Source organism: Clostridium tanneri, assembly GCF_033659955.1.
Lineage (GTDB): Bacteria > Bacillota > Clostridia > Clostridiales > Clostridiaceae > Clostridium_AM > Clostridium_AM tanneri.
The window spans coordinates 1-57,671 of the sequence record NZ_JARUJP010000003.1; the positions used below are offsets into that span (position 1 = coordinate 1).

53 protein-coding genes, 1 tRNA gene and 3 pseudogenes are annotated in these 57,671 nt (G+C 32.7%); 41 read left to right on the forward strand and 16 right to left on the reverse strand.

Annotation, left to right across the window (positions count from 1 at the left end; all coding sequences use genetic code 11):
- Positions 1-48: 48 nt before the first annotated feature.
- Complete coding sequence (locus tag P8V03_RS03470) at positions 49-1,185, reverse strand: MFS transporter (RefSeq protein WP_428978960.1); 1,137 nt, start codon at positions 1,183-1,185, stop codon at positions 49-51.
- Between the two features lie 348 nt (positions 1,186-1,533).
- Between P8V03_RS03470 and P8V03_RS03475 the strand changes: the two genes are divergently transcribed.
- From P8V03_RS03475 to arr, 4 genes and pseudogenes are all read left to right on the forward strand, one after another.
- A complete protein-coding gene (locus P8V03_RS03475; protein WP_261669962.1) occupies positions 1,534-2,463 on the forward strand; it encodes an exonuclease domain-containing protein in 930 nt (309 codons plus the stop codon).
- Between the two features lie 137 nt (positions 2,464-2,600).
- Positions 2,601-3,638, forward strand: a complete 1,038-nt coding sequence (locus tag P8V03_RS03480; RefSeq protein ID WP_261669963.1) for a DUF362 domain-containing protein — start codon at positions 2,601-2,603, stop codon at positions 3,636-3,638.
- Between the two features lie 226 nt (positions 3,639-3,864).
- A pseudogene (locus P8V03_RS03485) lies at positions 3,865-4,965 on the forward strand (PEP/pyruvate-binding domain-containing protein); the annotation flags it as partial.
- Between the two features lie 298 nt (positions 4,966-5,263).
- Entirely contained in the window at positions 5,264-5,680 is a 417-nt protein-coding gene (gene arr, locus P8V03_RS03490) for an NAD(+)--rifampin ADP-ribosyltransferase (RefSeq protein WP_261669964.1), read from the forward strand.
- Positions 5,681-6,219: 539 nt separating this feature from the next.
- On the opposite strand, the gene P8V03_RS03495 is transcribed toward arr, so the two are convergent.
- On the reverse strand, positions 6,220-6,546 hold the full coding sequence (locus P8V03_RS03495; RefSeq protein ID WP_261669965.1) for a hypothetical protein: 327 nt from the start codon (positions 6,544-6,546) through the stop codon (positions 6,220-6,222).
- Between the two features lie 662 nt (positions 6,547-7,208).
- Here P8V03_RS03495 and P8V03_RS03500 point away from each other — a divergent pair.
- The 3 genes from P8V03_RS03500 to P8V03_RS03510 all read left to right on the forward strand — a co-directional run bounded on the left by P8V03_RS03500 (position 7,209) and on the right by P8V03_RS03510 (position 9,389).
- Complete coding sequence (locus tag P8V03_RS03500) at positions 7,209-7,547, forward strand: hypothetical protein (RefSeq protein ID WP_261669966.1); 339 nt, start codon at positions 7,209-7,211, stop codon at positions 7,545-7,547.
- Positions 7,548-7,641: 94 nt separating this feature from the next.
- Positions 7,642-8,016 (forward strand): hypothetical protein, encoded by a 375-nt coding sequence (locus tag P8V03_RS03505; RefSeq protein ID WP_261669967.1) that lies wholly within the window; start codon positions 7,642-7,644, stop codon positions 8,014-8,016.
- 758 nt (positions 8,017-8,774) lie between these two features.
- Positions 8,775-9,389 carry a recombinase family protein gene (locus P8V03_RS03510; protein ID WP_318796781.1) on the forward strand — a complete coding sequence of 205 codons (615 nt, stop codon included), beginning with the start codon at positions 8,775-8,777 and terminating at the stop codon, positions 9,387-9,389.
- Between the two features lie 150 nt (positions 9,390-9,539).
- On the opposite strand, the gene P8V03_RS03515 is transcribed toward P8V03_RS03510, so the two are convergent.
- Entirely contained in the window at positions 9,540-11,015 is a 1,476-nt protein-coding gene (locus tag P8V03_RS03515; RefSeq protein WP_261669969.1) for a recombinase family protein, read from the reverse strand.
- Positions 11,016-11,115: 100 nt separating this feature from the next.
- Between P8V03_RS03515 and P8V03_RS03520 the strand changes: the two are divergent.
- From P8V03_RS03520 to P8V03_RS03590, 15 genes and pseudogenes are all read left to right on the forward strand, one after another.
- A pseudogene (locus P8V03_RS03520) lies at positions 11,116-12,636 on the forward strand (phosphoenolpyruvate synthase); the annotation flags it as partial.
- A gap of 117 nt (positions 12,637-12,753) precedes the next feature.
- Entirely contained in the window at positions 12,754-12,897 is a 144-nt protein-coding gene (locus P8V03_RS03525; RefSeq protein ID WP_261669970.1) for a hypothetical protein, read from the forward strand.
- A gap of 212 nt (positions 12,898-13,109) precedes the next feature.
- Positions 13,110-15,026 (forward strand): ABC-F family ATP-binding cassette domain-containing protein, encoded by a 1,917-nt coding sequence (locus tag P8V03_RS03530; RefSeq protein ID WP_261669971.1) that lies wholly within the window; start codon positions 13,110-13,112, stop codon positions 15,024-15,026.
- A gap of 191 nt (positions 15,027-15,217) precedes the next feature.
- Positions 15,218-15,751 (forward strand): AAA family ATPase, encoded by a 534-nt coding sequence (locus P8V03_RS03535; protein ID WP_261669973.1) that lies wholly within the window; start codon positions 15,218-15,220, stop codon positions 15,749-15,751.
- Positions 15,752-16,135: 384 nt separating this feature from the next.
- Positions 16,136-16,768: a TetR/AcrR family transcriptional regulator gene (locus P8V03_RS03540; protein WP_261669974.1), complete on the forward strand. Its 633-nt coding sequence runs from the start codon at positions 16,136-16,138 to the stop codon at positions 16,766-16,768.
- Between the two features lie 20 nt (positions 16,769-16,788).
- Positions 16,789-19,149, forward strand: a complete 2,361-nt coding sequence (locus tag P8V03_RS03545; protein ID WP_318796782.1) for a PEP/pyruvate-binding domain-containing protein — start codon at positions 16,789-16,791, stop codon at positions 19,147-19,149.
- Positions 19,150-19,583: 434 nt separating this feature from the next.
- Positions 19,584-21,470 (forward strand): endonuclease MutS2, encoded by a 1,887-nt coding sequence (locus P8V03_RS03550; protein ID WP_318796783.1) that lies wholly within the window; start codon positions 19,584-19,586, stop codon positions 21,468-21,470.
- A gap of 345 nt (positions 21,471-21,815) precedes the next feature.
- On the forward strand, positions 21,816-22,982 hold the full coding sequence (locus tag P8V03_RS03555) for an iron-containing alcohol dehydrogenase (RefSeq protein WP_318796784.1): 1,167 nt from the start codon (positions 21,816-21,818) through the stop codon (positions 22,980-22,982).
- Positions 22,983-23,204: 222 nt separating this feature from the next.
- Positions 23,205-24,359 (forward strand): aldo/keto reductase, encoded by a 1,155-nt coding sequence (locus P8V03_RS03560; RefSeq protein WP_318796785.1) that lies wholly within the window; start codon positions 23,205-23,207, stop codon positions 24,357-24,359.
- Between the two features lie 35 nt (positions 24,360-24,394).
- Positions 24,395-24,781: a MerR family transcriptional regulator gene (locus P8V03_RS03565; protein WP_318796786.1), complete on the forward strand. Its 387-nt coding sequence runs from the start codon at positions 24,395-24,397 to the stop codon at positions 24,779-24,781.
- Positions 24,782-24,984: 203 nt separating this feature from the next.
- Entirely contained in the window at positions 24,985-25,263 is a 279-nt protein-coding gene (locus tag P8V03_RS03570; RefSeq protein WP_318796787.1) for a CD3324 family protein, read from the forward strand.
- A gap of 150 nt (positions 25,264-25,413) precedes the next feature.
- Positions 25,414-26,148, forward strand: a complete 735-nt coding sequence (locus P8V03_RS03575) for a methyltransferase domain-containing protein (RefSeq protein WP_318796788.1) — start codon at positions 25,414-25,416, stop codon at positions 26,146-26,148.
- A 71-nt stretch (positions 26,149-26,219) separates the two neighbouring features.
- Positions 26,220-26,939, forward strand: coding sequence for an MBL fold metallo-hydrolase (locus tag P8V03_RS03580; RefSeq protein ID WP_318796789.1), 720 nt, complete (start codon positions 26,220-26,222; stop codon positions 26,937-26,939).
- Positions 26,940-27,149: 210 nt separating this feature from the next.
- A complete protein-coding gene (locus P8V03_RS03585) occupies positions 27,150-27,431 on the forward strand; it encodes a hypothetical protein (RefSeq protein WP_318796790.1) in 282 nt (93 codons plus the stop codon).
- A gap of 59 nt (positions 27,432-27,490) precedes the next feature.
- Positions 27,491-28,000: a putative ABC transporter permease gene (locus P8V03_RS03590; protein WP_318796920.1), complete on the forward strand. Its 510-nt coding sequence runs from the start codon at positions 27,491-27,493 to the stop codon at positions 27,998-28,000.
- Between the two features lie 53 nt (positions 28,001-28,053).
- Here the strand turns inward: P8V03_RS03590 and P8V03_RS03595 are convergent, their stop codons facing one another.
- Positions 28,054-28,971: a PadR family transcriptional regulator gene (locus tag P8V03_RS03595; RefSeq protein WP_318796791.1), complete on the reverse strand. Its 918-nt coding sequence runs from the start codon at positions 28,969-28,971 to the stop codon at positions 28,054-28,056.
- Positions 28,972-29,167: 196 nt separating this feature from the next.
- Here P8V03_RS03595 and P8V03_RS03600 point away from each other — a divergent pair, with 196 nt between their 5' ends.
- The 6 genes from P8V03_RS03600 to P8V03_RS03625 all read left to right on the forward strand — a co-directional run bounded on the left by P8V03_RS03600 (position 29,168) and on the right by P8V03_RS03625 (position 36,764).
- On the forward strand, positions 29,168-29,359 hold the full coding sequence (locus P8V03_RS03600) for a PspC domain-containing protein (protein WP_318796792.1): 192 nt from the start codon (positions 29,168-29,170) through the stop codon (positions 29,357-29,359).
- A gap of 437 nt (positions 29,360-29,796) precedes the next feature.
- Entirely contained in the window at positions 29,797-30,120 is a 324-nt protein-coding gene (locus tag P8V03_RS03605) for a DMT family transporter (protein WP_318796793.1), read from the forward strand.
- Between the two features lie 32 nt (positions 30,121-30,152).
- Entirely contained in the window at positions 30,153-30,599 is a 447-nt protein-coding gene (locus P8V03_RS03610) for a MarR family winged helix-turn-helix transcriptional regulator (protein ID WP_318796794.1), read from the forward strand.
- Positions 30,600-30,806: 207 nt separating this feature from the next.
- Positions 30,807-31,403, forward strand: a complete 597-nt coding sequence (locus tag P8V03_RS03615) for a TetR/AcrR family transcriptional regulator (RefSeq protein ID WP_318796795.1) — start codon at positions 30,807-30,809, stop codon at positions 31,401-31,403.
- 170 nt (positions 31,404-31,573) lie between these two features.
- Positions 31,574-35,893 carry an acyl-CoA dehydratase activase-related protein gene (locus P8V03_RS03620; RefSeq protein WP_318796796.1) on the forward strand — a complete coding sequence of 1,440 codons (4,320 nt, stop codon included), beginning with the start codon at positions 31,574-31,576 and terminating at the stop codon, positions 35,891-35,893.
- Positions 35,894-36,206: 313 nt separating this feature from the next.
- Positions 36,207-36,764: a hypothetical protein gene (locus tag P8V03_RS03625; RefSeq protein ID WP_318796797.1), complete on the forward strand. Its 558-nt coding sequence runs from the start codon at positions 36,207-36,209 to the stop codon at positions 36,762-36,764.
- Between the two features lie 114 nt (positions 36,765-36,878).
- On the opposite strand, the gene P8V03_RS03630 is transcribed toward P8V03_RS03625, so the two are convergent.
- The 7 genes and pseudogenes from P8V03_RS03630 to P8V03_RS03660 form a co-directional block, all read right to left on the reverse strand.
- Positions 36,879-37,319 (reverse strand): NUDIX domain-containing protein, encoded by a 441-nt coding sequence (locus tag P8V03_RS03630; RefSeq protein ID WP_318796798.1) that lies wholly within the window; start codon positions 37,317-37,319, stop codon positions 36,879-36,881.
- A 234-nt stretch (positions 37,320-37,553) separates the two neighbouring features.
- A complete protein-coding gene (locus P8V03_RS03635) occupies positions 37,554-38,801 on the reverse strand; it encodes a radical SAM protein (protein WP_318796799.1) in 1,248 nt (415 codons plus the stop codon).
- Between the two features lie 12 nt (positions 38,802-38,813).
- Positions 38,814-39,716 (reverse strand): radical SAM protein, encoded by a 903-nt coding sequence (locus P8V03_RS03640; protein WP_261673219.1) that lies wholly within the window; start codon positions 39,714-39,716, stop codon positions 38,814-38,816.
- Positions 39,717-39,739: 23 nt separating this feature from the next.
- Entirely contained in the window at positions 39,740-40,189 is a 450-nt protein-coding gene (locus tag P8V03_RS03645; protein ID WP_318796800.1) for a helix-turn-helix transcriptional regulator, read from the reverse strand.
- A gap of 492 nt (positions 40,190-40,681) precedes the next feature.
- On the reverse strand, positions 40,682-40,978 hold the full coding sequence (locus tag P8V03_RS03650) for a spore coat protein (protein ID WP_261673221.1): 297 nt from the start codon (positions 40,976-40,978) through the stop codon (positions 40,682-40,684).
- 30 nt (positions 40,979-41,008) lie between these two features.
- A complete protein-coding gene (locus tag P8V03_RS03655; protein WP_318796801.1) occupies positions 41,009-41,227 on the reverse strand; it encodes a spore coat protein in 219 nt (72 codons plus the stop codon).
- A gap of 139 nt (positions 41,228-41,366) precedes the next feature.
- Positions 41,367-41,600: pseudogene (locus P8V03_RS03660) on the reverse strand (ferritin-like domain-containing protein); the annotation flags it as partial.
- A 208-nt stretch (positions 41,601-41,808) separates the two neighbouring features.
- Here P8V03_RS03660 and P8V03_RS03665 point away from each other — a divergent pair.
- From P8V03_RS03665 to P8V03_RS03690, 6 genes are all read left to right on the forward strand, one after another.
- Positions 41,809-42,531 carry a DUF421 domain-containing protein gene (locus tag P8V03_RS03665; RefSeq protein ID WP_318796802.1) on the forward strand — a complete coding sequence of 241 codons (723 nt, stop codon included), beginning with the start codon at positions 41,809-41,811 and terminating at the stop codon, positions 42,529-42,531.
- A gap of 279 nt (positions 42,532-42,810) precedes the next feature.
- On the forward strand, positions 42,811-43,338 hold the full coding sequence (locus P8V03_RS03670; protein ID WP_318796803.1) for a GNAT family N-acetyltransferase: 528 nt from the start codon (positions 42,811-42,813) through the stop codon (positions 43,336-43,338).
- Between the two features lie 428 nt (positions 43,339-43,766).
- Entirely contained in the window at positions 43,767-44,309 is a 543-nt protein-coding gene (locus P8V03_RS03675; RefSeq protein WP_318796804.1) for a GNAT family N-acetyltransferase, read from the forward strand.
- A 672-nt stretch (positions 44,310-44,981) separates the two neighbouring features.
- Positions 44,982-45,419, forward strand: coding sequence for a MarR family winged helix-turn-helix transcriptional regulator (locus tag P8V03_RS03680; protein ID WP_261673226.1), 438 nt, complete (start codon positions 44,982-44,984; stop codon positions 45,417-45,419).
- A gap of 84 nt (positions 45,420-45,503) precedes the next feature.
- Positions 45,504-46,865 (forward strand): MATE family efflux transporter, encoded by a 1,362-nt coding sequence (locus P8V03_RS03685; RefSeq protein WP_318796805.1) that lies wholly within the window; start codon positions 45,504-45,506, stop codon positions 46,863-46,865.
- A gap of 340 nt (positions 46,866-47,205) precedes the next feature.
- Positions 47,206-47,280: transfer RNA gene (locus P8V03_RS03690), tRNA-Glu, on the forward strand.
- A gap of 232 nt (positions 47,281-47,512) precedes the next feature.
- On the opposite strand, the gene P8V03_RS03695 is transcribed toward P8V03_RS03690, so the two are convergent.
- Positions 47,513-48,070 (reverse strand): nitroreductase, encoded by a 558-nt coding sequence (locus tag P8V03_RS03695; RefSeq protein WP_318796806.1) that lies wholly within the window; start codon positions 48,068-48,070, stop codon positions 47,513-47,515.
- 672 nt (positions 48,071-48,742) lie between these two features.
- Between P8V03_RS03695 and P8V03_RS03700 the strand changes: the two genes are divergently transcribed.
- Positions 48,743-49,207 carry a hypothetical protein gene (locus tag P8V03_RS03700; RefSeq protein WP_318796807.1) on the forward strand — a complete coding sequence of 155 codons (465 nt, stop codon included), beginning with the start codon at positions 48,743-48,745 and terminating at the stop codon, positions 49,205-49,207.
- Positions 49,208-49,355: 148 nt separating this feature from the next.
- On the opposite strand, the gene P8V03_RS03705 is transcribed toward P8V03_RS03700, so the two are convergent.
- Entirely contained in the window at positions 49,356-49,862 is a 507-nt protein-coding gene (locus P8V03_RS03705) for a cysteine hydrolase family protein (RefSeq protein ID WP_318796808.1), read from the reverse strand.
- Positions 49,863-50,016: 154 nt separating this feature from the next.
- On the reverse strand, positions 50,017-50,364 hold the full coding sequence (locus P8V03_RS03710) for a winged helix-turn-helix transcriptional regulator (RefSeq protein WP_261673231.1): 348 nt from the start codon (positions 50,362-50,364) through the stop codon (positions 50,017-50,019).
- A 246-nt stretch (positions 50,365-50,610) separates the two neighbouring features.
- Between P8V03_RS03710 and P8V03_RS03715 the strand changes: the two genes are divergently transcribed.
- Positions 50,611-51,480, forward strand: coding sequence for a metallophosphoesterase (locus P8V03_RS03715; protein ID WP_318796809.1), 870 nt, complete (start codon positions 50,611-50,613; stop codon positions 51,478-51,480).
- Positions 51,481-51,570: 90 nt separating this feature from the next.
- On the opposite strand, the gene P8V03_RS03720 is transcribed toward P8V03_RS03715, so the two are convergent.
- A complete protein-coding gene (locus tag P8V03_RS03720) occupies positions 51,571-52,473 on the reverse strand; it encodes an AraC family transcriptional regulator (protein WP_318796810.1) in 903 nt (300 codons plus the stop codon).
- A 164-nt stretch (positions 52,474-52,637) separates the two neighbouring features.
- Between P8V03_RS03720 and P8V03_RS03725 the strand changes: the two genes are divergently transcribed.
- Positions 52,638-53,552 (forward strand): DMT family transporter, encoded by a 915-nt coding sequence (locus P8V03_RS03725; RefSeq protein WP_318796811.1) that lies wholly within the window; start codon positions 52,638-52,640, stop codon positions 53,550-53,552.
- A 167-nt stretch (positions 53,553-53,719) separates the two neighbouring features.
- On the opposite strand, the gene P8V03_RS03730 is transcribed toward P8V03_RS03725, so the two are convergent.
- Positions 53,720-54,763, reverse strand: coding sequence for a cell wall-binding repeat-containing protein (locus P8V03_RS03730; protein ID WP_318796812.1), 1,044 nt, complete (start codon positions 54,761-54,763; stop codon positions 53,720-53,722).
- Between the two features lie 203 nt (positions 54,764-54,966).
- On the opposite strand from P8V03_RS03730, the gene P8V03_RS03735 reads away from it, so the two are divergent.
- From P8V03_RS03735 to P8V03_RS03750, 4 genes are all read left to right on the forward strand, one after another.
- The gene (locus P8V03_RS03735) at positions 54,967-55,419 is read left to right on the forward strand and encodes a DUF2975 domain-containing protein (RefSeq protein ID WP_318796813.1); all 453 of its coding nucleotides are present in this window, start codon (positions 54,967-54,969) and stop codon (positions 55,417-55,419) included.
- A gap of 101 nt (positions 55,420-55,520) precedes the next feature.
- On the forward strand, positions 55,521-55,730 hold the full coding sequence (locus tag P8V03_RS03740; RefSeq protein ID WP_261673235.1) for a helix-turn-helix domain-containing protein: 210 nt from the start codon (positions 55,521-55,523) through the stop codon (positions 55,728-55,730).
- 67 nt (positions 55,731-55,797) lie between these two features.
- A complete protein-coding gene (locus tag P8V03_RS03745; RefSeq protein ID WP_318796814.1) occupies positions 55,798-57,144 on the forward strand; it encodes a B12-binding domain-containing radical SAM protein in 1,347 nt (448 codons plus the stop codon).
- A 44-nt stretch (positions 57,145-57,188) separates the two neighbouring features.
- Positions 57,189-57,602 (forward strand): hypothetical protein, encoded by a 414-nt coding sequence (locus tag P8V03_RS03750; RefSeq protein WP_318796815.1) that lies wholly within the window; start codon positions 57,189-57,191, stop codon positions 57,600-57,602.
- The last annotated feature ends 69 nt before the right edge of the window (positions 57,603-57,671 follow it).

Genomic DNA, 57,671 nt, shown 5'->3' on the forward strand with positions numbered 1-57,671 from the left:
TTTACTAAAATCAATATTTGGGTCTTTTCTTGTTTATTGCAAAATTAATTATTTCCTTATGGAACATATTAAACTACTGATTAATGCTATTCCACTGCAGATAAATGGCAAAATATAAAACCCAAACTTGGAAATTACAAAGCTTCCTAATATAGAACCAAGCGTAATTCCAATATATAATGCTGTGTTGTTTAAGGCAAGTGCCATTCCACGAGTTTCTGGAAAACTTTCTGCTAAACGAGCTTGATATGAAGTAAAGGAGGTATATCCAACAAGTGCCCACAAAAACAACAAAAAATAAACCAAAGTTTCTGATGAAAAGAAAATGCCTAATAGTACAAGGATGCCCATAAGCATGGCTGTACTGAATATTGATACCATTCTTGCACCAATTTTATCAGTAACTCTCCCACTGGATAAACTACCAATTACAGCCCCCATACCATAGGCAGTAATTGAAGTTGTAAGTTCATCTGAAGAAAAATGGTTATATAAAACCAATCCTGTTCCAAGAAATACATAAAGGGCATACATTGCAATGGCCCAAAAAGTAGTTGCACTAACTGCGAATATAATTTTTATTGGGCGGCCTTTTGTCAATTTTTCTGCTAAATGTGCTTTACTTGTTGATGCCCAAACTTTAAAGTTTAAAATTGATAGAAAAAAAGCAATTGCAGCTAGAGATATAAAAACAGAACGCCATCCAAGAAATTGTTCTAACAGAGTTCCGATAGGTGCTCCTGCCCATAAAGCCATAAGATGTCCAGATACTACTACAGAAAGCCATGTACCCCTACGTTCAGGTAATGCTATATCGCTAATAATTGCGTAGACTAACGGGGTTATAGAGGCAACAGATAAACCAGCAAAAATACGACTAATTATTAACATGGTGAAGGTAGAAGAAATAGCTGTTAAAAAATTGGATAAGCAAAAGGATAATAAACCGGAAACAATGAAAAGACGGCGGCCTTTGTGATCTGAAAGCCACCCAAAAAATGGCGCACTAATGGCATAAATAAGTGAAAACACGGTAACTATCCACCTTGCAGCAGCAGGAGTTATTTCATATTCTTTGGCTATAAATGGTAACAAAGGGGAGATAACAAATAAATCAGTGCCAATAATAAATAAGGTAAGCCACCCTGTAAGAAGATACATGGTCTCTTTTAGGTTAAAACACACATTCATCACCTTTAAGTAATATTACATTAGTTAGTTTATGAAAATGAAATATTTAAAGTGCCTGCATCTGATATAACCCCTTCACTATTTCGTATAAATTTACAAAAGCAAAGTAATCTTTTCAATGGATAATAGAATAATGAAATAAAAAGATTTATATGATATAATTGCCTTTAGGTTTAGTCGAAGTTGTAAATTTTCCGTAATACTTGCGATATGAACTTGGTAATAGTCTTTACTTTATATGAATTTGCTCCAGAGATTATAAATAATGAAATAATAAAATTGAGAGAAAACACTAATGAGAGTCATATAGAGATTTTTATTATAACATTGAGGAGAATATAGATGAATTTTATAGCTATAGATTTTGAGACTGCAAATGAAAAAAGAAACAGTGCATGCTCAATTGGTATTGTTGTTGTGAAAAATGGACATGTTGTAGAAAAAATACACCATTTAATAAGACCTAAGGAAATGAGATTCATGCCAATTAATATTGGAATTCATGGAATAAGACCAGCCATGGTTGAGAATGAACCAGGGTTTGATAAAGTATGGGAGAAAATTAAGCATTATTTTAATGAAAATTTAGTGATAGCACACAACGCTTCCTTTGATATATCCGTTTTAAGAAAGAGTGCAGAACTTTATGATATAGAACTGCCTAGTTTTAAATATATTTGCACAATGAAACTTGCTAGAAACTTTTATAAAGGAATTGAAAATGCAAAATTGAATACAGTGAATGATTTTTTAGGATATGAGTTTAAGCATCACGATGCACTGCAGGATGCTCTCGCCTGTAGTAACATATTGCTTAATATATCAGAAGAATTAAAGTGTGGGGATATTAATGAAATATCTAAATTAATAGGTGTAACTATTGGAATAGCAGACAGCAGTGGATATAAACCATCATCATCTAAAGGAAGTGGCATTAAAACATCTAATAGAATTTATGATCATAAAAAAGAAACTATATTTGAAAGGCTAGAAAAGGATCTATTTAGAAATGAAGTGGTTGTATTTACAGGAAGGTTAACTTCCATGTCTAGAGATGAAGCCATGAGATTAGTTAGAAGGCTTGGAGGGGCAACAGGAAGCTCTGTTACAAAAAAGACAACAATTCTAGTGACTAATATGAAAGATGTTAAAGATTTGCGTAGGGAAGAAATGAGTAATAAGCTTAAAAAGGCAACAGATTTAAATGCAGAAGGACAGAATATAAGGTTTTTAAATGAAGAAGAATTTTTAAATATGAGGAAGGGTTCTTGATATTTGTGCATAAAAAGGTTAATCCTTTCAAAAAATATTTAGAACGAAAGAAATATACATATAACATGTGTCATGAGGAAAGTATGGGAATTCCTAGGGAATAATATAAATAAAAAATGAAAAGAGAAGGTGTCAACTTGAGTAAAGTATATTTTATTAAAAATTCAGGATCCGATTACAGTAAGCTTGGAAAAGATGCTTTGGAACTTTTGAAGAGAATAGTATCAGAAACGGAGCATAGCTTTGAAAAAGAAGTGCCTATAAAAGTGCATTTCGGTGAAAAAGGAAACAAAACCTTTATTCCGGCAAAGTGCTACGATGAAATTATAAACTATCTAAAAGAAGAGGGAGTGTCCCCATCTTATATCGAAACTAATGTATTATATAGAGGATCAAGAACTACTACAGAGCTTCATATTGAGACAGCAAAATCCCATGGCTTTACACAGATTCCAATTATAATTGCAGACGGAGACATTGGAACAGAGTACGATGAAGTAGAAATAAATAAGGAATATATAAGCAAATGTAAAATAGGTAAGGGATATGGAAAATACAAACAATTTATTGTTATGAGCCATTTTAAAGGTCATGTTGCAGCGGGATTTGGTGGTGCTCTAAAACAGCTTGCTATGGGTTTTGCTGCTAGAGGAGGAAAGCTAGAGCAGCACTCTGGAATATCTCCTGTAGTAGATGCTGAAAAATGTATTTCCTGTGGTATTTGTGTGAATAAATGCAACTTTGGTGCCATCCAGAAGCCAGATACTGCGGTTATTGACGAAAGTAAATGCATTGGCTGCGCAGGGTGTATTGCTGTTTGCCCTGAAGGTGCAATTGAAAATACCTGGGGAGGATCTCATTTTCTTGAGAAACTTTCAGAGTATGCCTACGGAGCATCAAAAGACAAGGACATCATATATATTACCTTTGTTCACAATATCACCAAGGAGTGTGACTGCGCCGGAACAGCTATGAAACCAATTGCAGGTAATATTGGTATTCTTGCTGGAAAGGATCCTGTTGCCTTGGATACAGCATGTCTGGACTTAGTTCAGAAAAGCAGCGGAAAAAAGCTTTTTGAAAAAGGCAGGCAATCTCTTATGCATGCAGAAAAAATAGGACTGGGAATAATGGAGTATGAGCTTAATGAGGTAATAACTGAAAGCAATGAGTAATCTAGAAAGTAAGATTTAATGGATAATAAAAAAACTTATTTGAGGTCTCAGTACAAAAACTGAGGCCTTAAGTACATTATCTTTCTTCCTCCCAATTATATTATATCATATGAAATTTTTAAATAACAGGCTTATAATGTGCGCTTATTGTGTGTATTATAAGAGCAGACATTATTTCATAGAGAATTGTTTCAACTACACCTGGAAAAGAGGAAGGAGAATGTGTGTGAATTCATATGTGCTTAGCTTTCAGGAAATTGACAAAACAAAGATTTCCATGGTTGGGGGTAAAGGCTCCAACCTAGGGGAACTATCCAAGACTCCGGGGATATTAGTACCAGATGGTTTTTGTGTTACTACAGAAGCATATAAAAAGATAACTGGAAATAATCAGGAACTTAAAAGTTTATTAGATGAGTTATCCCGTCTTAGAGTGGAAGATAGGAAAAAAATTGGTGGAGTTAGCAGGAAAATTCGCATGGTCATCGAAAGAATATCTATTTCTGAAGATATAGAAGAAGAGATCATGGGTTATCTCACAAAGTTTGGTAAAAAAGATGCCTATGCAGTGCGATCTAGCGCAACTGCAGAGGATTTACCGACAGCCTCCTTTGCCGGCCAGCAAGATACGTATCTGAACATTATCGGAAGGGAGGCAATCCTAAAGCATATCAGTAAGTGCTGGGCATCGCTATTTACTGCGAGGGCAGTAACTTACCGCCTTAAAAATGGCTTCAACCACCGTAAAGTCCACCTGTCTGTAGTTGTTCAGAAGATGATCTTCCCAGAGGCAGCAGGAATTTTGTTTACTGCAGATCCCGTCACTTCTAATAGAAAGGTGTTATCCATTGATGCCAGCTTCGGACTTGGTGAAGCCTTGGTCTCCGGCCTAGTGAATGCTGATAACTATAAAGTCCGTGATGGTAAGGTTATTGATAAGAAGATATCTACCAAGAAGCTAGCTATTTATGCCTTAAAAGATGGCGGCACAAAAGAATATGAGATTGAGCCTGAGATACAGGATAAGCAAGTGCTGAGGTCTGAACAGATTTTGAGCCTCGCGCACATGGGCAGAAAGATCGAAGAACATTTCCGCTGCCCACAGGACATCGAATGGTGTTTGGCTGATGATACATTTTATATTGTCCAGAGCCGCCCAATCACTACTTTATACCCAATCCCTGAAGCAAATGACCATGAAAATCACGTTTATGTATCTGTAGGTCATCAACAGATGATGACAGACGCCATGAAACCATTGGGATTGTCTTTATGGCAGTTAACAGCAGCTAGACCTATGTCTAAAGCTGGTGGAAGGTTGTTTGTACTTGTCCACTTAGCACAACTAACGTTAAAGTGGCTTAAATCAAGGCTTCCATATATAACGGAGTTAATTCCTTTTAAAATTTCCTATAGAAAACCTATAAAAAATTTTTTCATTATAAAAGATACAATTACATTACCCATTAAATTATACCAATAAAAGTACCATTTAACTATATGATTTTTTCATAGAGTAAGCTAAAGATTTTTTAATATTTATTTCACAGGCAGAAACAACTTAGGACTTATTTTTATACAATAATGATATGTTAAATTTAAAAATATAAAAGGAGTGTATCAGTATGAATGGCAAAAAAGATGTTTTAGATAGTGGTCCTTTTTTTCATGGTACTAAAGCAGAACTAAAACTTGGAGATTTATTAAAACCACAACACTTATCAAATTACCAGGATAAAAAATCAAACTATATCTATTTTACTGGAACATTAAATGCTGCTAAATGGGGTGCTGAATTAGCGAAATCTAACTCAAAAGAAAGAATTTACATTATAGAACCATTAGGTGAATTTGAAAATGACCCGAACTTAACTGACAAAAGATTTCCTGGAAATCCAACACGTTCTTATAGGTCTAAATCTCCTTTGAAAATAATAGCTGAATTAGGTTCATGGGAAAGACATTCCGATGAAGAAATAAATCATATGCTTTCATCTTTAAAAAAGTTAAGTGAAGAAGGAAAAAATGTAATATACGATTAATCCATAAATATACAATTAACAACATTGCAAGGCTTCTTTTTATGTTGTAAAATCAACATTATTCTTCAGCATAGCCTAAAATAAAAGTGGAGAATAGGTGCATAATTTTTTGAATGAGAAAAGGTAAAGAAAAAGGGTAATGAGAATTAACCCATTACCCCTAAATTAATAACTATTTTATTACCTACTGTCCGTCAATGCCTGTGCTAGATAGTATATCAAGGTATTATATAAAAAGAGTTTTTATGACATACATTGACACTTATAAAAACATTGGAAATACTCATTCTAGAGGGGGATTAGGTCAATTTTGAAGGGGTAAAATTATGACTTTGCTAAATACAAATGCGTAAATTTTCCATGCATTCGTACCAAGGACATAAAAAGGAGAAATTTTAAACATCCTCGTTCCTAAGTAATAGTTCTACATTTGCATCACAAATCCGTGCTATCACTTCATCATAGTGAAACTTCATTATAACAAATGTATCATCATCATTTAACTAACCACCTTTTTTCTACTCTTTATTAGTACCCCACTAGAAATATTTTTTAATTATTTCGTCATTCAAATAATACCTTTTGGCAACCCCTTCTTTTTTATAAGGTTGTCCGTCACTAACAATTAAACCTAATTTCCTTAACTTAGGGACGGACTTCTTTCTGATTTGTTCTATAGATAGGTTTGTATATTCGGATAACTGTTGGTATGAAGGACAAGCATATTTTTTGCCATACTCATCCCTATACTTAGTATTTTGGTATATTCCAACTAATACACCTAATACCCTACTATCTGCCAAGGTTAGTCTATATTCTTTCTCTAAGTCTACACTCTCCATTGTGTAGAATTTTTCTCTAGCCATAATTTTACACCCCTTTATTTTAAGTTATACTTCGTAAGCTTCATTTTTAAGAAGCCTATACTTATCTAACAAGCAAAAGGGGAGGTATGGGACAGAGTACCTAGGTAGTGGTATTTTGTACACAGGGTAATGGTACAGAGTACCTAAAACTATGGTACTGAATACACACCTATATTAATACAAACCATTACCAATACTATTACTAATAACATTAATTTACCTACTAAAGTAGGAGATTACTTCGTTATAGATATATTAGATATTAAGGATTTAATCCGTTATATAGTAGATAAGGAATAAGAGTTTATAAAAAAGGGGACTAGACAGGGTGCCTTTTCCGTAAACTTGTCCCTGTACAGATGAGTAACGTACTATATTTTTTTATTTGCAGTTGTTCCATCCATTTACTCAACTCGGTAAATAACTATATAGAAGGTCTTGGAGGAAATCTAATTGGAATATAAAGGGACTAAACTAAATGAACCTGTTAAGCTATTCAGGGACGACGGAAGTTATTGTTTAATAGCTAAGCTATGTTAAAGATTGATGTTGAAAATCATATACATTACTTCTAGATAAAGTTATGCAATCCATGTATAATGAAGTTAGTTGGTACTTGTAAAATTATACGAAGTAACGTCTCTTTTGCATTGAGGTATATTATGAATGGTAATGAACTGAAAAAATGGGTAATTGAAAATAATATTAAACAAAGGACTATTGAAAGCTTTTGGCGATGCTTTGAAAAATATAAGGTAGAGAGTCCTGATGAATATGATGAATACTTTGGCTTATTTGATAAAGGTTCATTAACTATATGGACAGATAAGATAGCACTTAAAATTATGAATTGGGATACCTTTTATGAAGAATATAATGAAAACCACGAATTTATTGAAGCATACTTAAAGTTAGAATATAAAAACAAATATATTGGTTACTATAGTTTGCTTTTTAATTTTTCAGGGGAAACATTCGATGATTATTTTGTTTTAGAATGAGGGATTACTAATTAGGAATGTTGTTATCTTGTGTTACAAGTTTAAATTAAGACGAATAAATATATGTTTTGTGAGAAAAGAAAGGAAGGTACATATGTTATATTATGAAGATTTTTCAAAATGGGTAGATAGTAATTTGCAACAACTTCCGTCAGATGTGATTGCAGTTAACTTTAATTTGTATGAGGGTTCAAACCAAACATATGATATCCAATTAATTGGAACAGATACATTTGATGAAGAAGATGAGGATTGGGTGTGTGAAGAGATATTTACAACAGGAGAAGATGTATTTCTTATACCTCGAACTGATGATATTGAAAATTGGGAAGATGGTTTATCCTTTATAACAAAAATGATAGAAAAATATCTTCAAGACGGAAAACTTGCCAATGTACTTCAAGAACTACAAGGTGTTGGTGTTGGATTTGTAGATGGAGATATTGAAATTTTACATCAAGCAAAATAAATCTAACTAGTTCGTATTCTCATATGATGAACTAAAGAAGCCTTAACTAGATTTTTAAACAGCTTCAACCTATACAGGAATGTAGAAATAGCTTTGCTATCTAAATTAACAGATAGTAAGGCATTTTCTTTTTATTTACCCATCTTTCCGATAGCTTACATCATTAATCTCTCCGTTATTCTAGAGGTTTCTATTAGTATCTATATCCTAACGGATATTATTTCTTTTTCTAATAAAAACCCCCTTATAGTAATTTAACAAGTTATTTTACCTAAATGGGACAAAATACCCAAAACTATTTTTTAAGGCTTGTCTGATACGGAAAACATCTTTTTATAATCAACTTGCTTTTAATTTTTCCTATAGGTAGCTAGGGTATTTTAAATCTTAAGTCATATGGGAAGGGTATAAGTCCTTTAATTAACTTCAATCTTAAAAAGTTGAGTTAGCTAATACATAAAGGGAAGCCAATTAACGGAAAGTCTAAATGTAAAATCGTAAACTTTGTTGGCATTAAGTCCCAAATGTATAAGGGGAAATTTATTACCTACCCCCTACCTATTTGCATTTGGGTCATTATTGATATTCCTTATATGAGTTCATAAAAGTATACAATTACGGACTATTTAAAAACACAACATTTATCGTCCGTTAAAGTTGCTAAATAATATTGTGAACGTTCGTAATTATATATTGACTATTACGAACTATACTGTTATTATATGATTAATGAGTTTATTGTAAAGGAATGATATACAATGAAAAATAAAACATTTGCTTACATAAGAGTAAGTACACTTGAACAGAATACAGATAGACAAGTACAGGCTTTAAATGATTACTGTAAAGAGAACAATATTGTTATAAATGAACGTGATATTTACACCGACAAAGCAAGTGGAAAGGACTTTAACAGGGAAAACTACAAGGCTTTAAAGCTTAATTTAAGGGATGGAGATACTTTAATAATTAAAGAACTTGATAGACTTGGCAGAGATATGCAAAGGATAAAAGAAGAGTGGCACGAACTGTTAAAACAAGGGGTAAACATTATTGTAATTGATACCCCTATACTGAACACTACAAATAAGACAGATTTAGAAAAAAGCCTAATATCTAATATAGTGTTTGAACTATTGTCATATATGGCACAAAAGGAAAGAATTAAAATAAAACAAAGACAAGCAGAGGGAATAGCATCTGCAAAAGCAAAAGGTCTAAAGTTTGGTAGACCTTCGGTTGAGTATCCAAAAGAGTTTAGTAATGTTTATGCTGAATGGAAGGAAGGAAGTATATCAGCCGTAAAAGCAATGGATATATTAAACCTTAAAAAGACAACCTTTTATAAATTAGTAAAAGACTATGAACAATAGGTTTGTAGTTCTTTTTTTATTGGGTTATATTTGTATATTCCCTCCGATTCCTTTACAGATTAGTTAAAACTTTATTATAATAAAGGCTTTCCTTAAGGGAAAATAAAACCCCCTTAGTCAATACACTTGTACCAAGGAGGTTACTAAATGTCATATATTAAATACTTTCTTAGGTAATACAGTTAATCTAAAATCCTCAATGCCATTTTCATCAGTTTCCCATCCCAAAAATACCTTGTCCAAGAGTAGTCTAAGCAATCGGTTTGCCTGTTCCTTATCCTCTATTAAAGGTAGTGTAGTTATAGGGAATGTACCCTTTGACGGAATGGATTTAAGGCTATTGATTCTACCTATTAATTCAAGCTTCTCTTGGTACTCATTAGATACCTTAGTTTTGTCTAGGGAATCAATTCTACTAGAAATTTCGGCTATGCTTTTATCTAAATCTTGTAATTGTACCCCTATATCATTTTTAATTTCTTCAAATTCAACTCTATTGATTTCTCCGTCTAATCTCATTTCCTTGGCATTGGATAACCTCTTAGTCAGCTTGGTTTTCTTCTTCTCTAAATCCTGTATTTGTGATTCAAATATTTCCGTTGTATCTATAACAGGGGTATTTAATACCTTCTGCCATTCTTCCCTTAACATTAATTCTATATAATCTATTTGGGAGTAGAAATCATTCATTATTTTGTCTGCTTTAATACCTTTGTTCTTGCCACAGGTACAATTTCTTACCATCAAAGAAGGATGATTAGTATTCCTATTAGACATTTGAAAGAATAGCTTATTTCCACACTCATCGCAATACAGGATGTCTTTTAATATGTTTAGTACCTTCCCCCTGAATCTGCCTCTTTTACCCCCTTCTAAAGTATTCCTACTTTTCAAACCTTCTTGTACCTTTATAAAATCATCCTTGGAGATTATTGGTTCAAATGCGTCCTCTACTCTTAAATCTTTATAGATTATAGTCCCTGTGTACCCTTCATTGGTACAAATACAATGTACGGACTTGGCAGGTTTATCCACCATTTCAGCAATGTGTTTAGTACCATATCCGTTTAATGCTAGGTTAAATATCTCTTTTACTGTTTCAGCATACTGATTAGGGACAAAGGTTCTTTTACCATCTATTTTTACAGCATCATAGCCAAAAGGGGGACGTGCATTAACATTCTCTTTACGTAGGGTCTTGTCTACCTTGCCAGCTAACATTATTTTTACAATGTGTTTGTATTCCTCTTCTGCCAAAATAGCTTGAAATTTTAGTACCATAATATCACTCATATTATACTGTTTGTCGGGTGTGATTATTGGAATATTAAGCTTTTCAATTTTTTCATATACTTCTGCGGCGATTTTTAACCTTCTTGCAATTCTATAAACATCTACAACAACTAAAGCATCATACAAATGTAATGTATCAAGCATTTGGGTTAAAGCTACTCTGTCCTCCATATCTGCATGACCACTTATAACTTCTTCGAATATAGTATAGTTATAATTTCTTTCATTGCATAGTCTCGTTAATCTTTCTCTATGGCTTTGTAACGTGTCTTCCGTTTCTTGCTTTTCCCTTGATATCCTTAAATAAATGGCAACGTGCTTAATCTCATTCATTTTTTTAATCTCCTTCTTATTTTAAATTTTTATTGCTATAATCTATTTAACAAGTCAAGTCTGATAAATGGGACATTATATTTAAATGTGCTAAAGGGATATGTTTGTTGATGTGACACAAATGCTTGCTTCACCTGACATCAGAAAAGTGTTATTAAATAACATGGGGCAACACGATCCTCTCATGAAAGACTCACTTATGACCATAATAGAGGGAGATTTTATAAAATCTTTACCGAATGATAAGAAAGAGCAGAGCTCTGGTAACAGCAATAAGGTTAAGTCTCCTGTAGATCCTCAAGCACAAATCAAAAACAGTCCGTCAATCGTTTTTGATTTGATTGAGAAAAGTCAAAGATCCATAGAAGAGTTAAAACAAAACATCCAAGGGAAATCAGGAACAGATTTAATAGATTTTATACTAGAAGATATTCAAGAGTTAAAGAGGATTTTATTTGACCCACAAAGTTCAGCAGTATTTATGGCTGCTATAAATGCTTCATATTGGATTAATGAAAAAATGAATAAGTGGTTAGGTGAAAAGAACGCAGCAGATATACTTTCTCAATCTGTACCAAACAATATTACTTCGGAAATGGGTCTGGAACTATTGGATGTGGCAGATGTAATTCGTCCTTATCCAGAAGTAATCGATTATTTACAACATGTAAAAGATGACAAGTTTTTGGATGAACTGGTTAAGTTTAATGGTGGTAAGGAAATCCAAGACGCTATCTATTCTTATATTGACAAATACGGAATGCGATGCAGCGGAGAGATTGATATTACTAGACCTCGCTTCAGCGAAAAACCAACTACACTTATACCCATGATTCTAAATAATATCAAAAATTTTGAGCCTAATGCTAGACATCAAAAATTTGAGCAAGGGCGACAGGAAGCTTTGAAGAAAGAACATGAGTTATTAGAAGGATTGAAGCAATTACCGGATGGTGAAGAAAAAGCCAAAGAGACAAAAGGAATGATTGACTTAATCCGGAATTTTATTGGGTTTAGGGAATATCCAAAATACGGCATGATTAGTCGTTACTTTATTTATAGGCAGACTCTACTGAAAGAAGCGGAGAGACTGGTAAAAGCAAAGGTTATTCATGAAAAAGAAGATATATATTACCTCACCTTTGAAGAACTTCGCCAAGTGATAGGCACAAATAAACTGGATTATGATACCATCAGCAAAAGAAAGGAAGAGTACAAATTATTTAAAAAACTAACTCCTCCACGTGTTATAACCTCTGAGGGTGAAATACCCGCAGGTAAGTACAAAGGAGAAAATCTCCCAGTAGGCGCTATTGCAGGTCTACCTGTTTCTTCTGGAAGTTTTGAGGGAAGGGCACGTGTCATCTTAGACATAGAAGATGCTAATCTAGAAGATGGAGATATATTAGTCACCTCTTTTACTGACCCTAGCTGGACACCATTGTTTGTATCCATAAAAGGCCTAGTAACCGAAGTTGGCGGATTGATGACCCATGGAGCAGTTATCGCACGTGAATATGGCTTACCAGCAGTTGTGGGAGTAGAAAATGCTACTAAACTGATAAAAGACGGACAGCGAATTCGGGTGAATGGAACAGCAGGGTATGTAGAAATCCTATAATGAGGGAATTAATAAAACATTTGTGGAAACTACACAAGCTAAATGCACAAGTAAATTTGCTTAAAATATTAAGAATGGATGATGTCTATGCCTGTAAATTCTTTTGGAAATTATCCAATGAGTTGGAAACCAAAATTGACCGACAGTAATCAAACGTTATACCTGGCCATTGCAGTAAGGCTGGCTGTTACAGCTCCATCTAGCGATGAAGAATTAAAAAAGGCACTTAAAATTCTAAAAGGAATATTATCAAATCTCTAATTATGGCCCATACAGAAAACAAAATTGGGTTGCGCACAATTATAGTATTGAGTGCAACTTTTTTCTTTGTTAAAAGTCCTCGGAAATGATGAAAACTATAATAGTAAAATCCTGTAGTTGTACATTAATTATTTTATGTTTCCTATATATGTTTCCTATAAATGATATATAATTGAAAAGGGAAATAAGGACATTTAGAAGGAGTGCATTAGATGCTAGTTAAAATTACAAATGGCTGCGTTGCTTTTGGCACAAATACAATATTATCTAATATTGATTTTCAAATAAACGCAGGGGAAAAGGTTGCTTTAGTTGGACGAAATGGATGCGGAAAGACAACTCTTCTTAAGTTGATTTCCGGTGAATATGAGCTTTCAAAGCTTGATAATGGTGAAACATCCTCTATTAGTACAGCGAGAAATATAACTATCGGTTATCTTAAGCAGATTACCTTTGAGGATGAAACTATTACGCTTGAGGATGAAGTGAAAAAAGCCTACAAAGAAATATCAGATATAGAAGTTAGGATGGAAAAACTTCTTAGTGAGATGGAGAGTGACTCAAATAGTTCTGCAGTTAAGAAATACTCAGAATTACAGGAAAGATATAATCTGCTTGGAGGATATACCTATAAGAAAGAATATGAGGTTGCTATTAAGCAGTTTGGATTTACTGATGAAGATAAGGCAAAGGCTCTTTCAGAGTTTTCTGGAGGACAGCGCACTAAAATTGCCTTTATCAAGCTTTTGCTCAGTAAGCCGGATTTATTGGTATTGGATGAACCTACTAATCATCTTGATATTAATGCTATTGAATGGCTTGAAGAATATTTAAAGGAATATAAAAAGGCAGTTCTTATAGTTGCCCATGACAGGGAATTTTTAGATAAAATTGCGAGCTCAGTTTATGAGATTGAGCGAGGAAAAATTACAAGATATACTGGAAATTACTCCGCATTTGCTGAAAAGAAGCGTCTTGAATGGCAAATTCAGCAAAAGAAACATATTGAACAGCAAAAGGAAATTGCCCATTTAAGCGGACTTGTTGAGCGTTTTCGTTATAAAGCTACCAAAGCGGCTATGGCACAATCTAAAATAAAACAGCTTGATCGTATGGATATTGTGGAAGCTTCTGAGGTGGCAGATACAAAGGGCTTTTTTGCGGATTTTGAACCTGAGTACCAAAGTGTTCAGTTGGTATTGAGAGCAAAAGATTTGGAAATAGGCTATAGTAAAACACTTTCAACAGTTTCACTCAATATAACCCGCGGTGAAAAAATTGGGATTATAGGCGGCAATGGATTAGGTAAATCTACATTCTTAAAAACCATTGTTGGCGCTATTCCTAAGCTCGGTGGTACATATTCCGTTGGGGATAAGGTTAAAATCGGATATTTTGACCAGCATATGGCACAGTATAAAAGTGATAAAACTGTACTGGATGAATATTGGGATGAGTTTCCTGATTTAACTCAGACAGAGGTTCGCAGTGCTCTTGGAGCTTTTCTTTTTACACAGGAGGATGTATTTAAACCGGTTAATGCTCTTTCTGGTGGAGAAAAGGTACGTTTAGAATTGTGTAAAATATTAAAGCGCAGACCAAACTTTCTGATCCTTGATGAGCCTACAAATCATATGGATATAATAGGCAAGGAAACATTGGAGAAAATGCTTAAAGACTATACCGGCACGCTAATTTTCGTTTCTCATGATAGATATTTTGTGAAACAGATTGCTTCGTCAGTTCTGGTATTTGATAAGGGTAATGTTGGCTACTACCCTTTCGGATATGAAGATTATTTGGAAAAGGCAGCAAAGAAACTTGTTGATAAAGAAACAACTGTAGTTAAAGAGAAGAGTCAAAAGAAAAAGTTTACAACACCTGGTAAGGAAAAGGCTAAAATAGAGACAAGGGTAAAAAAACTTGAAATATTACTTGAGAAATGTGATGAAAAAATTGCAAAACTTCAAGAAGAGCTTCAATCACAAGAGGTTATTTCCGATTATGTAAGACTAACGGAGCTTCAAGAGGAACTTATGGCACAAGAAGAGATCAATATGGGCTATTTAGAAGAATGGGGCGAATTGCAGGATAGGTTAACAGAAGATAGTTTTGGATTTAGATCATAATTGCGTTATGGCTAATGTTACAGTGTAATATGCCGAAAGCAGACTTTAGAGGAGCACGTGGATATGCTATTGATATTAAAAACAATAACTTAGAAGGAGCGAAATTTTCTTATCCTGAAGTTGTTAGTTTATTAAGCTCAATAGACATTATTATTGATTAAGCTGTATCACAAAGGAAAGGATTGATTGTTATGGAAAAAGCAATATATGTAATTACTGGTGTAATGGCAGCAGGCAAGTCTACTGTTGCTGAAGCCTTATCAAAAAAATTAGAAAAGTGTGTTCATCTTCACGGAGATGTTTTTAGGAAGATGATTGTAAGCGGTAGAGAGGAAATGAGTGACAATCCAAGTGAAGAAGCCTTAAACCAGCTTAATATTAGGTATCGTATTACTGCGAATGTAGCAAAAGAGTATTATGATAATGGCTTTACTGTTGTTGTACAAGACAATTATCTAGGGGATAAACTTACGTATTTTACCGAACTTCTAAGGAACTACCAAGTTTACGTTATAGTGTTATGCCCTAGTATAAAGACTATAGAACAACGTGAAAAAAATAGAGGAAAGAAAGGATACATTGGTTTTACAGTTGATAGCTTATATGGGAGTTTTATGGAAAGCACGCCTAGAATAGGACTTTGGCTAGATACTTCTAATATGTCACCGGAGGAAACAGTTAACGAAATTATAAGAAGGGCTGATAAGGAAGGAAAATATAGATAAATCTACGATTATTCTAGATTTGTTATCAGTATGCTGGATGGTTCAGAAATTGAATAAGCTTTTATGATTGACCAGCTGAGGTGCTCTTTTACCTTAGCTGGTTTTTTGTGATTTATTCTAATACATCAGATAAAGGCTTCGAGCTAAAATAATCCAGTTCTTGATTAACGCTGTGAATATCATAAATTTTTTTCTCAAGGCAAAATTAGAGCAACAAATAAAATACATATCTCAAGGAAAAGCAGCAAAACTAAAATATAAACATTGTGGTATAAGAAGTGTTTAAAATTATTCATACATAGGTGTTGACTAAGATAGTCAATGGTGTTATATTTAAATTGACCATTTTAGTCAAAAACCACATGTTTTTTATTTAGAAAGAAGGTGAACAGTATTTTTACAAAGTTTTTTAGCTTAAAACCTGAGAAACAACAGCGAATATTAAATGCAGCAATAAAGGAATTCGCAAAAAAAGGATATAAAAATACAGCGACAGATGAGATTGTAAAGGAAGCTAATATCTCGAAAGGAGCATTATTTCACTATTTTAATAGTAAAAAGGGCCTGTTCATATTTTTATATGACTATACTTTAGAGATTCTTATGAATGAGTTTTTCGGAAAAATAGATTTGGATGAAAAAGATATCTTAAAAAGATTGCAGCAGGTTTTACTAACTCAATTTATGCTAGTTAATAAATATCCTGATATGCTTGACTTTGTTAAGACTGCTAATTTTGAAGACTCTGATGAAGTAAAAAATGATATGGAGTTAAGGAATAAAGAATACCTAATAGATGCCTATAGTAAAGTACTAAATAATTTTGATACTTCCAAATTTAAAGAGAATATTGACATAAAAAGAGCTGTAGATGTTATTGTTTGGACCATGGAAGGTTTTGTATCCAAAGAGAAGGAAAAGATAAAGGATCACTCTATAACTAATCTTAATTTTGATGAAATATTATCGGAAGTGAATATTTATTTTGAACTGTTAAAAAGTAGTTTTTATAAGTAAAGAAAAAGGAGATAATTGATATGCCAAATATGGTCAAAAGCTTTAAAGATTTGACTCCTGAGCTTCAGGCGTTTGCAGGAGGAAAAGGTGGCAGCCTAGCTAGAATGTATCAGGACGGGTATCCTGTTCCTGATGGTTTTGTTGTTTTACCGTCAGCTTTTCAGGAGCAAAAGCTTAATGATGAAGCCTGGAACGAGATAAGGGTTTATCTGAATACCATTAGAAAAAATCATGAGGGAGCGTTGTTTGCAGTAAGGTCATCCGCTTTAAGCGAAGATTCAGCACAGGCTTCCTTTGCAGGAGAGTTTGAAACTGTCCTTAATGTTAAAACAGATAAAGAGATATGGGAAGCAATCTATACAGTTTTTAGATCAAGAGAATCAGAGAGAGTAAAGGCATACAGCACCATTCAAGGTATGGAACAGTCTCACCAGATTGCCGTGGTGATTATGCTTATGGTTCAGTCTGAAATTTCAGGAGTATTGTTTACTGCTGATCCTATTACAGGCAGCCACACAAGTATGGCAGGTAATTTTGTATATGGATTGGGAGAGCAGCTTGTATCCGGGGAGGCCAATGCATATCCTTTTAAATTGATGAGACCAAAAGGAAAATATGAAGGCCCCAATGACTTTATGAAGTATGCCTCAGAATTATATAAACATGCTGCTAAACTTGTGAAGGAGTTGGGATGCCAGCAGGATATTGAATGGGCTGTTGCAAGGGGGAAAGTATATATTCTTCAAGCAAGGCCTATTACAACACTGAACACAGGTAATCTGGACACCTATGAATTGAATGACACTTTGGACGGAGACTTCCTCTGGACTAATACCAATGTAGGTGAGGCTATGGCAGATGTTTTTACTCCCTTAAGTTGGTCTGTAATAAGAGCCCTTGATGAGGAGCAAATGGTAGTTCCCGGGTATTATTTATTTTCCGGTAATATATGCGGAAGAATGTACTCCAATGTAAATTTGGCATTATCCATATATCCTGCCTTCGGTAAGGACTATAAGTCTGTGCTTAAAAAAATGAATGATATATTTGGACAGATGCCAGAAGGAATGAATATTCCTATTTATCCATACTCAGGGTTAGGATTAATAAAAGCAATGATACCAGGAATAATGAATACCTTAAAAAAATCTAAAGAAGTTGCTAAGGCAATGCCGAATTATCTTAAGGACACACCAAACTGGTGTAGAACAATAAAGGAACGTATTGAAAGAATAGAGACTAGTAAAGAATTACTTTCTCTTTGGAAGGAGGAACTTTGGCCTTACAACTGTAAGGCGTTGTGGGTTGGTCGTTTTGCTCCCCGAAAAAAATTGATGGGATTATTTAAGTTAAATGAAGAGCTTCCAAAGCTTTTAGGAAAGGAAGATGCAAATACACTGCTATCGAATTTAAGAGGAAGCTCTGAACTTGAAAGTCTTGGTCCAGTTGTGGGGATATCCAAGATTATTAAAGGGGAATTAAGCAGAGAGGAGTACTTGATGAAGTACGGCCATAGAGGTCCCCATGAGTTTGAGATATCCATACCTGATCCTTCAGAAGATAAAGCCTGGCTTGAAAAACAGATAGAGGAATTTAAAAAGTCCAATGTAGATGCTGAAGGACTTCTAAAGAAGCAGCATACCCAATATGAAAAAACTTTAAAGAAACTTGAAGAGTATTTCCCAGGAAAAGCCAAAAAGATTAGCAAGCAAATTGCAGATGCTTCTGAAGGTAGCTATTTAAGGGAAGCTGCTCGTTCGGAATGGACAAGAGTATTCAGGGTTAACCGTGCTTTTGCGCTTAAAGCAGGAAATCTCACAGGAATTGGAGAGGATGTATTTTTCCTCTACCTAGATGAAGTTTTGAATTTGCTTTCTGGAGACAAATCGGCATTGAAGCATATTCCTGCTAGACGCAAAACTTATGAAAAATATAAAGCACTACCTCCATTGCCATCAATTATCCGTGGAAGATTTGATCCATTTAAGTGGTCAGAGGATCCAAAGAGAAGAGTAGATTATTATGATCCTGATTTAAAAATTGTTAATGTACCTGATTCTGAAACACTGAAAGGTTTTGCCGGAGCAGCAGGCAGAGTAGAAGGAGTTGTGCGTGTTTTGACTAATCCAGAGGAAGGTGAAAACCTTAAGTCCGGTGAAATATTAGTAGCATCAACCACTAATGTAGGATGGACCCCACTTTTTCCTAAAGCTGCAGCAATCATTACCGACATAGGAGCACCTCTGTCCCATGCCGCCATTGTAGCCAGAGAACTTGGTATTCCTGCTGTTGTTGGATGCGGCAATGCTACTACACGACTTAAGACAGGAGATAGAGTACTTGTTAAGGGTGGACAAGGTGTTGTGCATATCTTGGTTTGAACAGCAGCTGGTGTCTCTAGTTCTGATTAAGCATAAAACAGCTTATGGAGATAGTGGATATCATGGATGTATAAAGAAGGTTTAGTAAAAATAACATTGACAGTTAGGTTAAAAGTAATATATATTATAAGAGATAGATTTCAAAGAAGAGAGGTATTTTTGTGAGTGTCTAGTATCTAAAATAGTTAACTTAATATTAATTCCAAAAAAATAAAGGATAGTATGCCTTTTATTTGCTATGGAATTAATTTGTACTATTGAAGATACAAGTCCACGAATTTACTTTAAAGAGGTAATTAAAATTACCTTTATTAATTGTTGAATTTTAAGCTGTGGAGGTATCCATGGCTTTTTTTATTATACAAAAAATAGAAATCTATCGAGATTTCGTTGACTTGTAGTGTAATAAAAGAAAGCAAGGAAGGGTTATTAATATGAATAAAGAAACATTAGAAAAATTACATTACTATGAGTTAAAAGAAATAGTAAAAGGATACTGCGTTAGTGGATTAGGAAGAATATTAATTGATAAATTAGAGCCAAGTAGCAATATGAAAATTGTAAATCAAAGACTAAATGAAACATCAGAAGGAAGAGCATTAATAGATGCTTCTTATCATGTACCATTAAAGGGAATCTTTAATGTACTGCCTCTTATTGATAAGATTGAAAAGGGAGCATCCTTAGATGCAGCTGATTTAACTATGATGTCAAACTTTTTAAGTGGGTGCAGGAAAGTGAAACTATTCATAAAGGATAAAGAGGGATATGCACCTACACTAAGTGCCTATGGGGGAAATATTTCTGATTTAAGCTACATTGAAGATGAAATAAACATTTCAATTAAAGGAAGCATAGTTGACTCAAATGCTAGTAAAGAATTAAAGAAAATAAGAAGATATATTGATATATGTGAAGGTAAGATAAAGGAAAGATTAGACAAATTCCTTAGAAGCAATGAAAATAAAGAATATATTCAAGAATTCTTCATTAGCCAGCGTGATGGGAAATATACGATTCCTATTAAGGCAGCATATAAAAATCAAGTTCAAGGAACAGTTGTTGAAGCATCTTCAAAGGGAAGTACTGTTTTTATAGAGCCAAACACTATATTAAAGTATACAAATGAACTAAATGTATTAAAGGCAGAAGAAGCCGTTGAAGAATATAGAATATTAGCTACTTTAACAGATATGCTTTTTCAGAGAATAAGGGATTTAAAGATGAATATTGAGGTTATATCCGAGTACGATATGATTTTAGCAAAGGCTAAATACAGCAAAGAAATAGATGGAATTAAGCCCAAGTTAAATGACTATGGATATATTAAGATAATTAAAGCAAAATATCCTTTAATTAAGAACAGCGTGCCTTTAGATTTTGAAATTGCTAAAAGCTACAGGGGACTAATAATAACAGGACCAAATGCAGGTGGAAAGACTATAGTGTTAAAGACAATTGGATTACTCACATTAGCAGCACAGTCTGGGTTTCATATTGAAGCAACAGAAGGTACAGAGCTTTCCGTATTTAACAATGTATTTGTTGATATAGGAGATAATCAAAGCGTTGAAAATGCTTTAAGTACATTTTCATCACATGTAAAAAATCTAGCAGAAATAGTAAGAAAAAGCACAAATTCAACATTATTATTGTTTGATGAAATTGGCAGCGGAACAGAGCCTAATGAAGGATCAGCTTTGGCTATTGCAATACTAGAAGAACTATATCACAAGGGATGTATAACTATAGCAACTACTCATTATGGAGAAATAAAAAACTTTTCAAAAGAACACCCTGATTTTGAAAATGCAGCTATGGAATTTGAGAAGGAAAGCCTTGAACCGCTATATAAGCTTAGTATAGGAAAAGTAGGAGCTAGTAATGCACTATACATTTCTAAAAAGATGGGATTATATGACTCAATTATAAGTAGAGCAAGAGAATATATGGATACTAAAAATTATAATTATAATTTAATAAAGGATAGTAAAAAGGCTAAAAGTAAAGAGGAACAGGAAGCTGAGAATTTATATGAATACTCTGTAGGAGATAAGGTTATTCTTTTAGAAAATGATGAATCAGCCATTGTATATAAGGAAAGGGACAGATTGAATAATGTAACAGTTCTATATAACAATGAATTTATTGAAGTTAATTATAAGAGAATAAAACTAGAATTAAAGGCAAGTGATCTTTACCCAGAGGATTATGATTTAAATCAATTATTTGTAAGCTACAGAGAAAGAAAATTAGAAAGAGATATTGAGAGAGGATCTAAAAAAGCATTGAAAAAAATAAGAAAAGAAAGCTTAAAATAAAGATACAAATATAAATAGAAGTGGAGAATAGATTAAAGAATTTTTATAGTAGATTATTGAACACCAATGGTACAGATTCCATATATCACGTCAAATAGCCAGTTAAGGTGAGTAATTTTCACTCTGACTGGCCTTTTTATTGTAAAATTGTTTTTGTACTTTTTTAGAAAAAACTATTGACTTGGAGTGAACTCCAAGGAGTAGAGTAGTAATGCGGGATGTAAAAGTAACAGCTGAAGATATGGCAAAGATAAGTTTAATTTTGGAGAAATATCCCAATATTCCACCCCGTTACAGTTGAAATGAAAATAAATTTGTAAAAGCAATAAGAAAGGAAGTAATTAAATGAATAATTTTACTTATGATATCCCTGTTAAAGTATATTTTGGTGAAAACCAGCTTGGAAATCTTGGCGAGGAACTAAAGAAGTACGGTAAGCGGGTTTTACTTACATATGGTGGAGGTTCTATTAAGAAAATTGGATTATATGACAAAATTGTAGCTGAGATAAAAAATGCAGGACTTGAATTGTTCGAGCTTTCAGGTATTGAACCAAATCCTCGTATTACATCTGTTAATGAAGGTGCAGAAATCTGTAAAAAAGAGAAAATCGATGTATTACTGGCTGTAGGTGGAGGTTCTACCATAGATGCTACAAAGTTTATTGGAGCAGGAGCTTACTATGATGGAGATGCATGGGACATTCTTACGGGAAAAACGCCTGTTACCAATTGCCTGCCTATCATTACAGTACTTACACTGTCTGCTACTGGATCGGAAATGGATGCAGGTGGCGTTATCAGTAATTTAGACACAAAGGATAAAATTGGTTACATACATCCTATGTTGCTTCCAAAAGTATCTTTCCTTGACCCAACAAATACTTATACAGTTAGTCCATATCAGACTGCATGTGGTGCAGTAGATATAATGTCTCATATTATAGAAGTGTATTTTAACATGAATCAAGATTTGTATATGTTAGACACTGCGGCAGAAGGTTTTATGAAAACTGTAATCAAATATGCCCCAATAGCAATGAAAGAGCCAGAAAACTATGAAGCTCGTGCAAACCTCATGTGGACCTCATCCTGGGCGATTAATGGTTTTATAAACGGTGGCAAGAGACAGGCATGGAGCTGTCATCCAATGGAGCATGAGCTGTCAGCATATTATGATATAACCCATGGTCTAGGGCTTGCTATTTTGACACCACGCTGGATGGAATATACACTGGATGAAACAACAGTATCAAAATTCTATCAGTTCGGATGCAATGTATTTGGTATTGATAAGGATATGGAACCAATGGCTGTTGCAAAGAAGAGCATTGCGATGTTATCTGACTTCTTCTTCAATACACTTGGTTTAAAGAGTACTTTCACAGAAATAGGAATTGATCAAGATAACTTTAGCATAATGGCTAAGAAGGCTTGCGGAGGTAGTGTTCTACCTGGATTCAAAGCTTTGAAGCAGCAGGATATTGAAAATATCTTTAAGATGTGTCTATAAAAACCTAGTTTATTAATTGTAACGCACTTGCATTAAAAGCAGGTGCGTTGTTTCAAAGCAAGAATATTCAAAGAGATACTAGCTAGGAGGAGTTAGCCCTAGCTAAATCTTTGTTATAAATCTATAATAGAAGAGTGTAGTTAAATTTCATGGGAATCGTATAAAATTACTCTTCACTTGGAGATGGCTCCAAGTGATATGCTTAATTGTGAGGTGTATAATATGGAATATCGGGTTTTAGCAAGAACGGGAATTAAGGTAAGTGCCATTGGTATCGGCGGCGAAGGATTTGAAAATAAAAGTTATGAGGAATGCGAAGCAATTATTGATTGTGCATTTAAAGAAGGTATTAATTTTATCGATATATATAATTCAAACCCTGAGGTTAGAAGCAACGTTGGTAGAATTTTAAGCAAGTATCCACGGGATAGCTTTGTTATTGAAGGACATCTATGTTCCACCTGGGACAATGGCCAATATCGTCGTACCAGGGATTTTAATGAAGTCGTCAGCGCATATGAAGATCTTTTAACCAGAATGCAGTTGGACTACGTGGATATAGGAATGATTCACTACGTTGATGATGATAAAGATTTTGATAGCATCTTTAACGGAGAAATAATCAAATATGCAAAGGAATTAAAAGAAAAAGGGGTAATTAAGTACTTAGGAATGTCAACACACAATACTGATATTGCTTTTAGAGCAGTGGAAACAGGAATAATTGATGTGATTTTATTCAGTATAAATGCTGCCTATGATATGCTGCCGGCCACTGAGGATGTATACGAACTGTTTGAGGAAAGCACTTTTAAAGACAGGACCTATGAAGGTATTGATCCAAAGCGGGGCAAGCTATACCAAACTTGTGAAAATGTTGGGGTTGCCTTAACTGTCATGAAAGGATATGCTGCAGGTGTGCTTTTAAGCGACAAGCAATCACCCTTTGGGAAGGCACTGACTCCGGTGCAGTGTTTACATTACTGTTTAACTAGACCAGCAGTTGCTTCCGTAATGGTTGGGATATCGAGTAAGGAACAAGTTCTTGCAGCAACTGCCTATGTTACGGAAAGCGATAAAGAAAAAGATTATAGTGAGGTTCTTTCCAATGCTCCAAGGACTTCATTTAGTGGGCATTGTATGTACTGTGGGCATTGTGCTCCCTGTTCTAAAAGGATAGATATTGCAGCAGTAAATAAATATTTGGATTTAGCCTTGATTCAGGAAACTGTTCCTGAAACCTTAAAGAATCATTATGAGTTATTAGAACAGCATGGAAGTGAATGCATAGAATGCGGGGCATGTATGAAAAACTGTCCATTTGGTGTGGATATTATTAATAGAATGAAGGAAGCAGTTAAACTATTTGGTAAATAAACAGCTATAATATCTAAGATAGGAGGTGAAATCCAATGACAATTACAGAAGTAAGTAAAAAATTTAACCTTTCACAGGATACACTCCGCTACTATGAACGCATCGGACTGATTCCAACTGTTAATCGAAATAAAAGTGGGGTAAGGGATTATACAGAGGATGACTGTAGGTGGGTTGAATTTATTAAATGTATGCGAAATGCGGGACTTCCCATTGAAGTATTGATTGAATATGTTGCGCTGTTTCAACAAGGTGATGAGACCATTGAGGGAAGAAAAGAGCTTTTAGTAGAGCAGCGTGAGCAGCTTGTAACAAGAATAGAAGATATGAAAAAAACACTGGAACGCTTGGATTATAAAATTGAAAAATATGATCAATCGGTGGTTAAAAAAGAGAAGGAACTAAAAAAATTACAGGATTAGAAAGAATAGCTTAACATAAAGGGGGGACACTTACTATGTATAGCACAGATCAATTAGTTATTGCATCAAGCTCCAAGCAAAAACTGTAGGATGCAGAGCATATTTTGTTTGGAGCTATTTCAGAGTGTTATAGTTTGGCAAAATAGTTTTGTGCAGTTTTTGCGTTAATATTTACATTAATATTAGTGAATAGGAGCAAAAACATGAAATATGAAAATGCGCAGAATATATTACCAAATGATATTCTTCATCAACTTCAACAGTATGTTGATGGGACATATTTATATATACCTAAGAAAGATAACAATAAAAAATCATGGGGACAAGATAGTGGAGTTAAGCTTGAACTAGCTAAGAGAAATAATGACATATTTCAGAAGTTTCTAGCAGGAACATCCGTTAAAGAACTAGCTAGTAACTACTATCTAACAGAAAATAGTATAAGAAGAATAATAAGAGAATGTAAAGAATCAACTAGATAAATAATAAGAGGAGTATTTGTATGAAGACAAATATTCCTTTTATTTATGTAAGGTTATAAATAAGACAGAATCATTTATGAAATAGCTTTATGAGCAATTGCTGTGATATCATTTTTATTAAATAATAAATAGAAATAAAGGTGAGGAATAATGAAAGAAAATAAATATGATGATATCAATTTTTTTAACCAATATAGTCAAATGCCTCGTTCCATCGGGGGATTAAAGGCTGCAGGGGAATGGCCTGTGCTGCAAAAAATGCTGCCTGATTTACGTAATAAGCGGGTTTTGGATTTGGGATGTGGCTTTGGCTGGCACTGTCAATATGCCGCTGAACAAGGAGCTAAGTCCGTAGTTGGCGTTGACATCTCTGAAAAAATGCTGGAGGTAGCCAAGAAAAAACATCAAGCATCTTCTGTGGAATACAAGCGCATGGCAATTGAAGATATAGATTTTCCTGCAGATAGCTTTGACATAGTTGTAAGTTCTTTAGCGCTTCACTATATTCAATCTTTTAATGACATTTGTAAAAAAGTAAATACCTACCTTTCAAAAGGTGGAGATTTTATTTTTTCTGTGGAACATCCAATATTTACAGCTTATGGGAAACAGGACTGGTACTACGACGAACAGGGCAATCGTATGCACTGGCCTGTTGACAGGTATTTTGATGAAGGAACAAGGAAAGCTATTTTTCTAGGGGAAGAAGTAATAAAATACCATAAAACACTAACTACTTATGTAAACAGTCTTATCAAGTCTGGTTTTGAGTTAACAGAACTAGTTGAACCAAAGGCTGATGCAGCCTTTCTTAAAGCATACCCAGATTGTGAAGATGAGTTACGAAGACCAATGTTTCTTATAATATCTGCTAGAAAAAAATAAATTACTTTAAGTATATGGGCTGTTTACCACTTCAGTGATTATATATATTTTAGAGAAAAAGGAGAGAATTTATGGAATATATAGTTGTTTTAAATGTTGCTTTTGATTTTGGTTATGGAGAAGATACAATCTATCCTGTTATACTTAAAGATAAAAATGAAATGATTTTAATAGATTGTGGGTACCCAGAGTTTCTCCCAAAGTTAGAACAGTCTGCTAAGGAAAAAGGTATTGACTTTTCTGAATTGACAAAGGTAATCATAACACATCATGATCACGATCACATGGGAAGCTTAACTGCAATCAAGAGAAAGTATCCGAAGGTTCAAGTAATTGCAAGTGAAAAGGATGCTCCTTATATTGAAGGAAAGGCTAAATCATTACGACTTCAGCAGGCAGAACAAACTCAGTTACTTTTGCCTCCAGAACAACAGGAGGCAGGCAGAGTATTTCAGGATATGTTAAAAGCCGTTGAAAATGTAGAAGTAGATTTCACTGTAAAAGATGGAGATTACTTTCCTTGGTGCGGAGGAATGGAGATTGTGGAAACTCCTGGACATATGCCAGGGCATATTTCACTTTATATAAATAAGTTTAAAGTTTTAATTAGTGGAGATGCACTAGCAATAGAAAATGGTAAACTTAAACTCGCAGCACCACAATTTACCTTGGATATGCCGGAAGCAAAAAAATCTGTTTTTAAATTGCTAAATTATGATATAGAAAAAATAATCTGCTATCATGGAGGTGAATATAAAGAAAATATACCAGAGGCTCTACAGAATATTTGAAGCTACTCCCAAAGATAGAAAAATAATGCCACATCTTCCTATCCCCTAGTGGTTAGAATGTTAAAATAGGTAAAAGAGGTACTACTAAATGGAAAGTAGTACTTCTTTATTTTTTGGGAATACTAGTAACAATCAGTATTAAGACGCAAAGAACAGCAAATGTAGATATTTACATTTTTTAATAATATAAATACCGAAAGGATAATTAACATGAACTTTCCAGATATACATACTAATTTTTGGGATGCCGTAATTGCAGTGCCGTTAATTGTTTTATTAACACAGATTTTTAAGCTGTTTCCGATACCGCGAAAATATTTTCCAACAATTGCAACAATAATTGGATTTATTATCTCAATATTTTTTAGTCATCGAGGGAATCTAAGTGCTGGTATTTTTATGGGTGGTTTTTATGGATCAGCAGCTGTTGGATTGTATTCATCATTAAAAACAGCATGGTTAGCACATAGAAAAAAAAGAAATAGTTCTTAAGTTTCACTTAATGATAAATGGCACACAGTTATTCCAACCGGCAATACTACAACGTAGAGGTGGTATTATTGAAGTATAAAAAGAATAAGATAGTTCATTTTCTTATATTTGGCAGTATATATTTGAATATAGAAGTATTTTCAAGGGCTTATGGCGGTGCATTAGTAGGCTTTGATGGAATATCCAAATGGAGCTTATGTGGTTGGACTTCCTTATGGATGTTCCCAATAGGTGGGTTTTGTGCAGTATTAATTGGGTCTTTAAATGATGTGCCTGGCTATTACAATTTGAAGATGTGGCAGAAGATGATTATGGGAGGTTCTTTGATTACTGGAATAGAATTACTTGCAGGTATATTTTTCAATATATACTTAAGCTTAAATCTATGGAATTATTCTCATGATAAATCTAATTTCATGGGTCAGATATGTTTTCGAAATTGCATATGGTGGTACATGTTAACTGTAGTCATTATTTGGCTTGATGATGTCTTGACTAATTATCATTATGGAGAAGAAAAAACGGGAAGTTTATTTAGTTATTTTAGAAAGTTAGTTACATTGCAATAGAATAAGACCTATTAATTTTGTGTAAAGAGGACTGATGTAATTTCAGCAGTCCTCTATCTTAGAAGCCATTCCTCAGCTTCTTCTTTACTTCCATACATTCTAAAATGATTGCCCTTATTGGTTTCTAAGGCCATTTCTCTAAATCTGCCTTTTTCCATGATCTCCTGGGGAATGACAGCCACAGTTTTTACACCATAGTTAATAAACTTTTGAAGCATATCACCTGCTACTCTAGTCTTAAGCTTGAAGAAGTCTTTAGATAAGGCAGCATAATGGATCATAAGCAGATATGTGTCATGTTCACCGGTTAAAGCTACTAGGTCAAGTGCATCATTCTCAGTACTTAAAGGGTTGGTAGCGGAAATCAACTCTATGTATTTTTTATTATTCATTTCTATAATTTGATAATTCATTTTATCTTTCTCCTTTATATCTAGATTTTCAAATAACTTTTGACGGGTTTCTCGGACCCAATTCAATTCATTATTATAGGTTGAAATAATATTTTCTGAAATCCTCTCCCATATAAATCTTTCTCTAGTGCTTCTATTAGGCCAGTGAAGAGCACGTCTGTCTTTTTCCTGCTGCATAACTAACTGCACTTGGAGTTCCTCTTCATATTTGGAGAGTAATTGATTTAGTTCCTGAGTATTTAACATATCTGACCATGCAAGCTGTATTAAAAATGTCTTTTTTATCTCAGGAGCTTCTGGTGATGACATAATCCATTCTTTTAGCTCCTTAAGGCCTTCCTCAGTTATGGTATATATTTTTTTCGAAGGAGAACTATCCTGATGAATCACTTCGCTAGTGACAAGGTCTTCTTCTTGCATCTTAATAAGGGCTTTGTAAATTTGATTATTATTACCGGACCAATACAAGAAGGAAGATTCTTCGAAAATCTTTTTTAATTCATATCCTGTGGAGGCTTTAGAGCTTAATATACCTAGTATTGCAAATTTAATTGACATTAATCACACCTCTTTTATTACTAACATAGGTTAATAGTAACATATGTTAAGAGGATGGTCAATAAAAATAATAATAGTGATATTTTTAGCTATTTGTTTTTTAGACTTATTTAATAGAATAATACCGAAAAAATACTAATTAAAGTTTCAGTATTTTGCATAATATATAACTATAGTGAAAGATAGGGAGGACAATATGAATAAAAAGTTATATAAATCAAGTTCTAATAAAATGATTTCAGGGGTATGTGGCGGGATAGCTGAATTCTTTGATATTGATCCTACTATTGTGCGTCTAGCCTGGGTACTATTTGCATTGGCAGGCGGAAGTGGGATATTAGCGTACATAGCTTGTGCAATAATAATCCCTAAAAACACAAATTACTAACAGGATATCAAGGATGAAAAATTAATAAAAACAAATAATTGATAATTTGTTAAATATAAACATAAATGACGCATGTAGAGCATAGCTGGTAAATCTGATTACGGAAAATGCTAGACATGTGTTTTTTGTGTTTAAAATGAAAGGAGTAATATTAAGTCTCTACATCTAATAATTCCAATATGTATATTCACTTTAGTGTTGTCATTTTGTAAGAGTATCAATTCCTCTGTACTTTTGGCAACACATTTAGATGCTATGAATGTCTGCTTATCAGTGATTGGCATAACAGCATAACTATTTCTAATAGTATATTTTTAAGAACTTCTTAAGTTATCATTACAGGATTCTGAGCATTGCTTTGACAAATTATGTTAACCAGGTTATAATAATATTAGTCCGTAGTAGGACTAATATTATTAATGAAAAGGAGTTTTCATATGGAGTGGGTTTATTTAATTCTGGCAATTGCATTTGAGATTTCAGCAACAACCTTGATGAAAATGTCCAATGGTTTCACAAAGATATTACCAACCTTAGGAACGTTTTTAGGATATATAATATGTTTTAGCTTTCTGTCTATAGCATTAAAAAAGATAGATATAAGTGTAGCATATGCAATATGGTCTGCGGCTGGAATAGTTGTGCTGTCTACAATAGGAGTAGTTGTTTTTAAAGAAAATATTAATGTCCTAAAAGTAACGTCTATACTCTTTATTGTATTAGGAGTTATTGGTTTAAATTTAAGTGGAGCAAGTCATTAGTTTATCAATGATTAAGAGAGAAGGTACAACAAATGGATAATAAAGATAAAATTATTGGGCTGATAGACAATTATTACGACGCATGGTTTGAAATAAATAATATATACCATGATTGGGCTAAAAGACATGGAATGCAGGATACAACATTGTTTGTTTTATATGTGATAAAAAATACAGTTCCATATTGTACACAAAGTGAAATTTGTAATAAGTTATACTTGCCTAAACAAACTGTTTCACAAATATTATCCGGACTTGAAAAGGATGGATATATAATTAGAGAGCCAAATACTAAAGACCGTAGAAACAAAGTTATTAGGCTTACTGAGGAAGGAACAAGTTTTGCAACCTCTATCCTGGAGGAATTAAAGTCTGCAGAGATTGAGGCTTTTAGTCAAATGTCAGAAAAACAACGCAGCACTGTAGTGGAAGGTTTTAAGCTATTGTGCGATTCATTAAATAAAAGTCTTTCTAAGTAATGTACCAAGGGGATTAGAGCTACCTCTGTGTTCCATAACACAGTTAGGTAGCTTAATATTTTTATGATTTAGAGTATACTTAACTGGAATCTTGGTAATTTAAAAATATAAAGGCTATTATAAACTTGGCATTGACATTTATCGTAATAATTAGGTATCATAAATATTAGACCAGTCACTATAATTTTATTAGAAAGGTATATTGCTATGAGTAGTAAGGTAAATACACGAGAAAAACTTATAGAAACTGCATCCAAGCTTTTTGAAACTAAGGGATATTATGCAACAGGTCTAAATGAAATTTTGATAGAAAGTGGAACTCCAAAGGGTTCCTTATATTATCATTTTCCAAAAGGAAAAGAGCAACTTGCATTAGAAGCTATAAATTCAGCAGGGGAAAAAATAAAATCTAAACTTGAGAGTATCTTAAATAGTAATATAAATCCAGTTGATGCTATTATATCTAGTATAGAACATATAGCGACATTAATTGATAATGATCAAAAAATTAAAGATATGTCTATAAGTTTGATAGCTTTAGAAACATATCTAACAAGTGAAGCTTTAAGAAAAGCTTGCGAAGAAATTTTTACTTCATTAGGGAGTATATATGCTAAAAAACTTATCAATTCTGGGATAAATGAAAATGATGCATATAAATTAGGTGATGTAATTGCAGCAATGATAGAAGGTGGTATGACTTATTCATTGATAAAAAAGAGTGGCAAACCACTTAGATTAATAGCTGAGCAAACACCTAAATTACTAAATATAACTTCAATGGAAACAAAACAATCTAATTAAAAACATTAGTAACTTTTCTAGGAGATCAAAAAATAAAAATTATGTGAAAATGATCAGTGAAAAGGCTGCTTAATTGTTTAAAAACCAATTATCAACTTTTCCACTGATGTAATATAATTAGTTGAAATTTACAAATGAGGAGGCGAATAGGCATTTTAGATGTCAATTATATGAGAAACTTATTTAGTGTTGGTATAGATATTGGATCTACTACAGTTAAAGTTGTTATTTTGAACAATAGAAAACTAGTAGTATATAGTAAATACGATAGACATTATTCAGATATTAAGAAAAAGCTTCAGGAAATTCTAAATGATGCCTATGGAATTATTGGGGACGAGCAGGTCACTGTAATGGTGACAGGTTCAGGTGGAATGAATATTGCAAATAGTATTGGAGCCACCTTTATTCAGGAGGTTGTTGCAGCTACAAAAGCAATAAAAACCTACTACCCTCAAACTGATGTAGCAATAGAATTAGGCGGAGAAGATGCAAAGATTACCTATTTTGAAGGTGGAATAGAGCAAAGAATGAATGGTACTTGTGCCGGTGGTACAGGCTCCTTTATAGACCAAATGGCTTCATTGCTTAAGGTAGATGCTGGAGAGCTGAATGAATTAGCCAAAAATTATAAGGTTATTTATCCTATAGCGGCTAGGTGCGGAGTTTTTGCGAAGACAGATGTACAGCCGCTTTTAAATGAGGGTGTTGCAAAGGAGGATATTGCAGTTTCTGTACTTCAAGCAATTGTAATTCAGACTGTAAGTGGACTAGCCTGTGGAAGAGCTATCAAAGGCAATGTAGCGTTTTTAGGTGGACCTTTATTTTTCCTATCAGAGCTTAGAAAAAGATTTATTGATGTATTAAAATTAAAGGAAGATCAAATAATCTTTCCTGAAAATCCACAGCTATATGTGGCTATTGGGGCTTCATTGTATTCTGATAAAGAAAAATCAGTATCCTTCAAGTCTTTGATGGATAAATTTGAAAATTTCCAAACCCAATCTATTGTTGAGACAAACAGATTAGCACCTCTATTTTCTAATGGGGAAGAATATGAAAAATTTAGACTTAGACATAGCAAAAATTCAGTTAAGAGAAAAGAATTAAATGAATTTCAAGGTCAGTGTTTTTTAGGTATAGATGCAGGCTCCACTACTACAAAAGCAGCTCTTATAGATAGTGAAGGAACACTGCTTTACACTTATTATGGAAGCAATGAAGGAAGTCCCCTTAAGTCTACCATCAGGGTGCTTAAGGAATTATATAGTGTTTTACCAGAGAAGGCTAAAATAGTGAACTCAGCTGTTACTGGTTATGGAGAAGCCTTACTAAAAGCAGGGCTTAAAATAGACATAGGTGAAATAGAAACAGTAGCTCATTATAAGGCGGCGGATTTCTTCTGCCCAGGAGTAGACTTCATATTAGATATTGGTGGACAGGATATGAAGTGTATAAAAATAAAAGATGGTGTTATAGACAGCATACTTTTAAATGAAGCTTGTTCTGCAGGCTGTGGTTCATTTTTAGATACCTTTGCAACTTCACTTAATATGAGTGTAGGAAATTTTGCCGCAAAGGCTATAGATTCTAGGGGACCTGTGGATCTTGGCTCTAGATGTACTGTTTTTATGAACTCAAGAGTTAAACAGTCCCAAAAAGAAGGTGCATCCGTTGAAGATATTTCTGCAGGTCTATCTTATTCAGTAATAAAAAATGCATTATTTAAAGTAATTAAAGCCAGAAATCCTAAGGAACTAGGCAATAAAATAGTTGTTCAAGGTGGTACTTTTTATAATGATGCTGTGCTTAGAAGTTTTGAAACTTTATCTGAAAGGGAAGCTATAAGACCAGATATTGCTGGAATAATGGGAGCTTTTGGAGCTGCTCTCATTGCCAAGGAGAGATATGAGGATGGTTATGAAACAAGTTTGATAGATGAACAAAGCTTAGAAAATTTTGATGTTTCAACTAATATAGCTAGATGTAAATTATGTTCTAATAACTGTCTATTAACTATAAATAAGTTTAAAGATGGCGAAAGGTTTGTTTCTGGAAACAGATGCGAAAGAGGTGCTGGTAAACAAAAGGAGAACAACTCTCTGCCAAATTTATTTGAATATAAATATAACCGACTTTTTCAATATGAACCATTGTCAATTGAAGAAGCGAAAAGAGGCGCTGTAGGTATACCAAGGGTTCTGAATATGTATGAAAATTATCCCTTCTGGTTTACCGTATTTACAGAACTAGGCTTTAGAGTTGAGTTATCGGACAGGTCTTCAAAAAAGATTTATGAAAAAGGAATTGAAACTATACCTTCAGAGTCTGTATGCTACCCGGGAAAGATGGTCCACGGACATATTATGAATCTTTATGAAAAAGGTATAGACTTTATATTCTATCCCTCTATTACCCATGAACAAAAGGAACAAAAGTATGCAGATAATCATTTTAACTGTCCTATAGTTACTTCATATCCTGAGGTAATAAAAAATAACATAGATGTAATAAGAGAAAAAAATATATTGTACATGAAGCCTTTTTTGCCTCTTGATAACAAAAAGAGAATGATAAGCAGATTGCAGGAAGAGCTGCAGGTATTTAATATTGATAGAAATGAAATAGCAGAAGCGGTAATTAAAGCTTATGAAGAACAGGAAGCCTTTAAGAAAGATATTCAAAGGTCTGGAGAGGACACACTTAAACTAATTAGAGAAAATGAAATAAAAGGTATAGTCCTTGCAGGAAGACCTTATCACATAGATCCACATATAAATCATGGCATACCAGATATGATTAATTCTCTTGGCATGGCAGTACTAACAGAGGACTCTGTAGCACATCTTGGTGAAATTGAAAGACCACTTAGAGTGGTGGACCAGTGGGTATATCATTCAAGATTATATGCAGCTGCCAGCTTTGTTTCAAAAGAAAAGGACTTAGAATTAGTTCAATTAAATTCCTTTGGCTGTGGACTTGATGCTGTTACCACAGATCAGGTACAGGAGATACTGAATGGAAATTCAAAGATTTATACTACCCTTAAAATAGATGAAGGAAATAATCTTGGTGCTGCAAGAATAAGACTTCGTTCTCTTAAGGCTTCTATGGCTGAAAGGGAAAAAAATGGTATAGAACTGAAGAGAGTTAACAACACAACTAAGAGAATTCCTTTTACTAAGGAAATGAAGAAAAATCATACTATATTAGTACCTGAAATGTCTCCAATTCACTTTCAATTTTTGGAGGTGGCTTTTAGAGAGTCAGGTTATAATTTAGTTGTGCTGCCATCTCAGGATAGAGAAGCTATAGAGGTTGGATTAAAATTTGTAAACAATGATGCCTGCTATCCTGCAATAATTGCTATTGGACAGCTTTTAGAAGCCTTACAATCTGGAAAATATGATATAAATAATACCTCAGTTATGATATCTCAAACTGGCGGAGGCTGTAGAGCTACAAATTATATTGGATTTTTAAGAAAAGCCTTGAAGGATGCAGGTTTTGAAAATATACCGGTAATATCTTTAAATGCCAATGGAATGGAGAAAAATCCGGGATTCAAGCTTTCTATACCTTTACTTGATAGAGCTATGATGGCTTTAATTTATGGTGACTGCCTTATGAGTGTACTATATAGGGTTAGGCCCTATGAAAAAGTTAAGGGATCTGCAAATAAGCTTTATGAAAAGTGGGTCAAGATTTGTAAGGCTGCTTTAAAAAATAAAAACAAAGCAAGTTTTAAAAGAAATATTGAAAATATAATAAGAGACTTTGATGAGCTAGAAATAACTGATGAAGTTAAACCTAAAGTAGGACTAGTTGGAGAAATACTTGTAAAATTCCATCCAACAGCAAATAATAACGTGGTAAGTATAGTAGAGGCAGAAGGAGCAGAAGCTGTAATGCCAGCTTTAACAGACTTTTTACTTTATTCTGCTTACGATAATGATTATAAATACAAATATTTGTCTGGAAGCAAGCTTTCACAGATTTTAGGGAATTCAGCTATTGCTATTATTGAATTTTATAGAAGCACCTATAAGAAAGCACTAGCTAGCAGTAATAGATTTTATCAGCAAAAATCAATAAAGGAAATAGCTAAAGGAGCTTCTACAGTTGTAGATTTAGGTCATATTACTGGAGAAGGCTGGTTCTTAACAGGGGAGATGGTAGAGCTTATTGAAAATGGAGTTAAAAATATTATTTGTATGCAGCCTTTTGCCTGTTTACCTAACCATGTTACTGGAAAAGGAATGATGAAGGAGTTAAAAAGGGTTTATCCTGGAACTAATATAGTAGCCATAGACTACGATCCTGGTGCCAGTGAAGTAAATCAGTTAAACAGAATAAAGCTTATGATATCCACAGCTTTTGAAAATATTGAGGAATTGCAAGCTTATGATGCTAAGTCACATATTAAGCCTGATTTTGAGCCGGCCAATGGCTTAGCAAATTCCTTTAATTTTAAGGCAAAGGAAACCTAAGCTTATCCCAGACTGCTGATAAACATATTTTGTCAGCAGTTTTTTCTTTTGGTTATCTCCGATTTAGGCCTTTAGAAGTTACTTTAAAGCGTATAGAAATTGAGGTTTTTAATCAAATGTCAGAAAAACAGCACCTTATAGGTATTATATTACATAATCAAGGGAATACTTATATTTTACTATATATAAATTAGAAAAATATAAGTATAAAAGAGTATGTATGAATACTATTATCACCCTATTTTTGAGAACACAACTGCTAGAGATAACCAGAAACTTTATAAAGATTAAAACTAAATATTATGAGGTAAGTATGGAGAAAAATATTAATAAAAATATTGATTATAGTAAAGATACCTACAATCTTCCAGTAAGGCTATATCCTAAATATATGGCAAGTATTAAAATATTTATTATATTTCTAACTCTAAGTGCATTAGCTCTTAGTTATTTATTAATTACCAATAAAATACATAATAGTGATACAGAATCCTTAGTTGATTTTATTATGATTATTGCATTCTTTCTACTTTTAGGAATGGACTTAATTCACGGAGAGGTGCTGCATAAGCAATATATTGAACTAAACAACGAAGGAATAAAAGTGAAGAGTTTATTATTCTCAAGGTTTATAAAATGGAGTGATATACTTTCCATAGGAATAGTAAAACACTTCCGAACAACTGAATATATTGCAATTACAAAGGCAGAATCTGAAGGAATTCTTAAAAAAATAAGGAAATACTTAGCTTATGGAGAGTATATTTCTGTAAGATTAGAAAAGTATTCAGAAATTGAACCCCATATGTTTATAAACACAGTGGAAAAAAAGATGAGTAAGGATAACTATATTCAATTAAAGAAATATTAAAGCTGTCTTTGTATACGCTAAGACAGCTAAATAACCTAAGATTTTTGTGATTCAGAATATACTTTGGTAAAAGGCTGGTGATTAAAACAATAGATGCCTTTATGCAAAAATAAGTTATCGGACAAAAGACTCAGTTGCTTTAGTAAGTGCATCCTCTAACCACAGCGGGTGCATCTTCAACATATCCGACGGTAAATGATCACAGGAAAAGTAACGTAAATCCAGCGTTTCTGGTGGACAAACTGTAAGATTTCCACCTATTACCTCAGCCTGAAAGCAGCAGGTTACAAAATGAGTTACACGGCCATCTGGATAGTGGAAAACCTGAGAATCAGGCTCAGAATAAACTCCAATCAGCCTAAGTATTCTAACCTGAAGACCTGTCTCTTCTAATACTTCTCTAACTGCAGCATCTTTTACTGTTTCTCCAGGCTCTACATGTCCAGAAGGTATACCCCAGAGTTTAACATCAGCTCTTTTTTGCAGCAATACCTGGTTTTCTTCATTAAATATAATAATAGCTACCCCCGGACGAATTTCTTTGATTTTATCCATATATTATTCCTCCTCAAAAAATAATGGCCCGAGAGGAAAGATTCAGCGCATGAAAAATACGCCGAACCTTCCCCCTCGGGCCTTTTATGCCAATAGGTGCCTTCTGCCTAAGCAGAATCTGTAGCCCTCGGTCGCAGCCCTTAACTACTGTAAGGCGGAACCCTAGCTACCCCATCCCGGTTCATGACTTTATAGAATAAATTATAACAGACTTTAAGTTGTTTTACTAGTTACTTAGTATAGTCTTATGTTCTCTGGCCAAGGTTCCTGTCTTGCTGCTTTCCAGGTTTTATCGATGTATTGATGAGTATAGGCTTGTTCAACTAAATGATACTGATAAGTGCCTCTATCTGTTAATTCGTAGCCTTCATCTGTTTTACGGATAAGTCCCATAAGTATTCCAAGACTTAACTCAAATTTAAATACCTGTTCTAACTCAACATTGAAAAGTCTTTTAAAGCTTTCTTTACTAATTTTTAAGGTATAGGAATTCCAAAAGAGCCAATATAGAGCACGGGTTCTTTTAGAGAACTTTAGTGTAAGAGCAGTGGGAATATTTCCGTCATTTATACACTTAATATATTCTTTCACTGAAAAGGTATTTATCTTGAAGAAATCCTTTAAAAGGGTGGTGGCGCTTGGCCCAAAGCCTATAAAATTATCTCTTGTAATAGAGGAGTACCTTTGGACATCTTTTTTTCCAAAGGTCCATACAGCAGTTCTTACACATTGAAGCTCATCACTGACAGTTTCAAGATATTCAAGAAGCTTCTTCTTCTCTTTCTTTCCTAAGGGTTTGCTTTTGTTATGGGCATAGGAAAAATCAATGAAAGGATAGGTTGAAACCTGAGTGGCTCCTGAAGTAAAAGCTGTAGTAAAATCTCTTCTTAAATCCTCTTGGCTTTGTCCCTCTATGCCAAAAATAAGATCAACGTCGATAGTATTAAAACCTGCTGCAGCTGCCATCTTAACTTTCTCCGCACCATCAATATATTCTCTTCCTAAAACCTTTAAGCATTTTTCTTCAAAGGACTGAATACCTATACTAACCATGTCAAAACCAATTTCTTTTAGTTTTAATAGAGTTTCAAAACTAATATCCCTTGGATGAAGCTCTAAGCCTATATTGCATTTTATATCAAAATTATTTCTTAAAGCAGTGAGGATATCAGAAAGTTCGTTGAGCATAAGTGCTGGTGACCCGCCGCCAAAATATACACTAGTTATTTTATTCTCTTTTTTATCTTCACTACCTACCATATTTATTTCATTTATCAAAGCATCTTTGTAAGATGCTGCCAGAGATTTATCGTACTTTACCTTATTATAGGGACAGAAGGAACAGATAGTAGTACAAAATGGGATGTGGATGTATATTCCTAGTTCCGGAACATTGGTATTGAGTTCATAAATCCTTTCATTAGTAAAAACAAAAGGCTTAAAAGACTTTGTAAAAAGTAGCCTTAAAAAACTAGTAATCACTATACCACTCTCCTAAACGTATTTTAAGTAAGTTTTTATCATATCAATAATAACTTTGATATTTCCTTTGCAAAGAAGAGAGAACTCAACGGCAAAAAGATATCCGCACCTCTCACAAAGGCCTTCAATGTCAACGCATCTTCCACAGACAAATCTTTTCTTGTTTTCAGACACTATACATTGGTAACAGGGTCTTTCCCATTTGTTCTGAAGATAATAGTCTAAGGCAGAGTAGAGATTAAATATAGGGTAGTTCAATTTTATTAGGGATTTAATTGAATTGACAGCTTGTACCTGTTGCTCTTTTGTTAAAGATAAGTGTTCTGTACCTTCGTAAGGAGTATGGAAGTTAAAGGATATTGATTTCAAATTTGGATTTTCTTTTACTAATTTACATAAGGGCTCAATATCTCTATAGTTGATATTGTTAACAGCCATGTATACACAAATATTAGAAGAATTAGCCTTGGACACATTACTTAAGATGATATCAAAGGTATCGCTTCTTATTAAGTTATGATTTTCTTTAGTTCCATCGAGGCTTAGGAAGATTACGTCAGCTTCAGGTATATCTAAATTAATGGTTCCGTTAGTGACAATATTAACTATTAAAAAACCAATTCTCTTTGCTTTCTTTATAAGGTCACGTATACTCTTATCACCATCCTTCCAAGTCAAGGTTTCACCACCACAGAAAAAAAGAATTCTGATACCTGTATTATAGAGATTGTGCATCTCTTCTACTATATCATTATAAGGGTACATGACCTTATTTATATTATTAACTGCACAGTGCTTGCAGCTTAGATTGCAGTAATCTGTAAGAATTATGGTGCCTAAGATTGGTTTCTTCATTTTAAATAGTATAGTTTTTATTCCAAAAACACTTAAATTTATAAATGATCTTATTTTCAAAGAGATTCGCCTTCCTCTAAAAATTATGTATTCAGTTCCTTCAATCTTTTGTGTATATAATCAAAATCAAAAGAGGAGCAGATTCTTCTGTCTTTATCATCTAAAATTCTATAGTGCTTAGATATTATATTTTGCTGAATTTTATAAATGCCTTTAAATTCAATATCTTCCCACCATATTCTTCCTCCCATAGTTTTATCATAGGTTCCTTCATAGCTATCAAAAGCTAAAGACAATATTATGTCCTGTGTTTCTCCACCGAAAGCTAGTTGCAATATTTCGCTATCTCTAAAGAGAGTGGATACAGCAACAGCAGTAGTCCAACCTAAAGTTCCTCTTCCTTTTTCTATTTGTACCAAGGTTTTTTTAGACACTCCCAGTATATATGCCATTTTATCTTGGGTATAATTTTTTTCATTTCTTATAAGTTTAACTTTCGAATCTATTATTTTTATAAAATCTTCTCTTGTCATAACTAAATTCCTCTTATTCTGATATTATAAATATAATGTTTTTATTGAAATAAGTTCATTATAGTGTAATTTTACACCATAATGTGTAATTTGTAAACTATGCTAATTGGACATTTAATTAAAAAATATTAAAGAACCTATGAATTATAATAGGATTATATTGATGACAATTAATGATATGAATTGGAAGAATAGATGAAAAGAAAGACTCGAGGATTTACCAGGAAGCCTTTCTTTAACATAAGTACAATACTAAAATAGTATTCAAATATAGAAAAAGCTATTAAGAGCAAAATAGTCTAAATGACCTGTATACAAGGGGTTTTTCAATATTAACAATGTATTATTCCAGTTTTCTTTTTCCACTCGGAAGAACTGTTAAAGAGTAGTGTAATCCACATTAGGGGAAATATAATTATTAAAATTAACTTATTTTTAAATTATTTAGTCCTATGGAAATAGACTATATATTTAAACCATACTAGAAAAATATTAATCTGCTAGGCTGAGTGCCGTATCTGTCACTTTCATATCAACTTTAAACTGTTCCTGTGGGTTGTAAGCGTGATAATATCCATTATCCATCATATAGTTTGTGATTCTCTCGTGCATATTTATAGCATCGTCTAATTGTCTTCTTAGCACATTTCTAACTTCTGGGGAGGCGGTCTCAGAAAGTGCTACAGAGTAATTTTTTATGCCAGATTTAGCTGCAATCAAAAAATCAGTGGCTATAACTTGGTCGCTCATTTTATCCATTCCAGTTATTCCTTCTAATATAGAATTCATTACTTCACCTTCTTTCTTCAATTTAATAATTTACTTTATACTACCTGCCATACTTGATTGTTCCATTAGGTTTCTTAGTTCTTTAATATGTCCTTGAGTTGTGGTAACATCTTGCTGTAAAAGCGATTTCAATCTTTCGTCAGTGACTAATGTTGACATTGTGGTTGACTTTGTTAGGCAGACATTCTTAAAAGTTAACAATTCATGCAGTTCGAAAGATTCATGTGGTGCAATTCCTTGGTTTTTCAAAATACCACCTCCTTTTTATACACTTATATTGTTCGTAAAGGGAAATAAAAAATACCATGTACCGAAACATAATTTTTAATATATCTATTGAAGCGTATTATTCTGTGAAACAATTCCATTACCGGTTTTTCCGTTAGAGTCATCTACTAGAAAGTTCATGCTCAAGGTCGTTTCTAAGATAGTCTCTCATAGAATATCTTCCTTCTGGCTCATGCTTTATGTAGGATAATTCATACTGAGCAACAGGGTGTGCAGTTGGGATGCCTCCAAGCCTTGCTACACGTTCTCCAATCTCATCTATATGCTTTGTGGTTTGCTCTATATGTTCTTGAAGAAGCTCATGAATACTTGCAAAGGACTCTGAACCTTCTGAGAGCCAATGATGTAAACTTTATATTCATTTTTTAATATTAGACTATTCAGTATGTTTGACAGTGATTAAATTGATTATCATCAGCTTCAGCCTTTTCTGTCTCTTTAGTTGTAAACTAAATGATAGTAATAAATATTAAATAAATTACTGAAAATAATAGTAAAGATACCTGCACAGGTTTTAGGAATAATTTAAGGAGGAATGGTATATGGAGAAAGTTCTATTAGACACAGTAATAAGAGGCTTTGGAGTTTATATTTTAGCATTATTTTTAACTAGGCTCATAGGTAGAAAGCTTATATCCCAAATGACATTTTTTGATTTTGTTATAGGGGTTTCAATGGGATCAATGATTACCAATGTAGTTGTTGGACAACAGTTCACAGCCACATCCGCTGTAACTGCTTTTATCCTTTTTACTGCTTTGACAATTTTAGCGGAATATTTACATATTAAGAGTTTTAAGATAAGGAAGGTAGTAAATTCAGAACCAGTTACTTTAGTCCAAAATGGAACTATTGTAGAAAAAAATATGAAAAATATTAGAATGACAATTAATGAGCTGATGATGAAACTAAGGGAAAAAAATGCTTTTAGCTTGGCTGATGTAGAATTTGCTATAATGGAAACAGACGGAGAGTTATCTGTATTGCCAAAGGCAGAGAAACAGCCGCTTACCCCTTATCACATGAAGATTCAAACAGCAAAATCAGGTCTTACAAGGGACATAATAATAGATGGGAATTTAATAGAGGAGAATTTAGCAAGTACAGGACTAGATAAGAAGTGGTTAAAATCTCAACTCAATAGCCAAAATATTAAAGATGTTTCTGAAGTATTTTATGCAGGACTAGATAACAGGAAAAAGCTACATATATCAAAGAAGAATATAAATAATAGTGAGGGCCATGGTAAGTACGGCATTGAATAGTAAAAGCAATTATTTAGTATTAAACTTGGTAGACTATGTTAAAAGGGAATGTTGAAATTTTATATATGAGTAGTAAAATAATTATAAGGAAAGATGAAGAGTCAGTGAGGAGGGCTACATAAGAGTTAAGAAGTATTTTTATGCTAAGAATAGGGGGATGGTATAGGCTTCATGAAACTAAGATTAAAATTTTATAGTATGATAACAATAGTTTATTTAGATAACGGTATGTTCTAGGTGTAAAAGGTTTATATTTTATATCTAGTAGAAAGGATATATATGAATATCACTATTGAACTAGGACAAGTAAATGATATTGATGAATTAGAACAGCTTTATAATGATTTGAATGATTACTTGGCGAAGGGAGTAAACTACCCTGGATGGCTAAAGGGGATATACCCTGTTAGGCAGAATGCAATTGATGGAATAGATCATGGAAATCTTTATGTAGCAAGGCACAATGGAAAAATTATTGGTTCAGTTATTCTAAGTCATGTGCCTGAACCTGCATATTATAAAGCTAAATGGGAATTTGAGTCTGACTATTCAGATGTTTTAGTTATATATACATTTGTTATACACCCAGATTTTTTAAGATGTGGTGTAGGCAGTACAATAATAGATTTTTCAATTGAATCAGCTATTAAGTCACATATCAGGTCAATTCGTCTGGACGTATATGAAGGAAACATACCTGCCATAAGGTTATACGAAAAAAGTGGTTTTAAGTATATCGACACTGTTGACTTGGGCCTTGGAAACTACGGCTTGGATTGGTTTAGACTATATGAAAAAGTATTATAAATAAAAAACAATAATCTATTAAATACCGTATTATTCAGAGAGATGGATTTTTCGGTATTTTTACGTTGAAAGGAATCCTAGAGGTTCTTTCAACAATTTTATAGTATCAACACTATTCCTAAACAGAACCTACTGTTAGAAGGAGATGTCGAAAATTGATATATTATTAAGGATATGCTATAATCAATAAATGTATACGGTTTCAAATTGCCATTATCACAAATGTTAATTCTTTGATTTGAGATATTTGAAAACTATCAGCATCTCAATGAGAGCAGTTGTTTTCCTATTTAAAAGAAATGTTTGTATTAAATTGATAAATCGGTTAAATAAACAAGAAGTCAAGAAATTTTCACTTGTCAAGGGAAAAGTATAAACATATTGTTGCGCTGAAATTGTAGAAATTAATAGTTAAAGGAGAGTAAAAAATGAACAAGGATTTATTTCACTCACTAGAAGGTAAAAGTATCTATTTTAAAGCACTAAGCACAAATGATGCTCAAGCTATACATGATTATGCGTCGGATAAGGACGTTAAACGCTTTATTGGATGGAACTTAATGAAGAGCTTAAATGAAACTACTGAGTTCGTTGAATTAATGATAAACCGTGAGTCAGCAGGTACTCATTTATACGCTTCCGTTGCTTTAAAATCAACTGAAGAAGTTATAGGAACAGTTATGATTTTCAATTTTGATAAACAAGCGAATCAAGCTGAAGTTGGCTATGTTTTTCATAAAGATCATTGGGGCAAGGGGTATGGATCAGAGAGTCTTGCTTTGGTAACTGATTTCGCATTTGAATCACTTAACCTTCACAAACTTCATGCTAGTGTAACGGATGCTAATATTGGCTCTGCTCGTATACTAGAAAAGAACGAGTATAAGTTAGAGGGAAGATTAAAAGACCACTATTTTATAGAAGATAAATATTACGATTCATTACTTTTTGGCAAAATTCAAGCTAAATAAAAACAATTTATAAAAACACTGTAGTATTCAAATTTGAATTTTACAGTGTTTTTTCCGCCGCATTTCAAAGATTATGTTTACTTATTATAAAACTACAGTAGTTGGATATTGGTTATATAATGCGAATTAACCATATAAATAAATTAGAATTATGAGTGTTGAACCATATTACAAATAAAGGATATAAAGTTAAAGTATGCAAGAATAGGAGCAAAAGTGCTTTAGCAAGAAGTTAACAACCCCAAAAATAACATTTTAGATTACAATGTACAAGAGGTTTCCTATGAGTTTGTAAGAGATATACTGTCAAGTTTCAGTAAGATGCTATCAGAATTGTCTACAAGGGAGCAACAAAAGAGACTATTACACATGCTAATTTTAAAAATAACTATAAACAAAACTATATATACAATCAATAGAGATTAATATCAATGATAACTTAATAATGCACCTAAGTAAGGGAGGAGAATCAAGTCTAGGTTGAACTGGAGGAGGTTCGCCTTCTTATTTTGTTTATATTAAGAAAGTTGATGACAAATCCTATAAATATAAAAATTTGTATATAATTAATGAAAGAAATATTATAAATATAAAATAAATATTGACACTTTGAAAGCTAATTGTTAAACTATAAACAGTTAGAATTCTAAGCGAATTTTAGGAGGAATTTGAATGACTAATTCTAGATACTCTATACAAACACCATATTCACAACTAATAAGAAGTATTGCAATAAAAATGAAACTCAGTTCTGATGAAAAAGTAAAAAAGTTAGGATTAAATTCTCAACAAGGACGAATGATAGGTTATATTTATGAACATCAAGACAGTGGTATTATTCAAAAAGATTTGGCACGAGCATTTCAACGTACAGAAGCAAGCATTACAAGTATGCTTCAAGGGTTAGAGAAAAAAGGATATATAGAAAGAAGAATTCCTAAAGAGAATGAGAGACAAAAATATATATATGTATTGCCTAAAGGTGCTGAATTAATAGAAGATTTTAATAAATCAGTGGTTGAGGCAGAGGAAAATATTATTGCAAGCTTGACGGAACAAGAAAAAGAGACATTGTTAGCTTTGCTATTGAAAGTAGATAGAAATTTATAAGTTATTAATATAATAACTTATACCTAAAAGCTTAGAATTCTAAGAATATGAATTCTAAGAATACTTATTGTGGAGGATGAAATTATGAAACAAAAATTGTCAAACGAATATTATTTAGAAAATGCACCAATTACTAAGGCAATTGCACATTTATCTATTCCTATGATGATTGGTATGTCAGTAGGTACAATATATAACGTTATTAATGCTTTTTTTATTGGACTATTAAACAATACAGATATGTTAACTGCTATTACTTTAGGACTACCAATCTTCACTATATTGATGGCTTTTGGAAATATGTTAGGAGCTGGAGGCGGAACATTTATAACTCGTCTTGTTGCAAAACAAAATATAGAGAAAGCTAAGAAGATAGCAGGATATACTTTTTATAGTAGTATTATCATAGGAATTTTGCTTGGAATAATCTTAACAATAGCACTTACTCCTATTGTTAAGATTATGGGGGCAGATACTTCTGCTATTATTAATTATACAAAAAGTTATTCTTTAACTATGTTTATTGGTGGCTTTGCAATTGTAATGAACTTTGCATTGGAGCAAGTTGTGAGAGCAGAAGGAGCATCAAAAGAATCAATGTTCGGAATGGTTGTAAGTACAATTTTTAGTCTTATCTTTGACCCATTATTTATACTATTATTTAAATTTAATGTTGTAGGGGTAGCATTATCAATGATTTTAGCTAATATAGCTTCATCTATTTACTATGTTTACTACTTGGAAACAAAAAGTGAAAATTTAAAAGGATTTATTAAGAATTTTAATATTTCTCTTAAAGATAAAATAGAGATATATAAAATTGGGGTTTCTGAATTGTTCCTAGCTGGTTTTCTAATTATTACAACTCTTCTTTTGAATAATTATTCAATTAGATATGGAGAAAGTGTAGTAGCTAGTTTTGGGATTGCTTTGAGAATTGTACAAGTACCAGAATTTCTTGCAATGGGGCTTGCGCTAGGAATTATTCCTTTAATTGCATATAATTTTTCTAATGAAAACTTTAAGAGATTAAAAGACAGTATAAAACAATCAGCTTTATGGATTTTGGGATTATCAGGCGGGGTTGTTACTTTAGTTTATATTTTTAGAAATGTAATTATTCATCTGTTTTCTAATGATGCAGCAGTATTAAGTGTTGGAGTTTATATCATGGCTGCCATGCTTATTTCCGCATTTTTCAATGGATTTACAACATTATTTATAGGAATTTTTCAAGCATCAGGTCAAGGAACACCATCAACAATTATGGCAATTACACAAGGAATTCTTTTTATTCCTGTTATAATAGTATTGAATAATTTCTTTGGATTGCACGGTGTTATATGGTCTATGACCATTACAGAACTAATTACCTTTTTAACTGGAGTAATACTATATATTATTTTTAATAATAAACTAAAGAAGAATCAAGTAGTAGCAAACTAGCATCAATAAATATTGTATCTATATAACTATTTAGTTTTAATAAAGTGAGTGTAATAATCAAGGAAGTAAGGGGGCTTATCACTTGCTACTGATATGGTAAAAACAAAGATTTTACTTATTAATCATGAAACTACCATAGCTGAATATCGTAATTAAATACGAACTAACTATAAAACATAAAGGGGATAATTTTTAAGTGGCGTATTATCAGGAGAGATTGATAGTAAAATTTTAAAATAAGTCAAGCTCAATCTATTTATATAAGTTATTGGACAAAAATGCTAAATATTATTATGATATTAGTATAGAAGTTACATTAATGTGCTAACTATAGTTCTAAGGCTCCTTGGTCAAGAGGTTAAGACGCCACCCTCTCACGGTGGAACCAGGGGTTCGATTCCCCTAGGAGTCACCAAAAAGCCACAACCACTGCTATTACTTGGTTGTGGCTTTTTTAATCTTGTCAATTTTTTATTTTTTATCAACATACTTTCTCTTTGCATCCTCTACTGGACAAATATCAAATTCTTTATCTGTTCTTTTTAGGCATTTCGTATAAATGCAATCTTTACAATTCAATATTTAAGACCCCCTTCATTGAGCCTTTGTTATATAAATTTATCTCCAAAAGCTAATAAAAAAATATTCTATTTATGAAATATTACAGGTTTTTTTCTTTTTGGTTGTGATAGTTTAGTTTTCATGTAACCCATACTCATAGGGCAAACTAATTCATATTTATCTGGAATATTATACTTTTCTTTAAATTCTTTTGTGTTTAAGGTATGCTCGGCAAATCCAATCCAACAGGTTCCAATTTCCATACTATGAGCAGCTAACATGATATTGCTTGCTGCAAGACTACAATCGTAAATATACCAATGAGATTCTGTATTACCGTAAACAAGTAACAAGGTATTTGCATTATTAAAAATACTATATTCAGGGCTTTTTAACCAGCTCTCATATTGATTTAAATAAGGATATTTTTCAAGGTTATCCAATAAATATTTCTTTGATAGTTCTGATAAAGAATCTATTTCATTTTTATCTCTGATAATTACAAATCCCCAAGGTTCCATTCCTGAGCCTGTCGACGCTTTTGTGCCAAGTTCAATTAGGTTTGTCAACGTTTCTTCTGATATAATTTCATTAGTATACGCTCTAACACTTCTTTTACTATTGATACATTCTAAGGTATCCATTCCTATTCCCCCTTTAGTATATATTTAAGTTTTCTTTGAAACTCGCCTCATTTTTCATAGTTTCGATTATGTACATCAGAAACTTGTTTCAAGTTTAATATCTCTATAATTAATTATGAACCTAAAATAGGATAAGTAAATAATTATAGAGAATGATTTACAAATTTTTCAAATTTAAAAATACTAAAAACTAAAATTCTAATAAGCAGTCCGATTAAAAAAGATAGAAACTACATTCAAGGATTTTTTAAAATGATAGCAAATTAACAATGATTTGTAGTTTGCTTTAAAAATAATGCCGTATGGGTAGATTTTCATTTAGTAGAGTTATAAGGTTTAATAATACATTAAGTAAAATATATAATAAAATCGAGTTTTACTAAATATGTGGAAGGTTATATAATTTACTTAACAAGAAGCTCATACTGAATTAAGAAATAAAAAAATAGGTTCAATCATTGCAGCAAAGTTTACACCATTTATACACCATAGTTACATTTTAATATAGAAAGATATATATTTTTACATCTAGGAAACCTAGGCATAATCTCATTTGTAGAACATTATAGGAAATTAATTTTGTTTAGGTTTGAAATCAGGGGTTCGATTCTACTATGAGTCATTTTATGATTAGATATATTAACTTAGTGCGATGTGTAAGGAGCTGATATTTTGAATTATGATAAGTTGAAAGCTTTGTCCCAGGAAGATAGGGAAATATATTTAAGGGAGAAATTAGGTTCAGAAAAATGCAAAATTCTAGATAAATATAACCTACGTTCTAATTCTCGATTTTATTGGGAAAGGCATCATGACAAATATCCGGTTCAAGAGTATTTTAGTAATAGATTTGCAATGAAATCTACACCGTTAGGAATTATTTTTCATATAAATCATTTATGTTTTGCAAAAGTTAAGTATTTTGAAGATCATTGGAATGAATATATTCCATGTAGATATGATTGCAAGAAGGGAATTATAGAAACGGAGCTTTATGATATGGAACTTATAAAACAAAAAGGTACGGAAATTGTAATAGATTTAAGACAACTAGCAAGAATTCATTGGTTAAAGGATTTTAAGGAACTTTGTGCATATTTAGAGAAGATGCAGGCAAATCAACTGAAGGCTATTTAAAGTTTTAATATGAAAAATTATTTGAATGTTGTTATTTTTAAGCCGCACACCGCAATTGGTGTGCGGTTATTTTCCTTATAATTAGCCTCTGGTAAAAGTATTATACTGATTTTAAGTTAGAGTCTTTTAATAAATCTAAAGTAACTTTCTAAAAGGCTTGGTTGTAATTTATAAGTTCTACCCTTGTTGAAATTCCGTGGAGTGCAAATAAATGTATAGGTTCACTTACAGTTGTGCAACAATCCGACAGTATCTTTACACGATATTTTTCTGCTGTTTTAGAAATAGCTGTATGGGTAACACAATTTTGTGTCATCATTCCACATATGAGAAGTTCTTCTACTCCAAGTTCTGATAAGACTTTCTCCAAAGTTGTATTATAAAAACTATCTGCAAATGTTTTGGTAACTATCTTTGCATTTGGAGAAGCTTTTAATATTCTTGGGTGAATTTCTGCTCCTTCTGTGCCTTCGTTAAAAAATGATGAGTTGCTATTTCCAATATGTTGAATTAAAATTACAGGGATATTATTTGCATTTGCTTTTTCAATAGCTTTTTCAATGTTATTTAAGGTGTTTTCGGAATTCCATAGAGGAAATTTTCCCTTTTCAAAGTAATCATTTTGTAAATCAATAACTAAAAGTCCTTTTTTCATTATTAAGCCTCCTATATTTTACATTCATCTTATACTTTTATAAACATGTCATTTCATCTAAATCACTGACCTGTATTATATTAATCATAGCATGAAGTATTTTATTCTGAAATTACCCACTTTTTTGTGTGTATTATATAAAAACATTGATACCTCATTCAGCATCAATGTTTTTATTTTGATCATTCAAATAATCTTGTCCTATTTCCTGCATAATTTCTAAGGCCTTTATAATTTTTTTTCCTCTGTCTGCTGTCAGGAAGTACTCCACTTTAAGAGGATACCCCTCATACTGTATTTTATCTACTAGTCCAAATTCTCGCAACTCATTTAGTTGTTGTAACAACATCTTCTGACTGATTCCCTTTATATCCTTTTCTAACCGAGATAGTGATGACTTTCCATAATATTTTAATTGATAAAGAATAACCGTTTTCCATTTACCTTTTAAAATATCATGTGTAATTTCTAATGGACAAGTATATTCTTTACGAAGCTTCATTTTAATTCTCCTTATCAAATTAATTCTAATTCTTACATTTGTTTTCATAGAGTAATTCTATAGTATTCAAAATAATCCTTCAATAAGTAGATAAATAACATTGTTTTAACTCAAAATAGTTAAGTAAAAAGGATTTACACTTAGTACAGAAATAACCACATGAAATCTTATAACTATGATACAATTATCATTAGTTAAGTGAAAATAGTAAAATGTTGTAAATTACATAGGAAGGGAGCAATATCCTTGAATAAGCAAATTCCACTTAATAGCTTTTTTATAATATTTTGTTTAGCTATAGTCTTAGTTGTTTTTTGTATATGGGAAAACAACTACGTTGTTATAACAAACTATACATACGTAAATTCAAAAATCCCAGAAGAATTTAATAACTATAAAATTCTTCACATTTCAGATTTGCATAATAAAAATTACCATGGCAGATTATTAAATAAAATAAGAAAGATTAATCCTGATGTTATCGTAATTACTGGAGACCTTATTGACAGACGGAGGACTAAAATTGATGTAGCAGTAGAACTAGCAGAGCAGGTAGTTAGAATAGCACCAACATACTATGTTTCAGGAAATCACGAACAGCTGTCAGGAGAATATTCTGTGCTAAAGAAAAGGCTTAAACAGGCTAATATACATATAATTGATAATTCCTATGCTCTATTAAACAAAGGGGAAATTGGAATTGGGCTTCTAGGTATAGCTGACCCCACAATACAGCAAAGTGAGAGGGACTACCTTTTTCAAGATAACAGTAAATATATGAAAAGGGCCATTGAAGAAGTTTCTAAAGGTGTAAATACAAGCTTTAATATTTTATTATCTCATAGACCAGAGCAGTTTCAGTCATATAAGGACATGAGAGTTGATTTAGTTTTCAGCGGTCATGCTCATGGAGGGCAAGTTAGACTTCCCTTTCTTGGAGGGTTGTATGCACCAAATCAAGGAATGCTTCCTAAGTATACAGAAGGAATATATAAAAAAGGAGCAACATCAATGGTTGTAAGCAGAGGACTGGGAAACAGCAGTTTCCCTTTGCGGGTTTTTAATCAGCCAGAGTTAGTAGTTGTTACCTTGGAAAAAGAGAGTAATAGCCAATGAAAGATAAGAACAACAAATCCCTATTTGGCAATATACTGCCTCCTATCAGTATAGTAGTATAGTGTAAAATAGTATGTGTAAGCTCCCAAACTATTTTACGCTATATTTAGCTCTGTATTCGGAAGGTGTGCAATTCATATATTTTTTAAATACTTTCCCAAAGTAACTTATTCCATTAAAGCCTACATCAAAAGCAATGATAGAAATAGACTTTTTACTTTTCAAAAGTAATTCTGATGCCCTTAAAGTTCTATATTCCATTAAATATTCAAAAGGTGTCACTCTTAAAATTCTTTTAAAACTACGGCAGCATTCACTTTTACTTATGTTTGCTATCATTGCAATATTATTTAAGGAAACATCCTCTGCATAATGTTCATGTATATACTGTAATGCCAGCTTTACACGTTCTTCATCGTGAGAGACTGCTGATACAGAATCCTTAATTTCTTCTTTTAATTCTCTAATTATATTTAACCAAAGACTGCCTAAATAATTTCTTATTTCTAGTTCATATCCATAGGGTTTTTCATTCCACAAGGAGAATACTTTTCTTATATACTTCAATATGTTTTCCTGCCACTGAACATCGGGCTTTAAACAGATAAATTTCAAATTACTGGTTTCAAGGATTGGATTCAAATATTTTTTTTCAATAAGTGAATGCTTATTACCCCCAATTAAAGTAGGGTCAAGGTCAATAGAAAACATCATGCAATTACTATTTTTATAGGGCTTAATCTGATGAAGTACATTTGAATTTACCATAATTCCTTCTCCAGCTTCTAAGGTGATTTTTTGATTTTCAATGAAAAAGGTTACTTTATCATAAAGACAATATGAAAACTGCAGTTCCTTATGCCAATGCCATCTTATATATCCATCTTTAAACAGATTGAATTTATCTGTATAAATTGCCATTGGAAAGTCATAGGAGCCATGTTTTGTTGTCTCCTGTAGATTGTCATCTACTTCTATTTTTGATACCTGCATTTTTATAACCTCGCTAATATAGTTTTAATTTTTGATAATATATTAATTGTTATATATTGAAAATAATAATAAAATTATTACAGATTTATATGGAAAAATCAATATATTTGCAATGAACTTATAACTTGTTCAGAAAACTTATAAAGAAAGTGAGTGAAAGTTTAGTGAGGTTTCAACCGAGAATGAAAGGAATACTGCTTGTAATCATAGGTGCAATGTTATGGGGAGTATCAGGCACTGTTGCACAATACTTGTTCCAGGAGAAAGGGTTTACTGCAGAATGGCTTGTTGTGATTCGTCTGTTAGCATCGGGGCTAATTTTGCTATTATATGCTTTTGTGAAAGGTAACCAAGATATATGGACAATCTGGAGGTCTAAGCATACTGTATTGGGTCTCATTTTGTTTAGTATTATAGGTATGGTAGGTGTGCAGTATACTTATTTTGCTGCTATTAAATATGGAAATGCGGCTACAGCCACAATACTTCAATATTTATCACCGGTAGTAGTTACTTGTTATTTAGCTATTTATACTAAAAAAATGCCAAATTTACAAGAAATCATAGCTGTTACCTTAGCAATGTTAGGTACATTTTTTATAATTACAAAAGGTAATATTCATAGTATAGCTATTTCTAAATTAGCATTGTTTTGGGGGATTAGTTCTGCTTTTGCAGCAGCTTTCTACACATTGCAGCCTCGCTCTCTTCTTGCTAAATGGGGTTCTACTGTTGTAGTTGGGTGGGGAATGCTCGTTGGTGGAATAGCCTTTAGTTTTATTCATCAGCCTTGGGATCTTACAGGTCAATGGAATATTACTTCAATATTTGCTGTTATATTTGTAGTATTATTTGGAACTCTTATTGCTTTCTATTGTTATTTAGAAAGTTTAAAATATATTGAGCCAACAGAAGCAAGTGTATTATCATCTGTGGAACCGCTATCTGCAGCTTTGTTATCCGTGTTATGTTTAAATGTTTCTTTGGGTATGCTTCAGTGGCTAGGAACAGTATGTATTATACTTACAGTTGCAATTTTGTCTCATGAAAAAAATAAGGAAAGTATAGTTGAAGCATAAAAGTAGTTTAGAGCATTTTTAAGAGCTAGTAGTTTTCAAAAAAGGCAAATTAAGGGAGGTCAAATGGCTTCCCTTAAAAATTTATATATTTTCAATACTGTTCTAAAATATAGCCTAAAAATTATAAAAGCATATAAATCACTAATATATCTTATTTTTAGATATCCCTAATGCATATTCATCATTTCATGATCAATAGAAAGGGTTTTTTCAATCATTACCTGCGTAGCATAGGTAATATGGGATATATCACCAAGAATAAAGCCATGCATAAATGGAGGACGAGGCATGTCTTTCGGAGGCATAGGTTTTACTGATTTAATATATTCTTCAACTACAGATGGTACTATTTTATTTCCAGTTAAAAGAAGAGGTGTATGTTTGCCCATATGAGCAAATAATACTCCAGCTATAATGTCCATTGGATGATCTAATGCTCCGAAGGTAAATGCATGTCCTTCCCTATAATTCCTTCCCCAACCAAATTCAGTTTTAGAATCTTTATATTTAGCAAAATTAACTGCTATATCATAAGGTGTATCTCCACCAATTCTATCTAAGTGTTTAACATTTTTTAGTTGACGTAAGGCTCTTTCAACATCTTCTGATATGGTTTTAGTTGATCCTATAATATAAATATTTATATCATGCATCTTCATAATAGATTCTAGTGTGCAGTAAGGAATGCAGTGCCTCTGTACATACAAAATAGGATCTCCATGATGTACAGACCAGTAGGCAGCCATAATACCCTCAGAGTAGTCTTCACCAGAGACTATAAGGATATTTTTAAACTCTTTTCTTATACTAGGTATCTTGCAAGCCGTTTCAAAATGATTTCGGCCTGTTACATGATATGTCCTAAAGCCATAGTGGTTTAGGATTAAGGATATATTCCTTGAAATATTACCAACTAAAATTACATCTATTCCCTTATAACCTTTAGGAGATAGTCTTCTAATTTCCGTTAATGTTTCTTGGTTTAACGTATTGCCATCAGTAAATAAAAGAGGAGCATTAATCGGAAAATGAATTAGGGGAGTTGCTGCTATTCCATCGAAAACTTCATTTTTATTTACTAATATAACAGCGGTAGGTTTCATGTTAACAAAACCAATTTTAGACACTTGCACAGCAGTAGCTACAGGATTATTACTGCATATTCTTGTAGTATTTAATGTAAGTGGACACCTGTTTGAGTTTCTGTTCATTATTTTCCTCCTAGAAACTTATCCATAGATATTATATGATTAGGAGATATATTTAGTGATAATCTAGTTTATTTTACTATAAATTTTTTTTATTTCAGATAGAATGAATCAATAAATATATTGCTTAAAATAATAAAAATTTATTGATAAACGATAAAAACCATGTTATTCTATCTATAGAAATTAAAAGTGAGGTGTTTTTTATGAAAGGATATTCAACAATTTTCTTAAAGATAGCTGTTATTCTTATTGGAATTCCAGTTCTTGCTCTGTGTATATTTTGGGTGCCTGGATTTGTAGGTTATCTCCATTTTGCTATTTTAATTGGTGTATACGCAACAGCGATAACATTTTTCTTTGCTCTGTATCAGGCTTTAAAACTTTTGAGATATATTGACAAGAATAAAGCTTTCTCGGAGTTATCTGTAAAGGCTTTAAAGAATATAAAATACTGTGCAAACACAATAAGTATTATATATGCAGGAATAGTACCATTCCTATATCCCGTAGCGGAGGCAGATGATGCCCCAGGTCTCATAGCATTCCCACTTATCATTATTTTTGCGTCAACTGTGGTTGCAGTCTTTGCTGCTGTTCTTCAAAAGCTTTTAAAAGAAGCCATAGACATAAAATCGGAAAATGATTTAACAGTGTGAGGCTGAACAACTATTAATTGTTCAGGGCAGAATTAGGAATACAGGAGACGTGAAGATTGATAATCTTCACGCACAGGATGAGGAATACAGGAGGGGATAACATGGCAATTATAATCAATATTGATGTAATGCTAGCTAAAAGGAAAATGAGTGTAACAGAACTTACAGAGAAGGTTGGAATAACCATGGCAAACCTTTCTATACTAAAGAACGGAAAGGCAAAAGCTATTAGATTTTCAACCTTAGAGGCAATATGCAAGGCTCTGGACTGCCAACCAGGTGATATTTTAGAATATAGAAATGATGCATAAGTGAGAGCTTTAACACTACAAGTAGATTAGTTAAATATTAAAAAAAGTTTATTTGATGAGGTAATGTATGAGGATTAAATTAATTCAACCGAAAATGCTGCCAAGACCTATGGATACAAAGTTAAAAACAAGAATGTCTCCTTCTTTAGCATTACTTACAATAGCAAGTCTTACGCCGAAGGAGCATGAAGTCATCATTGAGAATGAAAATGTTGAAAAGATAGATTTTGATGAGCCTGTAGATTTGGTAGCAATAACTGTTACTGTAGATGTTATGAATAGAGCAGTGGAAATATCAAAGGAGTTCAAAAAACGCAACGTTACAGTAGTTGCAGGAGGGATACATATTACAGCAGATCCAGATGGTGCGCTTAATAGTTTTGACGCAATATCTGTGGGAATGGCTGAGAGAGTTTGGAAAAAAATCCTTAAGGATAAAGAAAATAATTCACTTAAGAAGATGTATTATGATATGGAGAACATTTCTGGAGAAGAAATAGTATCACCTAACTATTCCATTATTGATACTAAAAAGTATTTATATACTAATATAATTAGTACAAGTAGGGGATGTCCTTTTGAATGTGATTTCTGCTATAATAGCTGCAAAAATGTGCTTAAAACTTATATTAATAGACCTATAGCCGACGTAATTAAAGATATAAATGCATTAAAAACAAGACATATAATGTTTATTGATGATAATTTTATTGGAAATCCAAAGTGGACAAAAAAGTTATTAGAGGAAATAAAACCTCTTAAACTTAAGTGGAACGCAGCGGTTACTTCTAATATAGTGGACATGCCTGAATTATTAGATGAAATGAAGGAGTCCGGCTGTCAAAGTCTGTTTATAGGTTTTGAAAGTATAAATAGTAAGTCAATAGATAGTGTTCATAAGGTGCAAAACAGTGTAAAGAGATATGAGAAGCTTGTAGATGAAATTCATAAAAGGGGAATAATGATAAATGCAAGTTTTGTTTTTGGATTAGATGAAGATGATGTTTCTGTGTTTAAGAATACATTAGAATGGATAGTTAGAAATAAGATAGAAACGGTAACCTCACATATCCTCACCCCATATCCTGGTACGAAGGTATACTCATCATTAATAGAGGAAAATAGAATTGTAGATTTTAATTTGTCAAATTATAATACTGCCCATGTGGTATATAAACCTAAAAATATGACAGCAGAAGAATTACATGATGGATATTTATGGATATATAAAGAAGTGTACACGTTTAAAAATATATTAAAAAGGCTGCCAAAATCTAAAAAGCAATGGATTCCATTTTTAGCTTTTAATTTATTTTATAGGAAATTTGGAAAACTGACAGAATTATTGTGCAATATAGTTTCTTTTAAAAACATAGGAAGATTTTTTAGATGGTTAGCTTATTGTATAAAGTAGGTGTGGGAATTTAAGACTAAGTAAAAAATAGGGGGATATATTTAGTGAAAAGGTTTTTTTCAGTTATGACTACGATGTCAGTAACTATGCAGACTATAGGCTTATACTTATTTTTTTATAATAAACTTTCAGGTTATTCTTCTAACTTAGTAGATATAGTTTGGATAGGTTTAGCTTTGGCAGGCACTCTATTTGGGATTTTATTTTTTAAAATAAACAAGGAAATAGAGAAACCAAAGAATACAATTACTATTGTTTCAGTACTTGGTATAATAGTGTTTTGGCTTATGCTTTTTGGTCATTGGGTTTTTGTGCTTCTTTTAATAGTTTTTGCATTTAGCTTACATTTTTATATGTACAGGGATAATAAATTTACTATAATACCTGTAATATCATTTGTAATGGGTATTTATTCTATAGGATTATACTTGTTAATGAGAGGCATTACGTCAATGTAAGATATTATAAAGTAGTATATTAATAAAGAAAGGGATAGAATAATGGTTTCTTTAACGGTATTAGTAGTT

What these genes read in the sequence shown, in the direction of transcription:
- P8V03_RS03475 (WP_261669962.1), top strand. Translation starts at nt 1,534, where the DNA reads ATGAATTTTATAGCTATAGATTTTGAGACTGCAAATGAAAAAAGAAAC.
- arr (WP_261669964.1), top strand. Translation starts at nt 5,264, where the DNA reads ATGAATGGCAAAAAAGATGTTTTAGATAGTGGTCCTTTTTTTCATGGT.
- P8V03_RS03495 (WP_261669965.1), bottom strand. Translation starts at nt 6,546, where the DNA reads ATGGCTAGAGAAAAATTCTACACAATGGAGAGTGTAGACTTAGAGAAA.
- P8V03_RS03500 (WP_261669966.1), top strand. Translation starts at nt 7,209, where the DNA reads ATGAATGGTAATGAACTGAAAAAATGGGTAATTGAAAATAATATTAAA.
- P8V03_RS03505 (WP_261669967.1), top strand. Translation starts at nt 7,642, where the DNA reads ATGTTATATTATGAAGATTTTTCAAAATGGGTAGATAGTAATTTGCAA.
- P8V03_RS03510 (WP_318796781.1), top strand. Translation starts at nt 8,775, where the DNA reads ATGAAAAATAAAACATTTGCTTACATAAGAGTAAGTACACTTGAACAG.
- P8V03_RS03515 (WP_261669969.1), bottom strand. Translation starts at nt 11,015, where the DNA reads ATGAATGAGATTAAGCACGTTGCCATTTATTTAAGGATATCAAGGGAA.
- P8V03_RS03525 (WP_261669970.1), top strand. Translation starts at nt 12,754, where the DNA reads ATGAGTTGGAAACCAAAATTGACCGACAGTAATCAAACGTTATACCTG.
- P8V03_RS03530 (WP_261669971.1), top strand. Translation starts at nt 13,110, where the DNA reads ATGCTAGTTAAAATTACAAATGGCTGCGTTGCTTTTGGCACAAATACA.
- P8V03_RS03535 (WP_261669973.1), top strand. Translation starts at nt 15,218, where the DNA reads ATGGAAAAAGCAATATATGTAATTACTGGTGTAATGGCAGCAGGCAAG.
- P8V03_RS03545 (WP_318796782.1), top strand. Translation starts at nt 16,789, where the DNA reads ATGCCAAATATGGTCAAAAGCTTTAAAGATTTGACTCCTGAGCTTCAG.
- P8V03_RS03550 (WP_318796783.1), top strand. Translation starts at nt 19,584, where the DNA reads ATGAATAAAGAAACATTAGAAAAATTACATTACTATGAGTTAAAAGAA.
- P8V03_RS03555 (WP_318796784.1), top strand. Translation starts at nt 21,816, where the DNA reads ATGAATAATTTTACTTATGATATCCCTGTTAAAGTATATTTTGGTGAA.
- P8V03_RS03560 (WP_318796785.1), top strand. Translation starts at nt 23,205, where the DNA reads ATGGAATATCGGGTTTTAGCAAGAACGGGAATTAAGGTAAGTGCCATT.
- P8V03_RS03565 (WP_318796786.1), top strand. Translation starts at nt 24,395, where the DNA reads ATGACAATTACAGAAGTAAGTAAAAAATTTAACCTTTCACAGGATACA.
- P8V03_RS03570 (WP_318796787.1), top strand. Translation starts at nt 24,985, where the DNA reads ATGAAATATGAAAATGCGCAGAATATATTACCAAATGATATTCTTCAT.
- P8V03_RS03575 (WP_318796788.1), top strand. Translation starts at nt 25,414, where the DNA reads ATGAAAGAAAATAAATATGATGATATCAATTTTTTTAACCAATATAGT.
- P8V03_RS03580 (WP_318796789.1), top strand. Translation starts at nt 26,220, where the DNA reads ATGGAATATATAGTTGTTTTAAATGTTGCTTTTGATTTTGGTTATGGA.
- P8V03_RS03585 (WP_318796790.1), top strand. Translation starts at nt 27,150, where the DNA reads ATGAACTTTCCAGATATACATACTAATTTTTGGGATGCCGTAATTGCA.
- P8V03_RS03595 (WP_318796791.1), bottom strand. Translation starts at nt 28,971, where the DNA reads ATGTCAATTAAATTTGCAATACTAGGTATATTAAGCTCTAAAGCCTCC.
- P8V03_RS03600 (WP_318796792.1), top strand. Translation starts at nt 29,168, where the DNA reads ATGAATAAAAAGTTATATAAATCAAGTTCTAATAAAATGATTTCAGGG.
- P8V03_RS03605 (WP_318796793.1), top strand. Translation starts at nt 29,797, where the DNA reads ATGGAGTGGGTTTATTTAATTCTGGCAATTGCATTTGAGATTTCAGCA.
- P8V03_RS03610 (WP_318796794.1), top strand. Translation starts at nt 30,153, where the DNA reads ATGGATAATAAAGATAAAATTATTGGGCTGATAGACAATTATTACGAC.
- P8V03_RS03615 (WP_318796795.1), top strand. Translation starts at nt 30,807, where the DNA reads ATGAGTAGTAAGGTAAATACACGAGAAAAACTTATAGAAACTGCATCC.
- P8V03_RS03620 (WP_318796796.1), top strand. Translation starts at nt 31,574, where the DNA reads ATGAGAAACTTATTTAGTGTTGGTATAGATATTGGATCTACTACAGTT.
- P8V03_RS03625 (WP_318796797.1), top strand. Translation starts at nt 36,207, where the DNA reads ATGGAGAAAAATATTAATAAAAATATTGATTATAGTAAAGATACCTAC.
- P8V03_RS03630 (WP_318796798.1), bottom strand. Translation starts at nt 37,319, where the DNA reads ATGGATAAAATCAAAGAAATTCGTCCGGGGGTAGCTATTATTATATTT.
- P8V03_RS03645 (WP_318796800.1), bottom strand. Translation starts at nt 40,189, where the DNA reads ATGACAAGAGAAGATTTTATAAAAATAATAGATTCGAAAGTTAAACTT.
- P8V03_RS03650 (WP_261673221.1), bottom strand. Translation starts at nt 40,978, where the DNA reads ATGAATTCTATATTAGAAGGAATAACTGGAATGGATAAAATGAGCGAC.
- P8V03_RS03665 (WP_318796802.1), top strand. Translation starts at nt 41,809, where the DNA reads ATGGAGAAAGTTCTATTAGACACAGTAATAAGAGGCTTTGGAGTTTAT.
- P8V03_RS03670 (WP_318796803.1), top strand. Translation starts at nt 42,811, where the DNA reads ATGAATATCACTATTGAACTAGGACAAGTAAATGATATTGATGAATTA.
- P8V03_RS03675 (WP_318796804.1), top strand. Translation starts at nt 43,767, where the DNA reads ATGAACAAGGATTTATTTCACTCACTAGAAGGTAAAAGTATCTATTTT.
- P8V03_RS03680 (WP_261673226.1), top strand. Translation starts at nt 44,982, where the DNA reads ATGACTAATTCTAGATACTCTATACAAACACCATATTCACAACTAATA.
- P8V03_RS03685 (WP_318796805.1), top strand. Translation starts at nt 45,504, where the DNA reads ATGAAACAAAAATTGTCAAACGAATATTATTTAGAAAATGCACCAATT.
- P8V03_RS03695 (WP_318796806.1), bottom strand. Translation starts at nt 48,070, where the DNA reads ATGGATACCTTAGAATGTATCAATAGTAAAAGAAGTGTTAGAGCGTAT.
- P8V03_RS03705 (WP_318796808.1), bottom strand. Translation starts at nt 49,862, where the DNA reads ATGAAAAAAGGACTTTTAGTTATTGATTTACAAAATGATTACTTTGAA.
- P8V03_RS03710 (WP_261673231.1), bottom strand. Translation starts at nt 50,364, where the DNA reads ATGAAGCTTCGTAAAGAATATACTTGTCCATTAGAAATTACACATGAT.
- P8V03_RS03720 (WP_318796810.1), bottom strand. Translation starts at nt 52,473, where the DNA reads ATGCAGGTATCAAAAATAGAAGTAGATGACAATCTACAGGAGACAACA.
- P8V03_RS03730 (WP_318796812.1), bottom strand. Translation starts at nt 54,763, where the DNA reads ATGAACAGAAACTCAAACAGGTGTCCACTTACATTAAATACTACAAGA.
- P8V03_RS03735 (WP_318796813.1), top strand. Translation starts at nt 54,967, where the DNA reads ATGAAAGGATATTCAACAATTTTCTTAAAGATAGCTGTTATTCTTATT.
- P8V03_RS03740 (WP_261673235.1), top strand. Translation starts at nt 55,521, where the DNA reads ATGGCAATTATAATCAATATTGATGTAATGCTAGCTAAAAGGAAAATG.
- P8V03_RS03745 (WP_318796814.1), top strand. Translation starts at nt 55,798, where the DNA reads ATGAGGATTAAATTAATTCAACCGAAAATGCTGCCAAGACCTATGGAT.